This is a genomic window from Selenobaculum gibii (assembly GCF_030273445.1).
GTDB lineage: Bacteria > Bacillota > Negativicutes > ICN-92133 > ICN-92133 > Selenobaculum > Selenobaculum gibii.
Map to the genome: position 1 here is coordinate 491,201 of NZ_CP120678.1, position 57,671 is coordinate 548,871.

At 35.8% G+C, this 57,671-nt stretch carries 55 protein-coding genes (2 of these 55 running past the window's edge); 45 read left to right on the plus strand and 10 right to left on the minus strand.

The genetic code is table 11. The features are described 5' to 3' along the window. From P3F81_RS02225 to P3F81_RS02250, 6 genes are all read left to right on the plus strand, one after another. On the plus strand, nt 1–37 hold the 3' portion of the coding sequence (locus tag P3F81_RS02225) for an EAL domain-containing protein (protein WP_147666736.1). 2,078 nt of this gene lie to the left of the window's left edge; 37 of the gene's 2,115 nt are visible here — the last part of the coding sequence; its start codon lies beyond the left edge, outside the window; the stop codon is at nt 35–37. Nucleotides 38–576: 539 nt separating this feature from the next. Beyond that, entirely contained in the window at nt 577–1,530 is a 954-nt protein-coding gene (locus P3F81_RS02230; protein ID WP_434064764.1) for a TAXI family TRAP transporter solute-binding subunit, read from the plus strand. 71 nt (nt 1,531–1,601) lie between these two features. Then, nucleotides 1,602–2,099 (plus strand): DUF1850 domain-containing protein, encoded by a 498-nt coding sequence (locus tag P3F81_RS02235; RefSeq protein WP_147666732.1) that lies wholly within the window; start codon nt 1,602–1,604, stop codon nt 2,097–2,099. A gap of 32 nt (nt 2,100–2,131) precedes the next feature. Continuing rightward, complete coding sequence (locus P3F81_RS02240; RefSeq protein WP_147666730.1) at nt 2,132–4,060, plus strand: TRAP transporter permease; 1,929 nt, start codon at nt 2,132–2,134, stop codon at nt 4,058–4,060. A 371-nt stretch (nt 4,061–4,431) separates the two neighbouring features. After that, nucleotides 4,432–6,294 (plus strand): EAL domain-containing protein, encoded by a 1,863-nt coding sequence (locus P3F81_RS02245; protein WP_309320584.1) that lies wholly within the window; start codon nt 4,432–4,434, stop codon nt 6,292–6,294. A gap of 114 nt (nt 6,295–6,408) precedes the next feature. Next, complete coding sequence (locus P3F81_RS02250) at nt 6,409–8,673, plus strand: bifunctional diguanylate cyclase/phosphodiesterase (protein WP_147666726.1); 2,265 nt, start codon at nt 6,409–6,411, stop codon at nt 8,671–8,673. Between the two features lie 33 nt (nt 8,674–8,706). Here P3F81_RS02250 and P3F81_RS02255 read toward each other — a convergent pair whose 3' ends face one another. Next, the gene (locus tag P3F81_RS02255; RefSeq protein WP_147666724.1) at nt 8,707–9,588 is read right to left on the minus strand and encodes a LysR family transcriptional regulator; all 882 of its coding nucleotides are present in this window, start codon (nt 9,586–9,588) and stop codon (nt 8,707–8,709) included. 409 nt (nt 9,589–9,997) lie between these two features. On the opposite strand from P3F81_RS02255, the gene P3F81_RS02260 reads away from it, so the two are divergent. Together P3F81_RS02260 and P3F81_RS02265 are read left to right on the plus strand one after the other, a co-directional pair. After that, complete coding sequence (locus tag P3F81_RS02260) at nt 9,998–10,363, plus strand: CidA/LrgA family protein (protein WP_147666722.1); 366 nt, start codon at nt 9,998–10,000, stop codon at nt 10,361–10,363. Next, the gene (locus tag P3F81_RS02265; protein WP_309320586.1) at nt 10,360–11,061 is read left to right on the plus strand and encodes an LrgB family protein; all 702 of its coding nucleotides are present in this window, start codon (nt 10,360–10,362) and stop codon (nt 11,059–11,061) included. Before P3F81_RS02260 ends, P3F81_RS02265 begins: the two co-directional genes overlap by 4 nt. A gap of 45 nt (nt 11,062–11,106) precedes the next feature. Here the strand turns inward: P3F81_RS02265 and P3F81_RS02270 are convergent, their stop codons facing one another. Next, nucleotides 11,107–12,108 carry an AI-2E family transporter gene (locus P3F81_RS02270; protein ID WP_147666720.1) on the minus strand — a complete coding sequence of 334 codons (1,002 nt, stop codon included), beginning with the start codon at nt 12,106–12,108 and terminating at the stop codon, nt 11,107–11,109. A gap of 228 nt (nt 12,109–12,336) precedes the next feature. Between P3F81_RS02270 and P3F81_RS02275 the strand changes: the two genes are divergently transcribed. The 20 genes from P3F81_RS02275 to P3F81_RS02370 all read left to right on the plus strand — a co-directional run bounded on the left by P3F81_RS02275 (nt 12,337) and on the right by P3F81_RS02370 (nt 30,514). Next, entirely contained in the window at nt 12,337–13,746 is a 1,410-nt protein-coding gene (locus P3F81_RS02275) for an aspartate ammonia-lyase (protein WP_147666718.1), read from the plus strand. 76 nt (nt 13,747–13,822) lie between these two features. Next, nucleotides 13,823–15,544 (plus strand): ABC transporter ATP-binding protein/permease, encoded by a 1,722-nt coding sequence (locus tag P3F81_RS02280; RefSeq protein ID WP_147666716.1) that lies wholly within the window; start codon nt 13,823–13,825, stop codon nt 15,542–15,544. A 356-nt stretch (nt 15,545–15,900) separates the two neighbouring features. Further along, nucleotides 15,901–16,842: an NAD(P)/FAD-dependent oxidoreductase gene (locus P3F81_RS02285; RefSeq protein WP_147666714.1), complete on the plus strand. Its 942-nt coding sequence runs from the start codon at nt 15,901–15,903 to the stop codon at nt 16,840–16,842. Further along, complete coding sequence (locus P3F81_RS02290) at nt 16,843–17,073, plus strand: glutaredoxin domain-containing protein (RefSeq protein WP_147666712.1); 231 nt, start codon at nt 16,843–16,845, stop codon at nt 17,071–17,073. A 149-nt stretch (nt 17,074–17,222) separates the two neighbouring features. Continuing rightward, entirely contained in the window at nt 17,223–17,681 is a 459-nt protein-coding gene (locus tag P3F81_RS02295; RefSeq protein WP_147666709.1) for a hypothetical protein, read from the plus strand. Between the two features lie 115 nt (nt 17,682–17,796). Next, nucleotides 17,797–18,603: an MBL fold metallo-hydrolase gene (locus P3F81_RS02300; protein ID WP_147666707.1), complete on the plus strand. Its 807-nt coding sequence runs from the start codon at nt 17,797–17,799 to the stop codon at nt 18,601–18,603. A gap of 61 nt (nt 18,604–18,664) precedes the next feature. Next, nucleotides 18,665–19,294, plus strand: a complete 630-nt coding sequence (locus P3F81_RS02305; RefSeq protein ID WP_309320588.1) for a LysE family translocator — start codon at nt 18,665–18,667, stop codon at nt 19,292–19,294. Nucleotides 19,295–19,503: 209 nt separating this feature from the next. After that, nucleotides 19,504–20,124, plus strand: coding sequence for a MotA/TolQ/ExbB proton channel family protein (locus P3F81_RS02310; protein ID WP_147666703.1), 621 nt, complete (start codon nt 19,504–19,506; stop codon nt 20,122–20,124). Further along, nucleotides 20,121–20,531, plus strand: coding sequence for an ExbD/TolR family protein (locus P3F81_RS02315; RefSeq protein WP_147666701.1), 411 nt, complete (start codon nt 20,121–20,123; stop codon nt 20,529–20,531). The genes P3F81_RS02310 and P3F81_RS02315 overlap by 4 nt, the downstream gene beginning before the upstream one ends. Nucleotides 20,532–20,536: 5 nt before the next feature. Beyond that, the gene (locus P3F81_RS02320; protein WP_147666699.1) at nt 20,537–21,283 is read left to right on the plus strand and encodes an energy transducer TonB; all 747 of its coding nucleotides are present in this window, start codon (nt 20,537–20,539) and stop codon (nt 21,281–21,283) included. 14 nt (nt 21,284–21,297) lie between these two features. Further along, nucleotides 21,298–21,441 (plus strand): Com family DNA-binding transcriptional regulator, encoded by a 144-nt coding sequence (locus P3F81_RS02325; RefSeq protein WP_147666697.1) that lies wholly within the window; start codon nt 21,298–21,300, stop codon nt 21,439–21,441. Between the two features lie 41 nt (nt 21,442–21,482). Beyond that, the gene (locus P3F81_RS02330; RefSeq protein WP_147666695.1) at nt 21,483–22,436 is read left to right on the plus strand and encodes an ABC transporter substrate-binding protein; all 954 of its coding nucleotides are present in this window, start codon (nt 21,483–21,485) and stop codon (nt 22,434–22,436) included. Between the two features lie 5 nt (nt 22,437–22,441). Then, nucleotides 22,442–23,455 (plus strand): FecCD family ABC transporter permease, encoded by a 1,014-nt coding sequence (locus tag P3F81_RS02335; protein WP_147667447.1) that lies wholly within the window; start codon nt 22,442–22,444, stop codon nt 23,453–23,455. Next, nucleotides 23,452–24,252 (plus strand): ABC transporter ATP-binding protein, encoded by an 801-nt coding sequence (locus tag P3F81_RS02340; protein ID WP_147666693.1) that lies wholly within the window; start codon nt 23,452–23,454, stop codon nt 24,250–24,252. The genes P3F81_RS02335 and P3F81_RS02340 overlap by 4 nt, the downstream gene beginning before the upstream one ends. A 1-nt stretch (nt 24,253) precedes the next feature. Then, nucleotides 24,254–24,994 carry an ABC transporter ATP-binding protein gene (locus tag P3F81_RS02345; protein WP_147666691.1) on the plus strand — a complete coding sequence of 247 codons (741 nt, stop codon included), beginning with the start codon at nt 24,254–24,256 and terminating at the stop codon, nt 24,992–24,994. Next, nucleotides 24,994–25,728: an ABC transporter permease gene (locus P3F81_RS02350; protein WP_147666689.1), complete on the plus strand. Its 735-nt coding sequence runs from the start codon at nt 24,994–24,996 to the stop codon at nt 25,726–25,728. The genes P3F81_RS02345 and P3F81_RS02350 overlap by 1 nt, the downstream gene beginning before the upstream one ends. Before the next feature lie 16 nt (nt 25,729–25,744). Beyond that, a complete protein-coding gene (locus tag P3F81_RS02355; protein WP_147666687.1) occupies nt 25,745–26,263 on the plus strand; it encodes a flavodoxin family protein in 519 nt (172 codons plus the stop codon). 3 nt (nt 26,264–26,266) lie between these two features. Continuing rightward, nucleotides 26,267–27,673: a heme anaerobic degradation radical SAM methyltransferase ChuW/HutW gene (hutW, locus tag P3F81_RS02360; RefSeq protein WP_147666685.1), complete on the plus strand. Its 1,407-nt coding sequence runs from the start codon at nt 26,267–26,269 to the stop codon at nt 27,671–27,673. Between the two features lie 22 nt (nt 27,674–27,695). Further along, entirely contained in the window at nt 27,696–29,639 is a 1,944-nt protein-coding gene (locus P3F81_RS02365) for a TonB-dependent receptor plug domain-containing protein (protein WP_147666683.1), read from the plus strand. Next, nucleotides 29,615–30,514, plus strand: a complete 900-nt coding sequence (locus P3F81_RS02370; RefSeq protein ID WP_147666681.1) for a ChaN family lipoprotein — start codon at nt 29,615–29,617, stop codon at nt 30,512–30,514. The genes P3F81_RS02365 and P3F81_RS02370 overlap by 25 nt, the downstream gene beginning before the upstream one ends. Before the next feature lie 53 nt (nt 30,515–30,567). On the opposite strand, the gene P3F81_RS02375 is transcribed toward P3F81_RS02370, so the two are convergent. Continuing rightward, entirely contained in the window at nt 30,568–31,728 is a 1,161-nt protein-coding gene (locus P3F81_RS02375; protein ID WP_309320589.1) for a M20 metallopeptidase family protein, read from the minus strand. Nucleotides 31,729–31,964: 236 nt separating this feature from the next. Here P3F81_RS02375 and P3F81_RS02380 point away from each other — a divergent pair, with 236 nt between their 5' ends. Continuing rightward, nucleotides 31,965–33,191, plus strand: a complete 1,227-nt coding sequence (locus tag P3F81_RS02380) for an aminopeptidase (RefSeq protein ID WP_147666677.1) — start codon at nt 31,965–31,967, stop codon at nt 33,189–33,191. A gap of 74 nt (nt 33,192–33,265) precedes the next feature. Then, nucleotides 33,266–33,775: a GNAT family N-acetyltransferase gene (locus P3F81_RS02385; RefSeq protein ID WP_147666675.1), complete on the plus strand. Its 510-nt coding sequence runs from the start codon at nt 33,266–33,268 to the stop codon at nt 33,773–33,775. Between the two features lie 61 nt (nt 33,776–33,836). On the opposite strand, the gene P3F81_RS02390 is transcribed toward P3F81_RS02385, so the two are convergent. Further along, nucleotides 33,837–37,046, minus strand: a complete 3,210-nt coding sequence (locus P3F81_RS02390; protein ID WP_147666673.1) for a DEAD/DEAH box helicase — start codon at nt 37,044–37,046, stop codon at nt 33,837–33,839. Between the two features lie 275 nt (nt 37,047–37,321). Between P3F81_RS02390 and P3F81_RS02395 the strand changes: the two genes are divergently transcribed. Further along, on the plus strand, nt 37,322–38,023 hold the full coding sequence (locus tag P3F81_RS02395; RefSeq protein WP_147666671.1) for an AzlC family ABC transporter permease: 702 nt from the start codon (nt 37,322–37,324) through the stop codon (nt 38,021–38,023). After that, the gene (locus P3F81_RS02400; RefSeq protein ID WP_147666669.1) at nt 38,020–38,346 is read left to right on the plus strand and encodes an AzlD domain-containing protein; all 327 of its coding nucleotides are present in this window, start codon (nt 38,020–38,022) and stop codon (nt 38,344–38,346) included. Before P3F81_RS02395 ends, P3F81_RS02400 begins: the two co-directional genes overlap by 4 nt. 69 nt (nt 38,347–38,415) lie before the next feature. On the opposite strand, the gene P3F81_RS02405 is transcribed toward P3F81_RS02400, so the two are convergent. The 4 genes from P3F81_RS02405 to P3F81_RS02420 all read right to left on the minus strand — a co-directional run bounded on the left by P3F81_RS02405 (nt 38,416) and on the right by P3F81_RS02420 (nt 42,260). Beyond that, nucleotides 38,416–38,829, minus strand: coding sequence for a hypothetical protein (locus P3F81_RS02405; protein WP_147666667.1), 414 nt, complete (start codon nt 38,827–38,829; stop codon nt 38,416–38,418). A gap of 16 nt (nt 38,830–38,845) precedes the next feature. Beyond that, nucleotides 38,846–39,256: a hypothetical protein gene (locus tag P3F81_RS02410; RefSeq protein ID WP_147666665.1), complete on the minus strand. Its 411-nt coding sequence runs from the start codon at nt 39,254–39,256 to the stop codon at nt 38,846–38,848. A 116-nt stretch (nt 39,257–39,372) separates the two neighbouring features. After that, entirely contained in the window at nt 39,373–40,965 is a 1,593-nt protein-coding gene (locus tag P3F81_RS02415; protein WP_147666663.1) for a vWA domain-containing protein, read from the minus strand. Continuing rightward, entirely contained in the window at nt 40,962–42,260 is a 1,299-nt protein-coding gene (locus P3F81_RS02420; RefSeq protein ID WP_147666661.1) for an ATP-binding protein, read from the minus strand. The genes P3F81_RS02415 and P3F81_RS02420 overlap by 4 nt, the downstream gene beginning before the upstream one ends. 204 nt (nt 42,261–42,464) lie before the next feature. On the opposite strand from P3F81_RS02420, the gene P3F81_RS02425 reads away from it, so the two are divergent. Genes P3F81_RS02425 through P3F81_RS02435 form a run of 3 tightly spaced genes read left to right on the plus strand, consistent with a single transcriptional unit; the run spans nt 42,465 to nt 46,038 of the window. Next, the gene (locus P3F81_RS02425; protein ID WP_147666659.1) at nt 42,465–44,651 is read left to right on the plus strand and encodes a DNA topoisomerase III; all 2,187 of its coding nucleotides are present in this window, start codon (nt 42,465–42,467) and stop codon (nt 44,649–44,651) included. A gap of 10 nt (nt 44,652–44,661) precedes the next feature. Beyond that, nucleotides 44,662–45,129, plus strand: coding sequence for a hypothetical protein (locus P3F81_RS02430; RefSeq protein WP_147666657.1), 468 nt, complete (start codon nt 44,662–44,664; stop codon nt 45,127–45,129). Between the two features lie 21 nt (nt 45,130–45,150). Continuing rightward, complete coding sequence (locus tag P3F81_RS02435) at nt 45,151–46,038, plus strand: YitT family protein (protein WP_147666655.1); 888 nt, start codon at nt 45,151–45,153, stop codon at nt 46,036–46,038. 16 nt (nt 46,039–46,054) lie between these two features. Here the strand turns inward: P3F81_RS02435 and P3F81_RS02440 are convergent, their stop codons facing one another. Beyond that, on the minus strand, nt 46,055–46,957 hold the full coding sequence (locus tag P3F81_RS02440; protein ID WP_309320591.1) for a 4Fe-4S dicluster domain-containing protein: 903 nt from the start codon (nt 46,955–46,957) through the stop codon (nt 46,055–46,057). 296 nt (nt 46,958–47,253) lie between these two features. Between P3F81_RS02440 and P3F81_RS02445 the strand changes: the two genes are divergently transcribed. The 10 genes from P3F81_RS02445 to P3F81_RS02490 all read left to right on the plus strand — a co-directional run bounded on the left by P3F81_RS02445 (nt 47,254) and on the right by P3F81_RS02490 (nt 57,143). Continuing rightward, nucleotides 47,254–49,311, plus strand: coding sequence for a methyl-accepting chemotaxis protein (locus P3F81_RS02445; RefSeq protein ID WP_309320592.1), 2,058 nt, complete (start codon nt 47,254–47,256; stop codon nt 49,309–49,311). Between the two features lie 173 nt (nt 49,312–49,484). Further along, nucleotides 49,485–51,200 carry an adenine deaminase gene (gene ade / locus P3F81_RS02450; protein ID WP_147666648.1) on the plus strand — a complete coding sequence of 572 codons (1,716 nt, stop codon included), beginning with the start codon at nt 49,485–49,487 and terminating at the stop codon, nt 51,198–51,200. 156 nt (nt 51,201–51,356) lie between these two features. After that, nucleotides 51,357–52,163 (plus strand): magnesium transporter MgtE N-terminal domain-containing protein, encoded by an 807-nt coding sequence (locus P3F81_RS02455; protein WP_147666646.1) that lies wholly within the window; start codon nt 51,357–51,359, stop codon nt 52,161–52,163. A 13-nt stretch (nt 52,164–52,176) separates the two neighbouring features. Continuing rightward, complete coding sequence (locus tag P3F81_RS02460) at nt 52,177–53,412, plus strand: Nramp family divalent metal transporter (RefSeq protein WP_147666644.1); 1,236 nt, start codon at nt 52,177–52,179, stop codon at nt 53,410–53,412. 60 nt (nt 53,413–53,472) lie between these two features. Further along, entirely contained in the window at nt 53,473–54,279 is an 807-nt protein-coding gene (thiM, locus tag P3F81_RS02465) for a hydroxyethylthiazole kinase (RefSeq protein ID WP_309320782.1), read from the plus strand. Between the two features lie 18 nt (nt 54,280–54,297). After that, on the plus strand, nt 54,298–54,795 hold the full coding sequence (gene thiW / locus P3F81_RS02470; protein ID WP_147666640.1) for an energy coupling factor transporter S component ThiW: 498 nt from the start codon (nt 54,298–54,300) through the stop codon (nt 54,793–54,795). A 10-nt stretch (nt 54,796–54,805) separates the two neighbouring features. After that, nucleotides 54,806–55,540, plus strand: coding sequence for an MBL fold metallo-hydrolase (locus tag P3F81_RS02475; protein ID WP_147666638.1), 735 nt, complete (start codon nt 54,806–54,808; stop codon nt 55,538–55,540). Next, nucleotides 55,522–56,187, plus strand: a complete 666-nt coding sequence (locus tag P3F81_RS02480) for a peptidylprolyl isomerase (RefSeq protein WP_147666636.1) — start codon at nt 55,522–55,524, stop codon at nt 56,185–56,187. Before P3F81_RS02475 ends, P3F81_RS02480 begins: the two co-directional genes overlap by 19 nt. A gap of 1 nt (nt 56,188) precedes the next feature. Then, a complete protein-coding gene (locus P3F81_RS02485; RefSeq protein WP_147666634.1) occupies nt 56,189–56,437 on the plus strand; it encodes a GIY-YIG nuclease family protein in 249 nt (82 codons plus the stop codon). A 64-nt stretch (nt 56,438–56,501) separates the two neighbouring features. Continuing rightward, on the plus strand, nt 56,502–57,143 hold the full coding sequence (locus P3F81_RS02490; protein WP_309320593.1) for a 3D domain-containing protein: 642 nt from the start codon (nt 56,502–56,504) through the stop codon (nt 57,141–57,143). A 429-nt stretch (nt 57,144–57,572) separates the two neighbouring features. On the opposite strand, the gene P3F81_RS02495 is transcribed toward P3F81_RS02490, so the two are convergent. After that, nucleotides 57,573–57,671, minus strand: partial view of an ABC transporter permease gene (locus P3F81_RS02495; protein ID WP_147666632.1) — the final stretch only. The gene runs 675 nt beyond the window's last position; 99 of the gene's 774 nt are visible here — the last part of the coding sequence; its start codon lies off the right edge, out of view; it ends in the stop codon at nt 57,573–57,575.

The following is a 57,671-nucleotide window of genomic DNA, read 5'->3' on the forward strand; positions in this document are numbered from 1 at the left end:
TTTTGCAGCTATGGAAAAAACATCAGAGGTTTTTTAGTGAAAGACATTCTTGCGTATTTTTCTTAAATAATATATAATAATTTATAGATATTTTACTATAGACGAATAAAGAAAAAGAATGCAAAGGCGCATTTTCCTAAAATATATCTTATTATATTTGCTAGGATTATTGCGCCTTTTTTGCGTGGAAATTTAAATTCTGTTATTTAGATATTAAAATTTTCAGAAATGTATTCGAATTTATTGATTTATAAATATTAAGTTTTTATGCATAAAAAGGAATAATATTAGCTATTTGAGAAAAGAAGCTTTTTATATTTAAGTTTCGAATTGATTATTTTAATGGAATTTAAAGAGGGATAAATTTGAGAAGAAAATAAGTGAAGGTAATTTAACTGGAGGGGATTTGATCTAACTTTGACTATAATTAAGATTTTTGAAGAATTTGCACTTTTTATTAAATTCACCTCAATAAAAAGTGCTAGTAGATGCACTACTTTTGATGTATAATTATTTTTATAAAAATACATAAAATATTTTATGAAAGAGGGGAAAGTTGTAATGAGATTAAATCGAATGAGTAAGTTATGGGTGCTTTCTTTAGTTCTAGTTTTTGTTGTTTCAATGATTGCCGGATGTGGTGGAGATAATAAATCTGCTGAGAAGCAATTTATAAATATCGCAACTGGTGGTACAGCTGGGACGTATTATCCGTTAGGTGGTGCAGTAGCTGAAATTTTAAATAAAAATATCCCGGGGATGAATGCAAGTGCACAAAGTACTGGTGCTACTGTAGCAAATATTAATATGTTAAAAGAAGGCACCGTTGAGTTGGCATTTGTTCAAAATGATATTGTTTATTATGCAGCAAATGGAATTGAGATGTTTAAGGACAAAAAGGTTGACACATTAAAAGGGATTACTACTTTGTATCCGGAAACAGTGCAAATTGTTACGCTTGAATCAAGTGGAATAAAAAATGTTAGTGAATTAAAAGGTAAACGTGTAGCAGTTGGTGCAGCTGGAAGCGGTGTTGAAGCAAATGCACGTCAGATTTTAGAAGCTTATAGTATTACATATAATGATATCAATGTTCAGTATCTATCTTTTGCTGAAGCAGCAAGCGCATTAAAAGATGGTAACGTTGATGTTGCATTCGTAACTGCAGGCTTTCCAACAGCAGCAGTACAGGACATTGCCTCTCAAAATCAAGTTAGATTATTACCTGTAGATGCAGCAAAAGCTGATGAAATGATTAAAAAATATCCGTTTTATACAAAAACAATAATTCCGGCAGATACCTATGCTGGCTTAGCAACAGATACGCCAGCAGTTGCTGTAATGGCAATGCTTGTAGTGAATGAAAAAGTGAGTCCGGAACTTGGGTATGACATTACAAAAGCAATTTTTAGTAACTTGGAAAGACTACAATCTTCACATAGCGTAGGTAAAATGATTACTAAAGAAGGTGCCCGTCAAGGGATGCCAATTGAGCTTAATGCTGGCGCTGAAAAATTCTTTAAAGAATAATCCTAGATTAATTCAAGGATTCATGCAAGGAGGATACCGGGTGTCGTTATGGCATCCGGTTTTTTACCAATATGAAGTTAAAAGATAAGAAACTTATTGTTATTGTAGTTATCCTTGGCATATTTTTCTGTTATTTGCTAAGCCGCCCATATTTATTTGTTTGTACGGATGCAAATACACTTTTGGCTTTTCCAACGCAGAAAGAAGATGTGATTTCCATATGGTTTGTTCACTCAGTGCAAAAGACGCCTGTGCTTGAAAATTTGGCGGTTAATAAATCGTGTGATGGATTTACTTTACAATCAACAAAATATCAGTCCTTTGGTGTTGGGTTACCTTTTTTGCCTGATGAAGGTGAATTTAAACAAGTTGGTAAATATTTTATCTTGGATAATATCAATCGTCGCTTTAAAACGGTTGATTTGAGAACTGGTTTAGGTACAGAGCTCACTTTAATTTATCATGAAAAAAAATACCCGATTTATCATGAATTACCTTTAGGTTGTAAGGTTGAATTAAAGGTTTTGCCTTACTATAGGTATTATTTAGATCGATTGATGAATCTTTAAATAAGGTCATAAAAAGAAGAGGAGGCCGAACGATGAAAGAAAAATCAGCAGAAGAAATGCTAAGAGATCTAGAACCAGAATCTGATATACGTGAATATAAAGGATTTATGGCAAAAGTTATCTCGGCAATTGCAATTACATTTTCAATATTTCAATTATATACCGCTATTTATGGCGTTTTAGATGCGCAATTACAAAGAGCTGTTCATCTAGGATTTGGTTTAGCCTTGATTTATTTGCTATATCCAACTTGTAAATCATGGTCACGAAACAAATTACATCCATTAGATTTTATTTTATCTATTTTAGGTGCGGCAGCACCAGCATATATTTTAATTTCTTATAACGAATTAGTACTTAGAGCAGGTGCGATTAATAATACTGACATGTTTGTTGGTTGTTTAGGTGTTTTACTTGTTATTGAGGCCACACGGCGTGTGGTTGGAATTCCAATGGTGTTGGTCGCATTGATATTTTTAGCTTATGCATTTGTCGGACCCTATGCACCGGGAATACTTGCTCATAGAGGGCTATCACTTAAAGAATTGATTGGACATTTATATTTTACAACAGAAGGTATCTTCGGTATTCCATTAGGAGTTTCCTCGACATTTATCTTTTTGTTCATTTTATTTGGGGCATATTTAGAAGCTACAGGTCTTGGAAAATTCTTCATTGATATTGCAAATGCAATTGCAGGATGGGCAAGCGGCGGCCCTGCGAAAGTGGCTGTTCTTTCTAGTGGACTTATGGGAACAGTATCAGGTAGTTCAGTAGCTAATGTTGCAGGTACGGGTAGCTTTACAATTCCGATGATGAAGAAGCTTGGGTATCATAAAGACTTTGCTGGAGCGGTAGAAGCAGCAGCTTCTACTGGCGGACAGTTAATGCCCCCAGTTATGGGTGCAGCGGCATTTTTAATGGCGGAATTTGTTGGTGTGCCATTTTTGGAAATCGTTAAAGCGGCTACAATTCCTGCTTGTTTATATTTTGCTGGTGTATGGATTGGCGTCCATTTAGAAGCAAAACGCAATAATTTAAAAGGAATTCCACGCGATCAATTACCGAAGGCCTGGATTTTATTTAAAGAACGCGGTCATTTAGCAATTCCATTGATTGTTATTATTTATTTGTTGGTATCTGGTTATACACCAATGAAGGCAGCTTTGTGGGCAATTTTCTTGTCTATTGCGGTCTCTATGCTTAGAAAGTCAACGCGAATGAAGCCGATTGAGATTGTTCGGGGCTTAGAAAAGGGAGCAAAAGGTGTGCTTGGTGTACTTGTTGCTTGTGCATCTGCCGGGATTATTATCGGTGTAGTAACGAAAACGGGTGTTGGATTAAAACTGGCTTCTGCACTGCTAGACTTGTCAGGCGGGTTATTACTACCAACAATGTTCTTTACAATGTTAACCGCAATTATATTGGGTATGGGTGTACCAACGACGGCGAATTATGTTATCACATCCACGATTGCAGCGCCTGCATTAGTGCAAATGGGAATTCCGATATTAGCTGCGCACATGTTCGTTTTCTATTTTGGTATCATTGCAGATGTAACGCCTCCAGTTGCCTTAGCCGCGTATGCAGGCTCGGCAATTAGTGGCGGCAATGCCTTAAAAACGGGAGTCAATGCATCGAAATTGGCAATCGCAGCATTCCTGATTCCCTATATTTTCGTGGCTTCTCCTGTGCTATTAATGATTGATGCAACGCCTGGTGCCTTAATATGGGCAACATTTACTGCACTTGTTGGCATGATTGGTTTATCTGCTGCCATGATTGGTTATCTAATTGCGCCAATTCATCCAATTATGCGTGTGCTATTCTTTGTAGGTGGACTTATGATGGTGGATCCAGCTTCTATTACTGATTTTATCGGAGCAGCAATTTTAATTGTATGTATGATTTTACAATATTATAAGAAGAGAAAAATAAACCAACAAGCATTAAATATTTAACTTTAAACTGATTTAAGAATAATTGAGACTAGGATTACTTCGAAAATAGAGCAAGAAATTCTTTTGGAAAGAATTTTCTTGCTCTATTTTTATAATGAAAAAAGCCTATTGAAGAAATTTTTCATGATTGGGATTTTCAGCATCCTAAAGAATATATTTAATATATACATAGGCTTATTTCCCATAAATTAGCGAAGTATATTTGATAGAAAATAGTAAGTTGCGACTTTATCTCATCGTTAAGAATATAAAAACACTAAAAATACAAAAATATACTTAAAATACATAAAGAGGTTGTTGATTTTTTGCTAAAATGATATAATAGGCATGTATGCAATGGAAAATTTTGTGTTGATAATATGAGGTGGATTATGAATTCTAAACGGGAATCCGCAGGTAGACATATAAATTATATTGCTTCCAATGAGTTTTATATTGATGATACATTTGTGCAAAGTATCATTGAATTACTTTTTTTTAGTAGAAATATCAACTCTACAATTCAGACTGTTTTAATGATGCTAAGCGAGTACTATGATGCGCCGTATGTTAATATCGTAGAAGAGATATCAAAACAAGAAGGCTGTATTACGACATACGAATATAAGAATTCTAGAATTGATTTAAAAATGAACAAAGTTTTAAATCTAAATCATACAGTTTGGATACGATATCAAGAGCTTTTTAATCAACAAGGTTTATTTTCTTTCAATCTGCTTGCTGATTTGCAGAATGATAATGCAGATTTATATAATTTTATTCAAGGCTTTCATTTAAAATCAACGTTACAATGTGCAATTTTTGAAAATGGTATACAACAAGGATTTATTGCTTTATATGATAGAACGTCGAATCGTAAATGGTCGCAAATTGAGCTTAATACATTTGCAGTTATTTCTAAAATATTGAGTGCTTATTTATTGAAACTTCGCTTATCGGAGATAAATGAGAAAAATTTATGGATTGATCCACTTACGGGAATTTGGAATTTAACAAAATTTACGATGGAAGCAAATGCTTTCCTAGCAAAAAAAACTAAACAAAAATATGTCGTGATTTACGTTGATATTCGCAAATTTAAGTTTATTAATGATGTATATGGTTATGCAGAAGGTGATCGAGTTCTAGTTACATTTGCTCGTCTTTTAAAATCATCTTTATATCGGGATGAAATGTTTGCTAGAGTTACTTCAGATCACTTTATTTGTTTAGCCAGATATGATACTACAGAAAAGTTAGTCAAAAGATTTAAAAATTTTGCAACTCAAATGAATAATATAAAAAAGAATTGCGTTGAGCAATATAAAATTTTACTGAATGGCGGTGTTTGCCTCGTCGATCCTAATATTGCCTCTATTACATCTAGTATAGATAAAGCCAATATTGCAAGAAAAGCAATTAAAGGTCAACATAAGAGTATGTATAATTTTTATAATGCAGAATTGAAACAGCAACTTGCTAAAGAAAAGTCTATAGAGGATCATATGGAAGAGGCGTTGCAAAATGACGAATTTGTTGTTTATTATCAGCCTAAGATAGAGCTTCTAAGTAATAAAATGGTTGGTGCAGAAGCATTAGTGCGCTGGTGCAGACCAAATTATGGACTTGTACCGCCAGATGAATTTATTCCTATTTTCGAAAAAAATGGATTTATTGTCGAAATGGATTTTCACGTTTTTGAAAAAGTATGTAAAAGCGTCCGTAAATGGCTAGATCAAAACTTAGAAGTAGTACCGATATCCGTAAACTTTTCACGTGTTCATTTGAAAACTTCGCTTTTTATAGACCGATTAGTCGAAGTTGCTGATAAATATCAAATTCCAAGAGGTTTGATAGAATTAGAATTAACGGAAAGTGCATTTATTGAAAATGCAGATGCCTTATTAACTTTATTTAATCAGCTAAAAGATTTACGCTTTATGATTTCCCTTGATGATTTTGGGACAGGGTTTTCAGCACTGAAATTATTGACTGAATTGCCAGTAGACGTCTTGAAATTAGATAAAGACTTTCTAAAGAAGGGGCAGACAACAAAACGAGAACAAATTGTTTTGGAACATGTTATTCGAATGTCAAAGGATTTAGATATTAAGGTTGTTTCAGAGGGAGTAGAAACGGAAGAACAAGCAAAATTTCTTACTAGAATAGGATGTAATTTAGCTCAGGGATATTTATTTTCCAAACCTATGCCCGAAAGTGATTTTCTTGATAGATTACGAGCAATGACAAGATAATTTGATAGGACGAAAAAGGTCATAATAAGAACAAAAAGGTAGTCAGCGTGCGAAATATAGGATATAATTAACTATATCCTATATTTTTTTACTCTTTTAAAGGAATTGTTATAGATGAATAATAAAGCAAGATATAATCATTGCCAAATTTGGTTTGTTGGTTTATTCATTTCAATTGCATGTATTTTGTCCTGCGGATTATACATATATAATATACAATCTGATATGGAAGACGATGTTCTAAGAGATATTAGAAATTTGATGTTAAGAAACTCGTTGGCAATTGCAAATAAATTAAATGACCAGAGTAAACTTACTGAAATGTTAGCAGCAGGACTTGAACAAAGAAATTATTCCAATGAAAATGAATATGCGCTTTTTTTAAACTCAATCGTTATGGATGGGGCATTTGAACGTGTAGGTGTATTTGATAAAAATGGTGACATGTTTACATCAGATAAGAAAAAACTTAATATTGCAGATGAACCGCAATATAAAGAAAGTATGGAAGGGCGGTTCAGTATTAGTCAACCGATAAATGATAAGATTGGTGATAAAAAGATTATTGTGTTCACCGCTCCTATCTTATCAAAAAATCGAGCTTATGGTGGAATTGTACTTGCGAAATCTATTGAATCAATAGAAAAGGAATTTTTGCAGGGATTTTTTCAAGGGAGAGGTTCTTTTTATATTATAGATAATAAGGGCGATATCTTGATGTGTTCTGAATCTTTGGATGAAAATAGTTTTGAAAATTTATATGATAAAATTGGACACGAAGAAAGTAATGAAAAAAATTCAAAAAAGATTATTGAGGAAATTAAATCAAGCTTAGTTATAGGTAAGGTTGGAACTGTAAAATCTGTTTTTGATGGTGAAACAAAGTATATTAGTTATGCAACAATTCATAATCCATATACATCATGGAATTTGGTATCTATTGTTGACGAAGAAGTCATTTTAAATAAAATTCATAAAATGGTAACAAAAGCGTTTGTTCTTTGTAGTGTAGTAATCTTATTGTTTTTAATTATGGCCGGATATATCTTTAGAATGGAGGAGAAAACAAAGCACGAATTGGAGCAACTGGCTTATACAGATTCTTTAACTAAAATTAATAATGTACATAGATTTTATATAAAGGCATCCGAAATTTTAAGGCGTAATAAAGATATTGCTTATTCAATTATCTGTATAGATGTAAATAATTTTAAATATATTAATGAAACCTATGGATATAAGATTGGAGATCAGCTACTTATCCAAATAGCACAGAAATTGAGTGATACTTTTAAGGATGATGAAATTTGTGCCAGGATAAATAATGATCATTTTGTAGTTTTAATTAAAAGTGTTTTTGAAAATCCGGAAGTTAAATACCAAAGCTTAGAACGAGCTTTCTTAAATGAAATTAATCAGGGAATAATTAAATATCCGATTTCCTTTTCTGTAGGAGTTTATCGTGTAGAAGATAAAAGTGAAGCAGTCATTTCAATGGTAGATAAAGCTTTGCTAACTTTAAAGAATATAAAGAAAAGAAAAAATATTTATTTTGCATATTATAGTAATGATTTATTGCAAAAATTTATAAAAAATAATCAAATTGAAAATATGATGCAACCTGCGTTGGACAATCAGGAGTTTAAAGTTTTTTTGCAGCCGAAAATTGATTTACACACCTTATCTATTATCGGTGCAGAGGCTTTAGTACGCTGGGTGTCTCCATCAAAAGGTTTTATGCAGCCAGATGATTTTATTCCACTCTTTGAGAAGAATGGCTTTATTGTAGAACTAGATTTTTACGTATTAGAAGAGTGTTGTAAAAAGATTCGCGAATGGATAGATAACGGGATAGAGCCAATTCCTATCTCGGTAAATCAATCACGCATTAATTTAGATGATCCCTTTTATGTTGAAAAATTAAATGATATACTTCAAAAATATGAATTGCCAGTAAATCTTATAGAGATTGAATTAACAGAAGGGATGTTTTCATCTAGTAATACGAAGTTGGTTAAAATAATGGAACGGATGCGCAAAATTGGCTTTAGCATCTCTATGGATGATTTTGGGTCGGGATATTCATCTTTAAATTTATTAAAAGAAATACCGGTGGATATTTTGAAAATTGATAAAGTCTTTTTAGATGAAACTGCAAATTCTCGTAAGAGTAGGATTATTATTTCACAGGTTGTATCTATGGCAAGAAAACTCGGGATGAAGGTTGTTTGTGAGGGTGTAGAAAATGAAGAACAGGCAGCTTTCTTGCGAAAGATTCATTGCGATTTTGCCCAAGGATATTTATATGCTAAGCCGATGACTATTGCTGATTTTGAAGAGTATAGAGACAGAAATTTAAAAGAAGTTGGATTTAAATAATAAAAAGGCTGTGCCTAGGGCACAGCCTTTTTATTATAAAGCGAAGTGTTTTTTCGTTAGCTCTATCCATTTTCGCGTAGCGAAAGATAGATACTTATCTTTTTTCCAAATTAAGGCTAAATTCCACGGGATAATCGTTTTCTCGAGTTTAACGCTAACAAGCCTATCATCTAAATCCTTGCAAATTGTTTCTGGCAAGAGTGCGATTCCTAGACTTTCAGCGACCATTTCAGCGATAAAATCCCAGTGGGAGCTTTGGCAAACAACTCTAGGTGAAAAGCCATTTACTCTGCATTGTTCATAAATCAAGTCGTTCAAAGAAAAATCATTGCTGTATAAAATAAAATTTTGGTCGTTTAATTCAGGCAATTCAATAGATGATCTATTAGCTAATGGATGTGTGGCAGGTAATACCACTTGTAGAGCTTCTTTTAGAAAAGAAAAAGAAATGATATCTTCTTCTGATATCGGCAATGCAATGACACCAATATCAAGAAGCCCATTTTTGACATCAAGTTCAATTTGCTTTGAACCAACTTCAATTAATTTAATTGTTACTTTAGGATAGTGTTTCTTAAATCTGCGTAATATTTTTGGGAAAAAATTGGCGCCTATCATTGGCGGAAGACCAACGATAATTTGTCCATGCTGAATATTTACAACATCGTGAATCTCATTTGACAAATCGTTAAATTCACTAACAACGAGCTGAGCACGTTTAAATACAGCATACCCTACATCCGTTAACTCAATTTGACGTCCAGACCGCTCAAAGAGTGTTACGCCTAATTCATTTTCTAGTGTTTTAATCACCTTACTTATCGATGGTTGGCTGACGTGAAGAATTTGAGATGCTTTTGTAAAGCTTTTTTGCCTAGCAACTTCGATAAAATAGTTTAAATGTAAAATGTCCATTATAAAAATCCTCTTTTTAAAATTTATCCGATGATGAAATCAATCATCTAACGAAATAAGCAATTCACATAAAATCAAAGATTTTGGTTCTCTGCTTATAAAACTCTACCCATAGGGCACATGCGATCGGCTAACTTCCTAGATAAGTACAGTAGGCTTCAGATGGAGTTGTAGCTCCATTTGGATCAAGACTTACCTTATTATAACTTAAACGCATAATAGATATATATAACAAGTATTTTATTATTCCTGCAAAATCGGTTAAAGTATAATCCATACGAAAAAGACAAGTTGTTAATTATATATAATATTTATGATTGATTAACTCGAAGATAATATATTTTCGTTTCAGATAAGAATTTTACAGCCAAATGATTACTTGGCTAAGGATAGTATTGGAGTGTTTAAGATGAAATTATTAATGATGATTATGCAAATTTGCTTATTATGCTTGATTAGTTTGTTCGGCAATTTTGTTGCAGAACATTTAGCAATTGGGATTCCTGGGAATATTATAGGAATGTTTTTGTTGCTTTTATTATTACAGCAAAAAATCATATCCATGGATAAAATTGAAATGGGAGCGAACTTTTTGATTGCTGAATTATTACTCTTCTTTATCCCGTCTGCAATTGGTGTGATTCAATTTCAAGAGGCGCTTCAACAAGAGTGGTTGCAAATCGTTTTTGTTATTGTAGCAAGCACTCTTGCTGTATTGTTGTTTGTGGCTGTTGCGACTGAAAGTGCCTTAAAGCGGAAAGTGGCAAAGGAGTGAGTATAGTGTTTATCATTGCCTCTATTTTATTAACCGTTATTATATATTTAGTTTCAAAAAGAATTTATATAAAAACGGGGAAGATGGTTTTTTCACCAATTATTTTATGTCCAGTTATTATTATTGCTTTTTTAATGTTTTTTCATATTCCCTATGAATCTTATGCAAAGGGTGGCAATTGGCTAAGCTATATGCTACAGCCAGCGACAGTGGCTTTGGCTGTGCCAATGTATAAATATCGTGCGACGGTTAAGAAATATTTATTTGAAATTATGATTAGTGTAACAGGCGGGGCGATTGTAGCAATTGTAAGCTCAATGTTGATTGCACAATTCTTAGGAGTAAACTCTACCTTTGTTACGAGTTTGGCACCCCGTTCTGTAACGACACCAATTGCGATGAGTGTGTCAGAAATAATCGGGGGCAATCCTTCGATTACGGCTGTATTTGTTATTTGCACAGGGATTATTGGAGCTGTACTAACTTCTGTTATCTTAAAGTATCTGCCAATAAAAAATCCAGTTACAAAAGGAATGTTGTTTGGGATATCCGCTCATGGTACAGGAACATCAAAAGCCTATGAAGCAGGGCAAGTCGAAGGAACAATTGCAAGTTTAGCTATGATTTTCATGGGAATTATTACAACAGTTATTGCACCAGAAGTAGTCGATTTATGTGTTCATATTTTAGTAAAATAAAAAGAAGCGTTTTAGATTTATCTAGAACGCTTCTTTTTAAATTTTTTATTCTATTACACGATGAGCGAAAATGTCTTCAATGACAAGTTTGATAATGACCATACAAGGCACTGCTAAAAACATTCCTAGTGCACCTAATAGTTGACCTCCTAAGAGAATCCCCAGCATAATTGCTACAGGATGCAGGTTGAGAGATTTACCAATTAAATAAGGATAAACAATATTATGATTGACTTGTGTCAAGATAAGATAGAAAAATAAAGTTTCTATTCCATAAGAAATAGATAGCGTTGCTGCAAAGAGTGATCCAGCAGCAGAGGCAATGGTAGGTCCGACGACAGGAATGAACTCTCCGATAGCAGAAAGTACGGCGAATACAGATGCGTAAGGAATGCCCATAATGGAGAAATAAGCAAATACACATATTCCTGTGATTGAGCAAACGAGTAGTTGACCACGGATATAATGAATTAGGGCTAAAATAATTTGATTGAATAACGTAATGATACGTGTTTTATCTTTTTGAGGAAATAAACTAGCAAGGTAAAGTTTTATTTGTTTACCGTCTTTTAATAAATAGAAAGTAACAAATAGAATAATAATTAAGTCTAATACCTTGGAGAATAAATCAAACACAATATCAAGAGAGGATTTTAAAGCAGTTACGCTAAAGCTAGCGAAATTTTTAAAAATTGTATCTAACTCTTGATTGAAATTGTTGATAGATGCAAAGATAGGAAGATTCTTCATATCATTTGCCATGGATGGTAGATCTGCGATAAAACTCATTAAATTAGGAATGAAAGTCTGAGATATGGTGATAAATAAGTAACTTAGTAACGTGATAAATACGCCTAAAACCCCAGCAGCAGCTAAGCCTCGAGGCACTTTTTTTGTAGTTAACTTATCTACCGTAGAATTGAGAAGAACGGTTAATAGAAGCGATAGAAAAATTACCATCGCAACGGAGCGTAAAAACCAAAACATTGAAAATAGTACAAGAAGGCTTACGCTGACGAGAATAGAAGTCTGATACTGTGACCACATAGATAAGCACCCCATATATATAAAATTAAGAATAATTATATATTATTTTTATTATTTCGTATAGTGAGGGAAAATATTTTCAATAAGAGAAAAATAATTGTAAAAAAGACTTGAATGTATTTTGTATACAGAGTACAATATAAGTATAAAATATTTATCATACGATAAACGAAATTGATGCGTAAAGAAAAGAAAGAATTGGTCATAATAGAACTGGAGGGACAAAATATGAGATTAGAACACGATTTTTTAGGAGATATGGAAGTACCAGATGATGCATATTATGGTGTACAAACATTAAGAGCTATGGAAAACTTCAGTATTACAGGTGAAAAATTGGATGCTGATTTTATTGTTGCCATGGCAATTGTAAAGAAAGCGGCGGCGCTTGCAAATATAGCAACAGGAAGATTAGATCCGAAAATTGGTGCTGCGTTAGTTACAGCAGCTGATGAAGTAATTGCGGGCAAACTCCATGACCAATTTCCCGTAGATCCGATTCAAGGCGGAGCAGGGACATCGATTAATATGAATACAAATGAAGTATTAGTAAACCGTGCGTTAGAATTAATTGGTGAAGCAAAAGGACGATACGATATTATTTCGCCAAACAATCATGCTAATATGGCGCAGTCAACAAATGATGCTTTTCCAACAGGAATTAAAGTATGTATTATTAGAAAAAGCAAAAGCTTATTGAAAGCATTAAATTATTTAGCAGATACATTAGATAAAAAAGCAGTTGAATTTAAAGATGTATTAAAAATGGGTCGTACTCACTTGCAAGATGCGATTCCTATTACATTAGGACAAGAATTTGCATCTTATGCATCGGCAGTTAGACGTGGTATTAAACGTATTGAAAGTGCAATGCTTAGCATCCATACGATTAATATGGGCGCAACTGCAATTGGTACAGGCTTGAACGCTGAACCGGAATACATTGTTGAAGTAGCACGTCAATTGGCAGAAATTACAGGTGAGCCATTTGTAACAGCTACAAATCTAATTGATGCAACGAACAATACGGATGGATTTGCCGATGTGTCTGCATCTTTAAAAATTACTGCGCTAGTATTAATTAAAATGGCAAATGATTTCCGTTTGATGGCATCTGGTCCTCGTTGTGGGTTAAACGAAATCAAATTACCTCCTCGTCAACCGGGGTCTTCGATTATGCCTGGGAAAGTAAATCCAGTTATGCCGGAAGTATTAAATCAAACTTGTTATCAAGTATTGGGTAATGACGTTGCCGTTGGGATGGGTGTAGAAAATGGACAATTTGAATTAAATGTTATGGAACCAGTGATTGCGTTTAATATATTTAATTCGATGCGTTATTTGACAAATGCAGTAAATAAATTTACAAAACTTTGTGTGGAAAATGTTCAAGCAAATGAAGAGCAATGTCAAATGTGGTTAGACCGTAGTGTGGGTATTGTAACAGCACTTCTTCCACATATAGGTTACGAAAATTCTTCCATGCTTGCAAAAGAAGCTTATAATACAGGCAGACCAATTCGCGAAATTATCTTAGAAAAAGGTTTACTCACGAAAGAAGCGATGGATCATATTCTTTCACCGGAAGAAATGACGCATCCTGGTATTGCAGGTAAAGATTTGCTTGAAAAAGAATAATATCCTCTCCATTTTTTGACTGCTGGCTAGTGCTAGCAGTCTTTTTTGTGTCATATAACGTATGGAGGTGATACGTTTGCGACGCGGTGTTGTATTGAGAAGCGCTTGGAAAATGGGGCGCGGGTATTTTTTTTCAGAAAGTAAAAAAGAGGCTTGGTTATTGCTTCTTATCGTAATAAGTTTAAACTTATTTTTAGTATATATCACAGTTGAATTAAATATTTGGCAAGGAAACTTCTATCAAGTTCTGCAGTTGAAAGATCATAGAGGCTTTTTAGAAGCAATTGCTATTTATGCAGGATTAGCGATTATTTTAATCGTAGTCAAAGGGGCACAGACCTATTTTCGGCTGCTCTTACAAATTAATTGGCGAAGGTGGCTGACAAAAGAATATCTAAGGCGGTGGCTGGATAGAAAATCATATTATCGGCTTCAATTTGTTCATAAAGATTATGCAGACAATCCTGATCAACGGATTAGTGAAGATGTAGATTTATTTGTATCGCTTACTTTACGACTATCTTTAGATTGTTTGCATGATATGATTACGGTGATTTCTTTCGTTGTGATTTTATGGAACCTATCTGGACTTTTGGTTGTAGCAATTTTTGGCTATACTTTCATGATTCAGGGGTATATGGTTTGGGCAGCGTTTATTTATGCTATTTTTGGAACGTATTTTACGGTGAAGTTTGGTAAGCCGCTAATTCAATTAGACTATGATAAACAAAAATATGAAGCGGATTTTCGTTATAGTTTAATTCGTGTAAGAGAATATTCGGAAAGTATTGCTTTATATGGTGGTGAACTCGCTGAAGAAAAAAATTGCCTAGCGCATTTTTCTTATTTAGTACGAAACTTTCGACAGATTATTCAAGTGCGAAAGCAATTAACGTGGCTGACGACAGCCTATGCACATATTGCTGTTGTGTTTGCAGTTGCCGCTGCATCACCGAGATATTTTGCGGGAAAAATTCAATTGGGACAATTGTTTCAAATTACAGATGCATTTTATCATGTACAAAATGGTTTGTCTTTTATTATTGACAGTTTTACAAAAGTGGCGCATTGGCGTGCAGTTGTAAATCGTTTGAATGGATTTCTTGTGAGTATGGAAGAGTTGGACATAAAAATGATTTCATCTAGTCGAGGGGAATGCAAAATTGGCAGCGATATTCACTTGTCACAGGTATCTATTTATAAACCTGATAAAATTGTATTAATCAAGGGATTAAAGTTACATTTACCGAAGAGTAAAAGTCTAATCGTTACTGGTGCATCCGGATGTGGGAAAAGTACATTAGTGAAAACATTAGCTGGCTTATGGAAAAACTATGATGGAAATGTGTCAATTCCAAATCCAAGAGAAAGTTTATTTGTTCCACAAAAGCCATATATGCCAATTGATACGCTTAGGAACGCCTTGTTTTATCCAGATATTAAAAGAAAAATAACGGATGAAGAAATTGGCAGTTTATTAGAAAAGTGTTGTTTGCCTAGTTTTAAAAATCGCTTGAATGAATTTGGCGACTGGGGAAAAATTCTATCATTAGGTGAACAACAGAGAATTGCTTTCGTTCGAATTTTGATTCATCAACCGAAGTGGTTGTTTTTAGATGAAGCGACTTCGGCACTTGATGAAGTGAATCAAGAAATCATGTATGGGCTGGTTAAAAAATTTTTACCAGATACGGCAATTATCAGTGTTGGGCACCGTCAAAGTATTATGAGATATCATCAATTATGTTTAAATATCGAAAAAGACACAAGCTGGAGTTTGAAAGCAGTAAAAATATAGAGATATTTTTACTATAAAACAGTCAAATAAAAATAATAAATGAAAAAGATGATTTCTGCCGTCAGCAGAAGTCATCTTTTCATTTTATGTAGAGAAAATTTATTGAATGAAAACGATAGTAAATGAAAAATATATTGATAAATAGAGTTAATTTATATACAATGTAAGATAATTAGTAGATGCTTTAGATTTTGTAAAATATTTTGTGATGCAGAAATTTTGCAAAGAAAATATTTAAATGAGTTATAAGTACTTAATGTAAAGTAGAAATAAAAATGAATGAACTAAAAGTATTCTGTCAATGAAGTTGAAAGGTACTGTAAATGTATTAAAGAGCAGTGATAGGAGGGATTGAAATGGAGAAAAAACGGCAGAGTAAAGATGTGATTATTATTGGTGGTGGTGTTGCTGGTCTTACTGCGGCACTTTATGTTGGTCGAATGAATTTAGATGTTTTGGTACTTGAATCTGAACTTGTTGGCGGGCAGATTATCAATGCATATGGAATTGAAAACTATCCTGGGTTTGCCTCTATTAAAGGCAGTGAATTAGTTGAAACAGTCCAAAAGCAGGCGGAAGAGTTTGGAGCAGTCATTGATGAATTTGATAAGATAAAGTCAGTTGAGCTTACAGGTAAGATAAAAATAATAGAAACAGAAAGTTATATTTATGAAACTAAGGTCGTGATTATTGCTTCAGGGATGACACGCCGTAAATTACCAGTTGATAATGAAGCAAAATATCTTGGCAAAGGAATTCATTATTGTGAGCTTTGTGATGGACACATGTATCAAGATAAAACGATTGCGGTTGTCGGTGGTGGTAATGCAGCAGTTGATGCAGCGAATTTCTTGACTAAATATGCAAAAAAATTATATTTGATTCAGCGTTCGGATATATTAACTGCAGATGATATTTCACAGGAAAAGTTAAAACAGCATTCTATAGTTGAATTTTTGTTTAATAGTGAAATTAAGAGTTTGCAGGGAGAAGAATCCTTAGAAGCTATAAGTATCTATAATAGAAACGAACAGAAAGAAATAGATATTCCAGTGGATGGGGTTTTCGTTAATATTGGAGTTGTACCAAATACTGATATGTTTAAAGGTGTCTTAGAGCTTGATGAGTCTGGACATATTATTGCTGGGGAAGATTGTCGGACGAATTTACCTGGAGTATTCGCAGCTGGGGATGTGAGGACGAAGCTAATTCGCCAGCTTACAACCGCTGCTGCTGACGGAACGATTGCAGCACTTTTGTCAGAAAAATATTTAGAGTCATTAAAGGAGGAAAAGTAAATGGTAAAAGTATATTCGATTACAACATGCCCATGGTGTGACAAGGTGAAAAAATATTTAAAAACTAAAAGCGTAGAGTTTGAAGAACTTAATATAGAATCAGATGAGTCGGCGCGCCGTCTATGTTATAAGCTTTCAGGAGATCTTACTGTACCAGTAACGACGCCAGATGGTGAAAATTATGTAGTTGGTTTTGATAAGGATAAGCTTGATCATATGCTTGGAATTTAAATAAGAAAAATTTATAAGAAATACCCTATAGAATGATCGTTATTATATCGACGCTATAGGGTATTATTTTTGCCATAATTTGTCCATAGTAATTCTTATCTATACCATAGTATAATAAAGACGAATTTTTGCGAAAGAAGGCGATAAAAATGAAGATACATTTGAAAAAATGGATCATTAGTTTTTTAGTTGTATGTTTTGCAATTACAGGGATGGCTCCGGTTGCACTTGCATACTCAAATGGAAAAGGACATAATGGACATAAGTATGAAAAGCATGGAAATCGCTATGATAGAGGAGAACGTGATCGCTTTGTTTTAAAGCACTTAAATGTTTCGCAAAAAGTTTTGGACTACGCGCGCCGCAATAAGATGACTATGCGTGATATTATGATTGCAAAACGCATTGCAGAAAAGAGCCCTCGTATTGGGGTAATTGATGTATTAAAATTACGTAAAAAAGGTCATACATATCGTTCGATTGCGAATCGTTATCAGGTAAGATGGGATAATTTCGATGATGATGTAAATAATTCACATAATAATATCGTTCGTGACGCTATTAAAATTGGACTTGTAATCTGGGCACTTGATGAATTATTAAATTAATATTAGTAAAAAGGCTGCTTTGGCAAGAGGATTTCCTCAAGGCTAAAGCAGTTTTTTATATAGAAAGAATTGCATTTATTACGTTCATCTATTATGCTAAAACCGAGGTGGGAAAATGAAACTTAAAGTTTTAGTAGAGAATCATACGTATATTGATCAATATTTTTGTGGAGAACCGGCCGTAAGTTTTTATATAGAGGATGAGGATAAGCGAATTTTATTTGATGTGGGATATTCAGATTTAATCATAAAAAATGCCTCTGCAATGAATATCGACTTAAGTAGGATTGATACAATTGTTTTTTCTCATGGGCATAACGATCATACACGAGGGCTTGCGTATTTAACGGAGCGGTATGATTTATCTGGTGTAGAGGTGATTGCCCATTCAGATGCATTTAAACGCAGAGTTTGCAAGGGGCAAGAAATCGGTTCACCTATTTTAGAAGGGGATTTAAAAAATTTGTGTCAATTACGTTTATTAAAAGAACCGCTAAAAGTAAGCAACAATTTAACTTTTCTTGGGGAAATTCCAACGTTATGTGAATTTGAACCAAGAAGAGCTGTCGGAAAGTTAGAAGAAGGTTCAGCATGGAAAGCGGACTTGATTTTGGATGATACTGCACTGGTTTACAAAAATGAACAAGGACTTTATATTATTACTGGATGTTCTCATAGTGGAATCTGTAATATTATTGAATATGCAAAACGTATTTGTAAGGATGAACGAATCGTAGCAGTTATCGGTGGATTTCATCTGTTTGAAGTGAATGATAGAGTGAAAGCCGTTGTTAATTATTTCAAAGAAAATCATATTCAGTCCTTATATCCTTGTCATTGTGTATCTTTTCAAGTAAAGGCGTATATTCACCAAGAAATTCCAATTCGTGAAGTAGGTGTGGGATTGGAGTTAGAATGGTAATTTATTCATACAAATGTAAGCGCAAGATTTTTGTTAGTTAATGAATCTAGGAGTGTTAATTATGGAGAATATTATACTTTTTACAATGATGGCATTGTTTTTTACGATGATGCCGGGCCCCGACTTTGCATTGGTCATGAAAACAACTTTAGCAGGTGGGCGAAAAGCCGGTACTTATACTGCGTGGGGAATTTCAACAGGACTTATCATACATACTCTTTTTGCAATTTTGGGACTTTCGGCGTTAATTGCGCAATCTATCCATTTATTTGAAATGGTAAAATATATAGGTGCAGCATATCTATCTTATTTGGGAATAAAAGCTTTTATTGAAAAGCCAAAACAAGATGATATGCTAGAAAAGGAAGAAGAAAGTGCACCTTCGAGAAAACAGGCGATATCGTTTTTCGGGGAGGCTGTTTTAGCAAATGTGCTAAACCCAAAGGTTATTTTATTCTACTTAACGTTTATTCCTCAGTTTGTTAATCTAGAAAATGCAGTTATGCCGCAATTTATCATGCTAGGGAGTATTTATGTAATGTTAACGTTTGTCTGGTTTACTTTGCTTGCTTATCTACTCAATCATGTAAAAAAATTATTGGCGAGCAAGATATTTCAAGAAAGAATGCAAAAGGTTACAGGGGTATTACTTATTTCTTTTGGAATTAAACTGGTGTTGTCAGATAGATAAAAAATGTGTTCAGCCAAATCGGTTGAACACATTTTTTTGTAAAAAGATAATTATTATATTGACATTGATAATCATTATCAATATAATAATGTTTGACGAAAGCAAAAGCAAAAGGTAAAAATTAGAGGGCCTATAGAGCTCCGTACATATATTGATATATGTGCGGATTTTTTTCGTTAAAAATTCGTATTTATGTAGTGGAGGTCAAGATGGAAGAGTTTTTAAAATGTTTTGATTGGTTTGTGCAAGGGGGGCTTGTGATGTATCCCTTACTATTTTGTTCAATCTTTGTTGTAGCAATTGCCATTGAACGTTTCTTATTTTATCGTAATCATTGTGGGCAGATGATGACATTTTTACAAGCGGTGAAAAATTCTGTAGCTGAAGGAAAGTGGCAGGAAATCCAAGATGAATGTTTAGTTCATGATAATATATTAAGCCGTATCTTAGGGCAAGGATTAAGATACCGTAAAAATTTTGATTATATGAAAGAAAGTTTTGAGAGTCTGACGGTTGCAGAAACAACGGGATTACGCAAAAATTTAAGTTATTTAGATACCATTGTAACCATGGCTCCTTTATTAGGGCTACTTGGTACAGTTATGGGGATGATTGGTTCGTTTCAAGTTCTTGATATTGCAGGTAGCAATCCATCGGTGATTACGGGAAGTGTTGGCGAAGCATTAATTGCGACAGCTTCGGGACTTTGTGTCGCAGTTTTGGCACTAACCGTTCATAGTTATTTTACTCACTGGCTTGATCATATTGTTACACATATTGAACAGACTTGTATTATGATACTAGAAAAAAATAAAGGTGAATTATTATGAAGGTAAGAAGTGCACGAATTGAGTCTTCGCCTAAATTAATGATTATTCCAATGATTGATATTATTTTCTTTTTATTAGTATTTTTTATGATGAGTACGTTGAATATGATACATCAAAAAGCGTTACCAGTAGATTTGCCAAAAGCGATGACTGCGAATCAGATGGAAAGAAAAACAACGTCGATTACTTTGTTGGCAGATGGGATGATTCAAATAGATGAAACAATTGTATCCAAAGCGGAAATGAAAAATTCTGTGATGCAAAAGCTTCAGGAGAATAATGAAATGGCAGTTGTATTACGGGCTGATAAATTGACGGAACATGGAAAAGTAATTGAAGTGATGGATACCTTAAAAGAAGTTGGAGTAAAAAAACTTTCAATTGCTGCAGAAAAGAAAGGAACGTGATGTAAGTGCAAACTTATTGTTCGGATTTTTTAGGGCGCAGCTTTAGAATCTCGTGTGCGATACATGTTTTGCTCCTTGCGCTGATGGGAACAACCTTTTCCGAGATGCATAAACCGGAAAAAAACGTTGATGAATATATTTTTATTGATATTGAAGAGCCGGCTGCGCAAGTTGATGAGAAATCTTTTATAACAAACCACTTGGAACAGGTAATACAGCCACCTTCTTTAACAAAAAATTCTGCTATGCAAGAACAAAAAAATTTAACACAGCAGCAAGTAACAGCGCAATCTTCTTATCATAAAGATAAGCAAGCAATCGGATCTGTGAATGCTCCTACGTCTGGCAGTGCCGGTTATGGACTGGAGAGCAATAGGAATGATGCTGGTGCTGGACAGGAAAAAGCGCAAGGGCAAGCTGATTTTGTATCTGCAACAAGCGAAGCAATTACTTCTGGTGGTTATCAAACGGTCAATATTGCACAGCTTGCAACTCAATTTGCAAGTTTGGTTGAGGCAAAAAAAGAGTACCCTTATATCGCATTAAAACGTGGTGAGACGGGCAGAGTTGGTGTTCTTGTACGCTTAAATGCGGATGGGAGTTTAGCTGCAGCAGAAGTGATGCAATCGTCAGGGGTAAAAAGTTTAGATGCGGGGGCAATTAAAGCAGTGCAGAAAGCTTGTCCGTTTATTCATGGTGCAAAACAAGTCATTGAATTTATGGTTCCGATTTATTATGAATTGAATGGATAATGGAGGATAAGGTCATGCAGCGAGAAAGTGAAAAGTCAAAACAGGAATTGCCACAAAAACGTTGTGGAAACTGTAATCGACTTTTGTTTTATGGCTATGCAAAATCATTAAAGATAAAATGTCCAAAATGCGGCAATATTCTTTTTTTTGAAAATTGAATGAGAATGATAATCAAAATCCCGAAAGGAAACTTTACTGAATGAAAAAAATTAGTGTAATAATCATAAGTGGACTTATTCTTTTATTTGGCTGTTTGTATTTTGTGAATCAGAATACTGAAAAAAATAGCAATGACCAACAAAAAGTTGTCGATAGTTTGAAGCGAGAGGTGATGATTCCGAAACATCCACAGCGGGTGGTGATTTTAAATGCATCAAATTTAGAATTATTTTGTGCAGTAGGTGGAGCTGAGTTTGTTGTTGGTAAGCCGACTTCACAGGCATTGTCGGAAAAAATTCAATTAAACACAAAAAATGCGGCAGAAGTAGGCGTGATTCATAGCCCTGATATTGAGAAAATTTTAGAGCTTAAACCAGATTTAGTGGTGGGGATTAATGTCCCGTTTCATCATTCTTTGATTCCAATTTTGGAAGCTGCCAATATTCCACTCTATGTACGAGCTTTAGATACCTATGAAGATGTAATTGAAACTTTAGATTTTTATGGAAAGTTAACGAACAAAGAACAAAAAGCACAGGAACAAATTGATTTTGTTCAGGCGAAATATAAGCAAGCATTATCTTTAGCGGAGGGGAAACAAGCGCCGAAAAATTTAATCATCTGGGGTTCAACAGAGAGCTTTAATATGGCAACAAGTCAGAGCTTTGTTGGAGATTTAGTAAATCGTCTGGGGGGGAATAATATTGCGGATCGTACGGAAGGTGAAACAGGCAGTTTCGTTCCATTAAGTATGGAATATATTGCAAAAGAAAATCCGGAAGTGATTTTTCTTGTTACCCATAGTTCGGATGAAAAAGTAAATCAAAAATTTCAGAATGAATTGGCAAAACATCCTGCATGGCAAGGGATTCAAGCAGTAAAAAATGGGCGTGTGTATACGCTCCCTTATGAATTGTTTGCAGTAAATCCGGGAACGCAGGTTGCTGAAGCAATGTGTATTTTAGCAGAAAAACTTTATCCGGAGGGTAAATAAGTGTGATGATACAAACGAAAGTTTCCGAGGATCCACGATTGAAAAAACGAACGCTTGTCATGCTTGCAGGTTTAGTTGCCGTTATTTTAACAATTATCACAGGGGTTACTTTTGGTGCGGTAGAAATTCCTTTTACAGAATTTTGGGCGGCAATGACACAAAAAGAAATAACGGAAAATTATCAAATCTTATTTCAAATTCGTATTCCCCGTGTGATTGTCGGTGCGCTGACTGGAATGAATTTAGCTTTGGCAGGTTGTATTTTGCAAGGAATTTTGCGTAATCCGTTAGCTGATCCTGGTATTATTGGTGTATCAGCCGGAGCTGGCGTGGCGGCAATGCTCGTGATGGTACTTTACCCTGAGCAAACAATGCTTGTGCCAATGGTTGCTTTTCTTGGCGCGTTAATTGCAACAGGATTGGTATTTTTATTGTCCTGGGAACGGGGGATTCATCCATTGAGAATGATTTTAGCAGGAGTTGCAGTTGGAGCTTTTTTTGGTGGGGCGATGAGTGCTATTATGGTGTTTCATTCGGATAAAATTCAAGGTACGGTAAATTGGCTGGCTGGTGGTTTTCAAGGGCGTTCTTGGGAACATGTCAAAATGATTTTGCCTTATAGTCTAATTGGAGTCGTTGGAATAATGATTGGTTCTAGGTATTTAAATGCGTTGCAGCTTGGCGATGATATGGCGAAAAGCATCGGTACAAATGTAGAAAAAATACGGTTTTATATGGTAACGCTGGCGGCGCTACTTGCGGCATCGGCGGTAAGTGTAGCCGGTATGCTCGGTTTTGTCGGTTTGGTTGTGCCACATATGATTCGAATGCTGGTAGGTTCTGATTTTGAATATTTATTGCCTTGTTCAGCCTTGTTTGGCGCTGCGTTAGTCGTTGGCGCAGATACGGTTGCAAGGACTGCATTTTCACCAATTGAAGTGCCCGTGGGTATCTTTATGGCATTTTTAGGTGCACCATTTTTCTTATATTTATTAAAAAAGGGGTTGAGAAAGGAATGATTTTGGAAGCGCAATCCTTGAAACTTCAATACGGAACAAAAACGATTATTGAAGAAATGAACTTTTCAGTGGATAAGTCAGAAATTATTTCAATTATCGGTCCAAATGGATCGGGGAAATCGACGTTGCTAAAATCGCTGGGACGCCTTTTAGTCCCAACAAAAGGCAAGGTGCTTCTCAGTGAAACAGATATTTTTCATATGGAGATTGGTAAGTTTACGAGGAAAGTTGCCATTGTTCCGCAATCAGCGTCAGCGCCAGGTGATATGACGGTGTATGATCTTGTTGCTTACGGGCGGATGCCATATCAGAAGCTGTTTGGCGAGAGAACTCAGGCAGATGAAACGGCGATTGAAGAAGCGATGATAAAAACAGGTGTTGTACATATGAAATATCGGCGACTAGATGCTTTATCAGGTGGAGAGCGACAGAGAGTTTGGCTTGCGCTTGCGCTTGCGCAGAAACCGGAGATTTTACTTTTGGATGAGCCGACAACGTATTTAGATATTCATCATCAGTTAGAGATCATGCATTTAGTGCAAAATTTGCAACAGATGTTAAAAATGACAGTCATTATGGTTCTCCATGATTTGAACCATGCAGCACGCTTTAGCCATCGCCTCGTTGCTGTAAAACAGGGGAAGATTCTCGCGGATGGCAAAGTGGAAGATGTGTTTACGACGGAAACGTTACGTGAATTGTACGGCGTAGAGCCAAACATTATGAGAATTCAGCAGGGAGGAAAAGAACAACTCGTTTGTTTTCCACAGGAATGTTGCTTAAAAACAGGAGCGTGAAATGGTTAGCTTTAGCATAGAAAATATTCGAAAAAAATATGGGCAAAAAGAAGTATTAAAGGGCGTATCAATTTTTGCAAATCATGGTGAAGTTATAGGGCTGATCGGTACGAATGGAGCAGGCAAGACAACATTGATTAAGATTATCGCTGGATTGAGTAAGGCTGATGCAGGAACGATCAATATTTTAAAGAGTTGCCCAATAAAAAATCGTACTTTGGTTAGACAACAAATTGCTTTAGTTCCACAAGAAAATAATTTAGAGCGTGAGTGCAGTGTATTTGAAGTTTTATATTTATATGCGCGATTATTTGGGGTAGTAGAGGCAAAAAAGCGTGTGAGGGAAATTTTGCATGAATTTACAATGCAAGACTGGCAAACGAAGAAGGTAGAGCATTTGTCGGGAGGGATGGCGAGAAAAGTTTTAATCGCTCGGGCGATGCTTACCAATCCTAAAATTATATTGCTGGATGAGCCAAGCGTTGGACTTGATCCTGATGTAAGGCAAGAAATCTGGCAGATGATTTTACAATTAAGAAGTTTAGGTAAGACAATTTTGATTACGACGCATTATATGGATGAAGCAGAATTTCTTTGTGATAGAGTTGCGTTATTGAAAGAGGGAAGACTACTTTATATGGATACAGTAGAAGGTTTGAAAGAGCATGTGCAAGTTGCGACGGAAAAAATCAGTTTAGAAACAGCGTTTTTACATTTTGTCCGTGAAAAGGAGAAGCTGTAGTGGGTTGGTTGGCAGTATATCAACGAGAAATGGTGTTGATGCAAAAGAAGATTGGCAAACTTGGTTATGTATTTTCAACGCTGCTTTTTCCTTTAATCTATTTATTTGCTTTTGGTTGGGGGATTGGCGGGAATATTTCTGTCGAAGGTGGATATGTACCTTTTTTAGCTAAGGGGATGGTCACAATTACCGTTATGTTAAATGCGTTTCAGCAAACAGCTTTATCGGTAAGCGTAGGAAGATTCTATTTTGGCAGTTTTCAAACGTTGATGTTGAGTCCTGTATCGCTCAAACAGATTGCACTTGGTATTGTATTAAGTGGAATGACACGGGGAATTTTAGCAGGTACTTCCATTTACGCAATTGCGATGCTGATTTTTGATGTACCGATGATGAATCTCCCTGGAATACTGGGGATTATTTTGACTTCAATTTGTTTTGCTTCTTTTGGAATCGCTGTTGGCATGTGGGTGAAGAATCCTGATTCTTTATCTTTAGTCATTAATTTTTTGATTACACCGATGACGTTTTTTTGTGGTTCGTTTTTCCCAATTCATAACTTGCCGACTGTGGTAAAAGGAATCGTAAAGTTTTTGCCGCTTAGTTTAGCAAATGACTTGTTAAGAATGAATGCGTGGACAATAGAGGTAATTTATGCGATGGGAATCCTCGTTTTTATGGCGCTGCTTATGTTTCTTTTCGGCGTTTATCAATTGAATCAATATACAGAATAATAGGAGTGTTTAATTTATGAAAAGTTTAGTTGTTTATTCAAGTTTAACTGGAAATACAAAAATGGTTGCGGAGGCAATTGTTGAAGAATTGGGTGAAAATACTGTGTTAGCAGCTGTTGAAGAAAATCCGTCCGTAGAATCGTATGATTTAGTTGCCGTAGGCTTTTGGGTAGATAGAGGGACTGCCGATAGAAAGAGTGCAGATTATTTAGGAACGATTAAAAATAAACGGGTAGCTTTATTTGCTACTTTAGGTGCTGATCCTCATTCAGATCATGCCAAGAAAAGTTTGGAGAATGCGGCTGCTTTATTAGATGCATCGAATGAAGTTGTTGGTCAGTTTATTTGTCAGGGAAAAGTTGATCCTAAATTAATTGAAAAAATGGAAAAAATGTTCTCGGCGAATCATCCGCATGGGATGAATGAAGAGCGTAAAGCACGTCACAAAATAGCGAGTACACATCCTGATACAAATGATTTATTAGCGGCAAAGACTGTGTTTAATAAAATCAAGTCGGAATTGTTAGGAGGCTAAAGGATGAAAAAAACATTAGCAGAAATTTTGGCTCAAATGAATGAAGAACAATACCGCTTGACCGTTGGAAAAAATACAGATCATCCATTGCAAGATGCATTTGATAAGAAAAGAGTTGTTCATCCAAGTGTGCAAGGACGGCCTCTAAGTGAAGAAGAAAGGCTGATTGCTTGGCAAAATACAATGCATACAGAACTGATAAAAGTAGAAAAGCGCACTGCCTATATCCATATCCCTTTTTGTAGCCATATTTGTTTATATTGTGGTTTTTTTCAAAACTACTCGAATGAAGAACGAGAAACGCTTTATGTGGATTGTTTAATCAAAGAATTATCCATGTCGGCAAATGATTGCTATTTAAAGAATGGACTTATTCATGCGGTATTCATTGGAGGGGGAACACCTAGTGCTTTATCCTCGTACAATGTAACGCGTGTTTTACAGGCAATTCAAATGTATTTGCCGTTAGCGAATGATTGTGAGATTACGCTTGAGGCGCGTATTCATGATTTAGTGAAAGAGAAAATGGATGCGTGGTTTGCCTGTGGTGTGAATCGAGTTTCAGTTGGGGTACAATCCTTTCTCACGAACCTTAGAAAGTCGATGGGGCGCTTAGATGATTATGAAACGGTGGTTGCCAGATTAAAAGAGTTAGCAGCCTATGGACAAGCTTCGATTATTATTGATTTAATTTATGGATTGCCGGGGCAGACAGTTGAGGATTTATTGTTTGATTTGCAAATGGTAGACAGTTTGCCGATTGATGGCATGGATCTTTATCAATTAAATTTATTTGATGTAAGTCCGTTAAAAAAAGCGATTGATGCAGGGAATTTACCACCAGCGGCTACAACCGCGGAGCAAGCACAAATGTTTGCCATTGCAAATGCTTGGCTAAAAGAGCGCGCGTATAGACAATTGAGTAATTGTCACTGGGCAAAGGGGATACGTGAGCGCAATATGTATAACTTACTAACAAAAAGTGGAGCAGAAGTATTTGCTTTTGGTTCTGGTGCTGGAGGAAACATCGGCGCATATAGTATTTTCTTACAACGTGATTTAAAAAAATATATGGAAAACATTCAAGCGGGCAAAAAACCGTTGATGTTTATGGCAAAGAAATCAGCGAAGCAAGAGCTGCACAATGACATGCTAAGACAATTAGAAAGCGGCTATTTTAATTTAGAATTTTTAGCAGCAAAATATGGTGGGTGTATAAGAGAACTAGATTATTTACTTGAAATTTGGCAAAAGCATGGATTGGTTAACAAGGGGAAAGTATTGAGTCGTTTAACTGAGGCAGGACAATTTTGGCATATTAATATTGCGCAGTCGTTACTTGAATGTACAGAGGCTTTACTTGAGGGTAATTTAAAAACAGAAGTACAGGCGATTGCAGCGCAAGGGTAGAAAAGGGAGGAGAAAGTAAAAGATGAGATTCGTTGGCAAAAATAAAAAAGCATTATTAACCATGGCAATAGGATTATATCTAACGGCGCCGGTATCTGCTGCGCAGGCAAATGATGAAATCGTGCAAAGTAGAGATGTTATCGTTTCGGCTACCAGAACGCAGCAAGAAATTAAAGAAACTCCAGCGAGCGTAGAGGTAATCACGCGCGAAGATATTGAAAACCTTGGGGCAGATAGTGTAGTAAGTGCATTAAAATTAGCGGCTAACGTAGATATTACGAAAACGGGAATGACAGGGAAGAAGGTATCTATTCGCGGTATGAATACGAGCCAAACTCTTATATTAATTGATGGACGGCGTATGGCAGGTGAAGATACGTCAGTTACGGCCAATTTTTATGAATTGGATCGGATTAATTTGACCAATGTTGAACGAATTGAAATTGTGCGTGGACCAGTCAGCTCGCTTTACGGTTCGGATGCACTTGGCGGTGTGATCAATATTATTACGAGAAAATCAGATGCAACGACAAGCCAACTTGGTTTATCCACAGGAAGTGAACAAAGAAATGTGGATTATCATTTAGATTTAGGAAAAAATGGGAAATGGGCCTGGAGTTTTGATACTCGTTATAGCGATATTCTGAAACAGACCTATGCAACTGAAAACACCAACATGTTTGGTGATCGTCATTTCTTTAATATTTCAGGAACTTATGATTTGACAGAAGATAAAAAAATAGATGTGTTTTATGAGTATATGAAAGAGAATTTAGAGGAAGATTATGCTTCTGGGAACAAAGAGTATTGGGAAAATCAAAGACGTTCTTATGGCATTACTTATCGTGGTGAAAAAGCGGCGGGCGATTATGAACTTCGAATGTACTTTAATAAGTTAGAAAAAGATGATAATACATATACTTCTGCTAGGAAATTGAGTGATTTTGATGTTGCAAAATACGAAACTTTCGTTGTCGATGGCAAAAATACAACACAAATTGGCGATAATCATTTACTGACTTATGGTGGGGAATATCGTCAAACTTCTTATCGAGGGACTAGATTAGGAAATGGTGGAGATGATATCTTTAGCATTGAACGGGATGGCGTAACGAAAACTGGTTCAGAAGCAACGATTGATTATTATGCAGCATACGTACAAGATGAATGGGTGATAAATGATCGTTTATTAGTGATTCCATCCTTGCGTTATGATGATAGTGACAAATTTGGTGATAAAGTAAGTCCGAAAATTGGCATGACGTATAAAATGAATGATAATTATCGGTTAAAAGCAAGTTATGGAACTGGATTCAAAGCCCCGAGTATCAGTGAACTGTATATGAATATGACACGTCAAATGGGAACGATGAAAGTTACTGTAGCCGGTAATCCAGACTTACAGCCAGAAGAATCTAAAAACTTTGAATTGAGTTTAGAAGGCGAACGTGGCAATAGTTTTGGAAAATTAACTTATTTTCACAATGATGTAGATAATTTAATTGGGACAGAAACAAAAATGAGTTATATTCCAGGTTCCGGAATGGTAGCGACAAGCAAATACGTCAATGTTAATAAAGCAAAAATTGATGGTGTCGAATTGGAATTGGGACGTCATTTAAATGATAAATGGACGGTAAAACTGACAAGTAATTATTTAGACGCAATTGATAAAAAAGATGATTCAAGATTAGAAGATCGTGCAAAAAATCGGACAACATTACAGTTGCAATATGATGATATAGACAATAGTGGTATCCATGCAGTGATTTGGAATGAGTGGATAAATGAATATCGTTATAGTAAATCGGATTATGATTATAGTACATTTAATGTCAGCGTAAGTAAAAAATTCAATGACACCGTGAATGGCTATGTTGCAGTAGAAAATATCTTTGATAAAAAGATAGATGACTTAGCAATTGACGGTAGAGTTTGGAGATGTGGAGTTCAAATGCAATTATGATGCGTAAATGGTTATCAGTAATTTTTATTGTGGGAGTGTTTTTTATCAGTTTACCAATGCAGGCAGAGGCAGCATTGCAAGATGGTTTTTATCAGAAAAATGGCGAACTGTTATCGGTTAAAGACGTTGCCCGTCGTTTTTCAACGTATGATGTGATTTTCTTTGGGGAATATCATGATAATACATGGATTCATGAACAAGAAAATGAATTTTTAAAAGCTTTATATAAAGAAAAGCCCAATTTAATTTTGTCGTTAGAAATGTTTGAACGCGATGTACAGCCTTATTTAGATAAATATTTGAGAAATCAAATTTCTGAAAAAGATTTTTTAGAAAATTCACGTCCGTGGAAGAACTATTCAGAGGATTATAAACCTTGTATTGAGTTTGCAAAAAATAAACAAATTGCCGTATTGGGCGGAAATATCCCGCGCTATCTAGCCGCTGAATATGCGAAAAGTGGAACGCTATACAGCATAGAAGAAGTTAAGAAAAAGTATCTGCCATCTAAGCATATCGTGAATCATGATGTGTATTATGCTGCATTTGTTTCTTATATGAAATCGGGACAGGTTGGGATGCGACTGGATGATGCACAGATTGAAAGGTATTATCAAGCGCAATGCTTAAAAGATGATGCGATGGCGGAAAGTATAGTTGAAGCATTAAAGCAGAATAAAGGTAAAACTATTCTTCATTTACAAGGGGAGTTTCATGGGAGAAATCGACTTGGCGTAGTAGAGAAGGTACGGTTATTGAATCCTAATTTACGTACCGGACTGATTACCTCTGTTTATGTGAGCTCAGAAGCAGAAAAAAATTTGGCAATACAAAATTTAGCAGACGGAGATATTGCACTTATTGTTCAAAAATAAGAAAAGTACCGAAGAAAATTTTCTTCGGTACTTTTTTAGTGGTTGATATAAATCTAGGCTTTGGCTAAATCAATAGCTGTTCGTGCCATGACTTCCATTCCGTAAAGAATTGCACGTTCATCGATATCAAATTTTGGATGATGATGTGGATAAATCATTTTATCCGTACCTGTGCCAATAAAGAAAAAAGCTCCGGGAACATGCTTTAGATAGTAAGAAAAATCTTCGCCACACATCACAGGAGGAACTTCTTCTACTTTGATTGGTGCGTGACATTTTTCTACTGCCTTAGCGATTGCTTTACTGTAGCTAGGAACATTGATAATTGCTGGATGCCCCAATAAAGTTTCAATTTTAGCAGTAGCATCATTCGCCGCACAGATTCCACTCACAATAGCTTCAATGCGAGCGAAGATTTGTTGGCGTACATTTTCATCAAAAGAGCGAACAGTTCCCTCAAGGGTTGCCGTTTCGGGGATGATATTGAAAGCATTTCCCGCTTGGATTGAGCCAACGGAAACAACAGCAAGTTCAAGTGGATCAATCGAGCGGCTCACAATCGTATTTAAACCGAGAACGATTTGAGAGGCAATTAAGATTGGATCAACGGTTTGCTGTGGCATCGAACCGTGCCCGCCTTTCCCATGTACAGTGATTTTAAATTTATCAGGCGATGCCATGAGATTGCCATAGGTAATGCCGATTGTACCGAGCGAAATTGGCTGCCAAATATGTGCGCCGATAATCGCATCTACATTATCTAATGCACCATCTTCAATCATAGAAACAGCACCACTGGGAAATTGCTCTTCACGAGGTTGAAAGATAAAGCGAAACGTTCCTTGAAGTTTATCACGCAGTTCGTGAATTATTTGTAAGGTGCCAAAGACAACAGCGATATGACCGTCATGACCACAAGCATGGCAAGCATTTTTATTTTTCGATTGATACGGTGTATTACATTCATCTTGGATTGGCAATGCATCAATATCAGCGCGAATCGCGATGGTTTTGCCTGAAATTTTACCTTGAATTTCGGCAATTACACCTGTAGTTCCCGCAGGGCGGCAGTTAATTTGCAGCGCTTTTAATTCAGCTAATAATTTTGCTTGGGTTTGATATTCCTCACCGCTAACTTCAGGATATTGATGAAAATGGCGACGAAGTGAAACTGCCCAAGGATGATGTTTTTGTGTAAGTGTATAGAGATTCATAAGATACATCCTCGTAGAATAAATTTAGATTTGTATAGAAACGCAGCTGGAGTAAGAAATCCAACTGAATTAAGTCTACTTTATTATATAAAGAAATCATAAGGATGGCAAAATAAACTTGCGAAATATTTGTGTGCCCTCTAAAATAAGAAATATATTTTGGTAAATACTATAAAGAATAAATAGTCTACATTGCATTTTAAATAAATGAGATGAAAGAATATAGGAGGAGAAAGATGGAACAAAAGTTAGAAAAGTATGCACGCCTTGTTGTGCGCAAAGGTGTAAATATTGAGAAAAACCAGATTCTTGTGATTAATGCGCCGATTGAATGTGCAGATTTTGCCCGCAAGATTGCAAAAGAAGCTTACTTGGCTGGAGCAAGGGATGTTGTGGTCAGTTGGAATGATGAGGTATTGGGGCGGATTCGGTTTATGCATGCGCCAGAAGAAATCTTTGATGAATTTCCTGACTGGCGCAAAGAAATGTATATCGGGTATGCACGGCAAGGCGCCGCATTTATCTCTATCGCAGCATCAGATCCGGAAATTTTAAAGGGCGTAAATCCGGATCGTATTGCAAGAACGCAAAAAGCGAGTGGAAATGCGTTAAAAGAATATCGTGAACGCATGATGAACAATAAAAATACCTGGTGTGTTGTATCAATTCCAACGGTTAACTGGGCGAAAAAAATGTTTCCGAAGTTGAGTGAAAGGGAAGCCATGGCGAAATTGTGGGAAGCGATTTTGGAAACGGTACGCGTTGGCGATGGAGACCCAATAGAAAGCTGGGAAAAACATTTGAATATATTGAAAAAAAATAAAGAGTTGATGAATCAATACAATTTTAAAAGTTTACATTACAAAAATTCGCTAGGAACAGATTTGACGATTGAATTACCAAAAGGACATATTTGGTTCAGTGGTTCTGAATTTACACCAGAAGGTAGAGAATTCGTTGCGAATATGCCAACAGAGGAAGTTTATACAATGCCGAAAAAACATGGCGTAAATGGTACCGTGGTTAGTTCGAAACCGTTAAATTATCATGGAAATTTGATTGAGGAGTTCAAATTGACGTTCAAAGACGGAAAAGTTATCGAGTATTCAGCAAAAAGAGGCCAGGAAATTTTAGAAAAGTTGTTGACTGCGGATGATAGTTCTGCTTATCTTGGCGAAGTTGCACTTGTTCCCCATGATTCACCGATTTCGAATTTGAATATTTTATTTTACAATACACTATTCGATGAAAATGCCTCTTGCCACTTAGCATTCGGTAAAGCATATCCAGTTTGTATTGCAGGCGGCGATAAAATGAATGAATCAGAACTGGAAGCTGCTGATGTGAATGATTCGATTATTCATGAAGATTTTATGGTTGGTACGAAAGATTTAGAAATTATCGGTATTACGGAAGATGGTAAAGAAGTAGCGGTATTTAAAAATGGCAATTTTGCTTGGTGAGGTAGAATTAAGAATTTTTACTGAAGGTCTTGTTTATTCCATGAAACATGAAGAATAAATCAGGAGGAAAAGCTATGTTAATCAGACAGGAAACAAGCAAAGATTGCAATATGGTTTATAGTCTTGTAAAAGATGCATTTGCAACCGCAGAATACAGCGATGGAAATGAGCAGGATTTAGTTGCTGCTTTAAGAAATGGGGTGGCATTTGTACCGGAACTTTCTCTAATCGCGGAGATTGACGGCAGGATTGCAGGACATATTATGTTCACAAAAGCAAGGGTGGGAGAGGACACAGTACTTGTCTTGGCACCGTTGTCCGTGCTGCCAGAATTTCAAAAGCAGGGCATAGGTACTGCTTTAATTGAAGAAGGTCACAAAATTGCCAAGAAATTAGGATATCAGTATTCGCTGGTCTTAGGAAGTGAAAAATATTATCCGCGATTTGGTTACCGTCCAGCAGAACAGTTTGGTATTGAAGTTCCTGAGGGGATATCTTCTGCCAATTTTATGGCAATCAACCTGCAAGATAATGTAAAGCCTATAAGTGGAACGGTAACTTATGCAAAAGAGTTTGGGATTTAAGAGTTATAGTAAAGCCGGATGATCAGCTTCATGTCGATCGTCCGGCTTTTGTTGTATATCGTTAGGTTAGATTAAATAATTCGCGTAATTCTTTTTCGTTAAGTTTGGATAAGAAATTTTCTCCCGGCTGGATGATGCTATCGATGAGCGATTTTTTCTTTTGTTGCAGGTTGAAGATTTTTTCTTCGATAGTATTTTTGGTGATTAATTTAAAGACTTGCACGGTATTATCCTGTCCTAAGCGATAGGCGCGGTCGGTTGCCTGCTCCTCAACTGAGGGATTCCACCATGGGTCGTAATGAATAACCATATCAGCGCCAATTAAATTCAGTCCTGTGCCACCAGCTTTGAGCGAGATTAAGAATACCGACTGATCACCGCTATTAAAGGAGTTTGCCATTTGCACGCGGTCAAGTGCCGGGGTAGATCCGTCTAAGTAGTAATAGGAAATGTTGCGATTTTTTAATTCGTTTTGCAGAATCGCCAACATGCTGGTAAATTGAGAGAAAATCAAAACGCGATGATTCCCGTTTATGGCATCGACTAACATCTCCAGCATCAATTCAAGTTTCCCACTACTGCCGTGATAATCTTCGAGGAATAAACTTGGATGACAGCAGATTTGGCGTAAGCGCGTTAAAATAGATAAAATTTTTATTCGACTTTGCTCAAAGCCATTTTTAGCAAGTTCGGCTTGAAATTCTTTTTGGGCTTGAATGAAATAGCTTTGATAAATTTTTGCTTGCTTGTCGGTCATTGTATTGATTAATTTACTTTCAATTTTTGGCGGTAATTCCGTTAATACTTTGCTTTTGATTCGGCGGAGAATAAATGGGGTAATATAACGGTTTAAATCTCGCATAACGAGAGGGTCTTGTTTTTTTACAATCGGAATTTCAAATTTTTTCTTAAAGGCACTATGTGATAATAGATAGTCAGGCATGATGAAGTCAAAAATCGACCACAATTCAGTCAATGTGTTTTCAATCGGTGTGCCTGTGAGGGCAAAATAACCATCAGTTTGAAGATGTTTTACGGATTTTGCATTTTGTGTATTGGGGTTTTTAATATGTTGCGCTTCATCGAGAAAACAATAGTGAAAATGGCGGTTTTCGTAGTCTGTAATATCACGTTTTAAGATATTATAGGTAGTGATAATAATATCATAATTGTTACTCTGTTTGAGTAGCTCAAGTCGTTCTGCTCGTGATCCAGTGATGACGAGTGAGGTAAGTTCTGGTGCAAATCGCTCAATTTCTTCTTGCCAATTGTAAATGAGTGAAGTCGGAGCAATCACGATGGACGGCAGTGGAGATTTTGATTTTTCCGATAAGATGAAGGTGATGACTTGCAACGTTTTCCCCAAGCCCATATCATCAGCGAGGATTCCGCCCAATTTGTAATGAGCCAAAGTTTTAAGCCATTTAAAGCCGATTTTCTGATAGTCGCGTAAGATGGCATTGAGTGATGGCGGTATAGCAATATCCAGCTTTGCCGGTTCGGTAATATCAGAAATGAGCTGATTGAATGCCTGATTACGTGATAATTTTAATCCTTCAATATCGCGCGATAAGTTGTCGAGGTAGAGCGCTTTTGCCAAGGAGAGTTTGATTGTATTGCTATTTTTAGGGACTTTTAGATTTAAGTGTTCAGCTAAATCAGCTAAATTTGCTAATTCATCATTGTCTAAATTGATAAAGGTACCATTTTTCAAACGATGGTAGCGTTTTTTTAAGCGATAGGAACGCAGCATGGAAAAAATATCTGGCAAATTTAAATCGTCTGCTTCAAATGACATTTCAAGTACATTGTCATCGCTTACACGAATGCCAGTAGAGAGATTTTCGATTCTTTTTATTGGGTTTGCTTTCATCGTGTCGCTGTAATAGATTTCGGCGCAATTGGTAAGTTCACGAATTCCATCATTCAAGAAGTCATAAATCTGCATTTCATCTGATTGTACATAGTGATTTTTTTGTGGGGTAAATGCATATTTGGCGAATAACGCATGAATTTTATCTTCTTCTTGTTGATCGCGAATCAAAATTTTATCTCCGGTATGATTAACGATTTCTTTATTGAGAAAAGGATTAATTTCGATATCACCGTATTTGAATTTGAGATCGGCATAGAGAGAGTTTTTATCTTGATCAAGATAAATCGCAGCATTAAGCGGCAAAATATCATATTTTTTCATAATTGTATTGGAAACATCCAAAGATGCTATTTTTTCTAATTCAGGCATAACATTTGAAAAAAAACGTGGTAGGTCTTCGGTATGAATCGGGAGTGTAATCCCGGGACTTTGTTCAAAAGCTAGTGAAAGCGGCTTTATATAGGTTGAAAACTCTTTATCAACATGATATAAAGTATCGTTTACCCACAAATAACGATAATGATGGTCTAGCGGGAGAATTGATGTTTTTCCAAGTGATAATACGGCTTTGCCGTAAGCGTTATTTTCTAATTTGATTTTTAGATTGGGTCGATCATTTAGGATGATTGTCTGTGGATACAAATATCCATCAAAAGAAAGGTCAAACGGGGTGTTTTCCATGATTGCGAAAAATTTCTGTAAACTGGTAGGAGTTAAAAGAAAACTTTTATTCACCGCTACTTTACTGTCACTAATCGTGTACGGTGATAGACTTTGTTCATCTTCATATGCCGTTATTAAGAGATTGTAAAGTTGTGCAGAGATAGAATCGAAATTTGGCATTACAGAATGTAAGGTGAATTTTGCGCCAAATTTAATATCTTCTTTTAGATACGCGGAAGATAGAAAATTTTTCATATTGCGAATTACATATTGTCGTTCACTGCCAATTGTAAACTCAAGGTCAGCGGCAATTTTTTTATAGTAACGACGAATATTTAATGTTGGAATAAGATGGGCGACTTTTTCATTTTGGGGAGACTGGCGAATGCTTTGGAAAAAATGAAAAAGCAAGTTACTAGGCTCTTGCTTCTTTACAGGCGGCTGTTTATCTAAATTACATTCTTGAATTCGCTTTAAAACAGCAATGACGTGTTTACAAGCGCCAATATATTTATGGGATGCAGGACAATCACAATGATATGCGGAGATATGGTCGGCATTTTCGTTCAAAGTGATACGCACGTTATAGATGTCAGAGCCGTAAACTAAGGCGCTAAATGTATTTTGATTGGCAGTGAAATCTTTTACATAATGATTTCGATAATAAGATAAGCCGCGACTAAACGTTTCAATGGTCGCAGCCGATTTTTTTATAAGTTCATCGGTAAGCATGTTTATTAACCTCGAATCTTTTTAAATCACCCAGCTAATCCCTGGATAACGAGTTCTAAGATTCAGGTGAAGTTAAAATTCCATCTAAATTAAGAACTCTGTTTATATTCTAGCCATCTGTTGAAATTCCTCTGACAGTATTATTTGCTAAAACTTTACCTTAAAACCAGATAAATATTGAAAAATGCTGATTGAACCGCTATAATAACAAGAAGTGTTAGAAACGTTAAATATAAAGTTATAATTATGTTTTATTTATTATTATTTAGGTTGAAGTGGGGGCGGCTATTATTTTTAAAGGTTTGCTGGATAAAGAGGTATGGAAAGCTGCATTACCGATTTGTTTTGGGTATTTATTTTTAGGTTCGGCTTGTGGCGTTTTTGCCCAAAAGGTAGGACTTACAGTGTGGCAGAGTGGAATTATGTCAATTCTCGTTTTTGCTGGCAGTGGACAATTTATTGCCATTGCAATGATGGGGGGCGGCGCTTCTATCTTATCGATTGTTTTGACTACATTTATTGTTAATTTACGGCATGTATTATATAGTTCAACTTTAGCTACTTATTTGATGCGCCAATCTTCACGATATTTAGGTGTATTTGCACAAGGGATTACAGATGAAACTTTTGCTGTAAATTTAAGTAATTTTTCGCAACCAAGGTGGACACCGGATCGAGCATTGGCACTAAACATCATCTCGCATAGTGCTTGGATTTTCAGCAATATGCTTGGAAATGTATTAGGAAATATTATCTTAGTCGATATCGCCGTTGTAAACTATACATTAACAGCGATGTTTATTGGCTTATGGACGTATCATTTTAGCAATAAATTACTGATTATGATTGGGTTATTTGGCGGTGTTTTAGCTTTGGGATTATCAAGTGTTTTACCGCATAAATTACATATTGTTGTTGCAACGTTAATTGCAGCAACAGCAGGGTGTGTTATCGAAGGTGGGGCGAATAAGAAATGATGAGTACAACTGAAATTATGTATTGTATATTAGGCATGTGTATTGTTTCTTATATTCCACGTGCATTACCTCCTTTTATTTTAGCAAGAGTGAGCCTATCGCCAGTCGTTGAACGATGGTTACGTTATGTGCCAACATCAATTTTTGGTGCACTCGTCTTTTCAGAAATTTTTATTAATGGCGATCATTTAAATCTAAGTCTAAATAATATAAATTTACTTGCTTCGCTGATTGTACTTGTCGTTTCGCTAAAGACAAAATCCTTAGCGAAGAGTATTGTAACAGGGATACTTGTTTATTGGATATTAACGAATTTTATATAATGCTAACGATGGAGAATAGAGAAAATCGACAATCCTTAAAGGATTGTCGACTTTTATTATGGATTAAAATTAACTATTAAATGGTGGTGGGTTATAAATAGAAATAATATCGCCTATCTCCCCTATCGCAGTTGCAATAAGAAATAAATCGTCAATATTGATTTCTTTTTGCTTACATTTACAAATTAAAATATTTTGTAAAATTTGTAGAGCAAAAAGCAATACACCATTTGCTCTTGCGGCGGCTCGATTGCTAGATTTAAATGCTTGGCACCTTGTTTCTTCAAGCAATTTTTGTAGATTGAGATGATGACAAGGACAACGGATAACTCTAGGATCGTTAATTGTTTGATTTGATGTTTTTGTTGTAGTTGTATTGTCTACACAAGTCGTTGTGACGGTTTTATCATCAACGGTATCTGTAACTACAGTTGTTTTGTTATCTTGGCAGGTTTCAGTACGAGTAATTGATGTTGTTTCCATAATTTATTCCTCCTTCTTAACTATTGAATGGTTGCGGATTATTAATATTGATTCCATCGCCTAAAACTGCTAAGGCAGAAGTAATTAATACAACATCATCTAAATTGAAATTCTTAGAACGGCAAAGCTCTTTGAGGACTTCTTGTAGAATAATCATTGTAAATACCATAATTGAATTGCTGGTTGCAATTACGATATTAGAAGATCTGAAAGCACATTGACATGCATCTTCAGCAAGCTTATCTAAATCTAAATGCCCACAAGGACAACAGCAATCATTTTCATCTGGTCTGGTAACGGTAATAGTTTCATTTACATCATTTGATTGGTTCGTCGTTATTTGCGTTGTTTTTGTATCTTCGGTAGCTGTTTCTACACTTTGTGTATTACAGGAGTTTTCTGTATTGGTTACTGTTGTATCAGCCATAGTATATACCTCCTAGAAGAATTCATGCTAAATAATATGAGAAGATACGCTACTCCATGCATAAAAATGGGAATGAATTAAAAACATCTACAGATTTTCTGTAGATGTTTTTAGGATTAATTTAATTTAAATACATGCCCTTCTCCAGCTTTGGCTAAGGCATGTAAATAATCTTGCTTTTCATTTAATCCAATACAAGAAAAATGGATATGGTGCTTTTTTATTTCTTTTGCCATAAGTAGGGCATCTTCGAGGGGATTGTTTAAGTTACCGCTTGTATAGCAAGGAAGTCCATCTGTGATAAGAAATAAAAATGGCTTTCGTAGTCGTTCTGTTTTTAGGTACTGTAGGCTGATTTTAAATCCTAATGCGAGCGGGGTTGCTCCACTTGGCTGTAGTTGATTTAAGGTATCAATCAGCTTGTTTTTATCTCTAGTAAAAGGTAGAGCAATCGTTGCATTTTGATTATGGAAAGTAATAATACTGATTTTGTGTGAGGTGATTTCACGCAACTTAAAGATAAGCTCTTTGGCAGTATCAATGCGCCATCCACCCATACTAGCGCTTGCATCAAGTAAGAGACAAATTTCTGCATTGGTTTTGCTATTGGTAGAGTAAAAGGCTAAATCATCGACTTGAATAGAAAAATTTTTTTTATATTGATTAAGTTGTCTTACGGCAGCATTATGAATGGTTGTTGAGATATCGAGTGAAAAATCATTTGCTGTTGATGATTTACTAATCTGCTTACTCACAATTGATTTAACGTTTTGAATGTTTTTTATTGGGTGATGTTGACCGGGTTTCTTTTTTAAATAATTTCTAATTCGCCAAATTAAATTGTGCAGTGATTGTGGAAGCGGAAATTTTTTCGATTTTGTTGCTTTGATTAGATTAGATGTATGGGGAATCTGCCTTAGTAAACCAAGTAGAGTTTGTTGTTGGCTTTTTTGCCCAGTCGTAGAAGCACTGCTTGCTTGCTGGTCTTGACCGGATAAAGTTTCATCGCCCATAGAGGGAGATGAAGATTTTTTCAATTCTTTCATGGCAAAGGTTGTATCAGAAGTAGTTTCTCGGCGCAGTGCAGAATCATTTTTGTCAGCATAATCTGATACATTCATATATTGATTATCGTCACTATATCCATTGCTTATCTGTTCTATCTGGCGTAGTTCTAATTTATGGTTTAAAATAACTTTTTCTAAAGTTTCAACTAGATAGAAAAGTAAAACTAAATGTTCATGAGAGAGTGAGAAGGCTAAATGAATATGATTTTGATGGGTATAGCATAGAGATTCTTTTGTACCATAAGTTAAGCTTCCAGTAATTCTTCCACCGCCAGTTCCCGTTTGGATATCAAACAAATCTGGATTCGGCAAATTGGCTTTCTGCAGGCTATATTTCCCGTAAGATTTGATAGTTTCAATTACTTTTTTTGCGGCTTGGTGATGATTTACTTTGCCGCATTGATGGAAAACGTCAAGGTGAAAAATTTTATTTTCTATGATTTGTCCATAGAAAAACTTACCAGCATCTGCATTGACGACAATTTGAATGTTTTGTGGTGAAGAGGCTTTGTAAAGATGAATTTTTTTACTTAATACACTGCTTTCTCCAATCCCGATACCGCTGTTTTTATTTAATTGTAGTTGAAGTTCTTCAGATAAATATGTTAAATTTTCATTAGATAAATCGAATATATTCTTCATTTTTCCTCAGGTTTTTGCAACCAATCAGCTTCTTTTAATTCACTAAGAGGCGTGGCAATTTTTGGTGGGGAGATGATATCTTCTTTTGTAGAAGTTTTTAATTGCGGTTGATGATGGGATGGATCTTCATTACGTTTAGTATTTGCAGTAAGGGCGGACATTGAAGGAAATTTGGGCAAAAGTTTGATGAGTTGTTTCAGAAATTGTTGCAATCTGGAAAGGGAGAATTTTTTTATTGTAGGTTTAGGTGTATGTTCTGCGATGACACCAGCGCTTAGGGAAAAAGGTATTTCTTGATGGCTTTTAATTAGGTCAAGGTAGTGAAGAATTTGTTCTATTGTCTGCATGGATACACGATGGGATAAAGTTGGAAGGATCGCTTTTATGATATCGTCAATTTGTGCTGTGTTTCGTTGGCTAATCGCAGCTTCTAAGCGTGATGCAGTTTCAATTGCTTGAATAGATCGAATGCTTTCTAAATTGAATTGGACGTAAATGGTTGCAAGAATTTGTTGAAGGTCATCACGAAAAGAGATATTATCCAGTTTAGGAATAGAAAAGGTTTGAAAAAGTTCTGTGTCTGGAGAGGTTTGATTTAGAATTCTCTGTACAGAAGTCACATCAGATGGTTGTTTTACTGGAATTGTTAAGTCGAAGCGATCTGATAGCTGCCGCCGAACATCGGCGAGTCTTCCGGGTTCTTCGTCTGGATTGGAAGCTGCCCATATACTAACCTCTACAGGCATTTCGACGATTGGTAGTCCAGCTTCTTCGATTTGGATTCTGCCCGGTTTTGTACCCATTACGTCTAGAAGAATATCAGCTAGTTCAGGGGAGGTATCAGCAAGACGATTAATTTCATCGACAAAAATAATTCCACGATGTGCTTGTGGTATTGTTCCAGGCAAAAGTGCAGCTGTACTATTTTCACTATTTACTAATTTACTTAAATCAATGCTGCCAACTACGGAGGCAATTTTAGCTGAATGGGAGATTTCTAAAAAAGGTCGTGGAACAAATTCAGTTCCGATTGTAGCAATTTCCTCTTGCGTCAAATTTTTGTGTTGTGGGCAATGAGGATTTTTAGGGTCGCAATTGTAAATGCAGCCTTTGATGCGTTCGATTGGTGGCAACAAAGCGTGAGCTGCACGAAGAGCCGTTGTTTTTCCCGTACCGCGCAATCCTTCGGCGTGCAGGTGAAAGGGTAGATGATTACAAGCGGCGATGACTGACATTTCTATCGCATGAAACAGCGGCTCAATGCCGTTGTGACGAATCAGCTGATGATACTGCATAAAAATCCTCCTCCAATAAATTACGAGTTCGAAATATTAAAGAAAATACAGGAATGGTGTTATTTGTAATGTAAGCATAAATTTATGGTTTTCTCACCTGTAGGGTTCACTTTTTTAAAAAAACTTATTCTTGTTTTATTTGCATTGTCTTTATTTATTTTCGTGTATAATAAAGATAAGATATTTTGATTTAAGGAGAAGTTCATGAGTAAAATTCTTGTTTTAGCAGAAAAACCGTCAGTGGGCCGAGATTTGGCACGTGTTTTAGGGTGTAATAAAAATGGCAACGGCTTTATTGAGGGAAATCGATATATTGTAACTTGGGCATTAGGACATCTTGTAACTCATGCCGATCCAGAAAAGTATGGTGCGAGTGCGAAAGCTTGGAAAATAGAAGAACTGCCAATTATGCCAGAAGCGTTAGACCTTGTGGTAATTAAGCAGACGGCAAAACAGTTTCAAAATGTAAAAACGCAATTGCATCGCAAAGATGTAAGTGAAATTGTAATTGCAACTGATGCCGGACGTGAAGGCGAATTGGTCGCAAGGTGGATTATTATTAAATCTGGTGTACATAAACCAATCAAGCGCCTTTGGATTTCCTCAGTTACGGATAAAGCGATTAAAGACGGGGTTGCGCATTTAAAAGATGGCAGACTTTATGAAAATTTGTATCAATCTGCTGTTGCAAGGGCGGAAGCAGATTGGTATGTAGGAATTAATGCAACTCGCGCTTTGACATGTAAACATAATGCGCAACTTTCTTGTGGGCGAGTACAGACACCAACTTTAGCAATTATTGCAAAAAGGGAAGAACAAATTCAGAATTTTAAACCGCGTGAGTATTATGGAATTAAAGTTTGGGCAAATCAAGTGGAATGGACTTGGCAAGAGAAAAAAAGCAAAGCTACAAAAGTTTTCATGAAAGAGCAGGCAGAAAGTATTATAAAGGAAATCAAAGGACAAAAAGCACAGGTGGTTGAGGTCAACTCAGTGCAAAAGAAAATGTTTGCACCAGAGCTATATAATTTAACAGAATTACAGCGAGATGCAAATAAGATTTTTGGTTTTTCGGCAAAAGAAACGCTTTCTATTATGCAAAAACTTTATGAGTCGCATAAAGTACTGACTTATCCAAGAACGGATTCGCGTTATTTATCTGCAGATATTGTGCCAACGATTAAGGATCGCTTAAAAGCGTGCGGAGTGGCAAATTATACGAAGTTTGCATTTCAAGCAAGTAAACAGATCGTTGTTAGTAAACATTTTGTTGATGATAAAAAAGTTTCTGATCATCATGCGATCATTCCAACTGAACAATTTGTTAATTTAGGTGCAATGACGGATAAAGAACGTAAAATTTATGATTTAGTGGTGAAACGCTTTATTGCAGTACTTTATCCACCATATGTATATGAGCAGAAAACGCTGCTTGCAAAAATTGGTGAGGAGAGCTTCATTGCACGTGGTAAGACGGTACAAAGTTTAGGTTGGAAAGAAATTTATCAAAGATCTTTGGATGAAGAGAGTGACGGCGAGGTTAGAGAGCAAAAGTTGCCACAGATTAAAGAAGGCGATGGATTATCGGTAGGAAAAATTGAGTTAACGCAAGGAAAAACGAAACCGCCAGCACCGTTTACGGAGGCTTCACTTTTAGCAGCGATGGAAAATCCTATACAGTATATGGAAGAATCAAATCAAGCGTTAAAGCAAACCTTGAATGAAGCTGGTGGCTTGGGAACCGTGGCAACGCGAGCTGATATCATTGAAAAATTATTTGCGTCATTTTTATTAGAAAAACGCGGCAAGGATATTTTTATTACAGAAAAGGGTAGACAATTACTTAATCTTGTTCCAAGTGAATTAAAATCGCCAGTTTTGACTGCAAAATGGGAACAAAAATTAAGTAGTATTGCAAATGGTGCATTAGGCAAAGCTACCTTTATACAGGATATAAAAAGCTATGCTGCTCATGTTGTAAAAGCGATAAAAAATAGTGAAGATCGTTTTCGGCATGATAATTTAACAAGGACAAAATGCCCTGAGTGCGGAAAGTTTATGTTGGAAGTCAACGGGAAAAAAGGCAGAATGCTTGTCTGCCAAGATCGTGATTGCGGTTATCGTAAAGGTTTGGCTAAAGTAACAAATGCACGTTGTCCAAATTGTCATAAGAAGCTCGAATTGCGTGGGGAAGGTGCAGGACAAATTTTTGCGTGTGTTTGTGGATACCGGGAAAAGTTATCGACATTTAAAGAGCGTAAAAGCAAAGAATCAAGCACGAAAGTATCAAAGCGTGATGTGGCAAGGTTTATGAAAGACCAAGCGAAAAGTTCAGAAACACCAGTAAATAATGCTTTAGCGGAAGCATTAGCAAAATTAAAATTAAATTGAGGATTGTGTTATGTTGAAAAAAATATTGAGTATAACTATATTATGTATGATTTTGACGATTCATGGTTTTGCGGCGGAAAAGATAGATTTTTCTTATCGTGGTATAGAACTTGGGGAAAGTTATGAAGAAATGGTAAATAAAATCGGACAGCCTCGTATGGATATTAGTCATTTAACGGATACAGCAGTAGTGACATACTATATTTATGGTGAAAATAACGATACACGTATTGGGATTGATGAAGCGACAAAAAAAGTTGTGGATATCAGAATCAGTGACAAAACGTATGAAAGTAAGAAAGGTGTCAAAATCGGCGCTACCTTGTACAAGTTGAATAAAGCTTATGGGAAAGGTGAAAAGGAACGTATCGGGGGGAAGATTTATTATATTTATCAACAAAATGAAAAAGACCGGTTAATGCTTGATATCTCACAAGGATATTTAAACGAGATTAGAATAACAACACTTGAACAGTAGTATAGAGCGGAGGTGTTTTGTTTGCAGAGTAAAGTTACGCGTTATCTAATCCTCACTTTTGCCTGTTTGATAAGTGCGAGTGCAATTAATTTGTTTTTAGTTCCCCATCAACTACTGAGTGGTGGAATTGGTGGGATTGCGATCATTTTGTATTACTTATTTGGGCTTCCTATAGGGACAATGACGTTGATCATGAATATTCCATTACTATTTGCTGCATATCGATTATTAGGTAAACCTTATACGATGGATGTTATCTTTGGGACGGTTGTGTTTTCAGTGGCAATTGATGCAATGATGTTCTTGCAAAACTTTCCGATTGTAGATGATTCGTTATTAGCTGCAATTTATGGTGGTGTTTTTACTGGCATAGGTTATGGAATTGTCTTTCGCTTTAACGGTAGTACGGGTGGCTTTGACATCGTCGCAGCAATTGTGAAAAAGTATTATGCACTCAACATGGGGGCGGTGAATTTTTCATTAAATTGTATCATTATGCTCGTTGCCGCAGGTTTTTTTGGACCGAAATTAGCAATGCTCACCTTAATTTCTATGTTTGTGGCAGCGAAGCTTACAGACAAGGTTGTAGCAGGGTTTAATAATAAGAAAACAGTCATGATTATATCTAGCAAAAGTGAGAAAATTGCTGATGAAATTATAAAAGAAGTTGGGCGTGGTGTAACTTTTCTAAAAGGAGAAGGGGCTTTTACACATCAACATAAGGATATCATTTTTGTTGTCGTAAATTTAACGCAGATTGGTAAAATTAAGTTGCTTGTAGATTTATTGGATCCAATGGCATTTATGATTGTACAAGATGCAAATGAAGTTATGGGGCGTGGTTTTACGCTGCCGGGCACGCAGATAGAAGAAATGATAAAATTAAAAAATAGTGCTGTTAGGAAATGAAAGAAGGCTTGGAATACTAAAAGGAGTATTCTAAGCCTTCTTTTTTTAATGTTTCTATATAAGTTAAAATTTTTTGATGCGCTTGTGATGTTGTAATATCTGATGGAAGGAGCGGTAAATAAGTTTCAAAGCCACATTTTTTAAAATACTTTACTTTTATCCTGTTTGCTCCCAGTCTTGTTAACAAGTCAGCAAATTTTTTTGCATCTTCTAAATCATCATTCACCATTTGTACAATAGGGATGCAAATGGTGATATTTTTATGAGTATATAATGCGGTTGATAAATTTCTAAGGATGATTTCATTAGATACCCCCGTCATTTCAAAATGTTTTTGGCTATTATAATGGGCAAGAGAAAAATGTAGGAGGTCGGTATAGGAAAGTAATTTTTTAAAGTCATCCGGTTTTGCGTAGCCAGTTGTTTCGCAAATGGTAAAAAAGAAATGTTCTTTTAACTGTTTGAGTAAGGCTAGAATAAAAGTGCTTTGAGATAGAATCTCTCCACCTGATAAGGTAACTTGCAACTTTTTTTTGTTTTGATCATTTGAAGGTTTTTTAGGAAGAAGCTGATTTAAAAGCGAGATTATGCTAACTTTTTTCCCAATCGGTTTTAAGGCACCTCGGGGGCAAATTTCTACACAGCTCATACAACCAATGCAATAATTACTTTGTATATGAATTTGATTGTTAAGGTTGATGATTCCAGTGGTAGGACAATCAGATACACAGGCCATACAGTGAACACATATTGTTTCGTTTGGTACAATTTCTATTTTTTTGCTTTTAAGTGCGGGAGAATTGCACCAAATACAATTTAAAGGGCATCCTTTAAATTGTATTTTATAGTGGATTTCATCAGGGAAAGGGGAGTTCGTTTCTATTTTTAAAATTGTCGCCAGAGGAGATTTATTAGACATCATTTTATCTTCCTATACTTGATCATTTAGTTTTGTCCGATAACTTAGGCGCTCTAAGATTCAGATGAACTGAAAACTCCACCTGAATCAAGCTTTATTTTATCGTATCATAGATAGTAAAAAATGCAAAGAGTTAGATGAAGCTGCTTTTAGATGAGTGAATGGAGATGAAAATTTTAATTTTTTGTTAATTAACACGCGACTAAGTAGTCTCTTGGTGGGTTTTGGTTAAAAGAATGATATAATAATTACAATAAAACTTTGTTAAAAAATGTCTTATAAAAGAGGTGTTGGTAATGGCTAGGTTAAGTAAAAGCATTAAAGCAATTTTTGTTTTAAGTGTTATTGTGATCACTAGTGTATTGTTATGTATTCAGACCGGTTTTAATATTCATTTTTTCAGAGCGGGAATGGAGCAAGAAGTGGAAGGAAAGTTGCAAGCCAAATCTGGTGAAATCGTAAATGCGTTCAACTCTAGAATGTTACAGGTTGCTGAAAAAAATAAGGCTTTGACAGCAAATTTGGATGCAATGGAACAATATGATATGAACGTTGTATTTAAGACTATGGAAAAGCTAATTAAATCTGATAGTTTGGTTTATGGCAGTGGCTGTTGGTTTGAGCCGAATGCTTATCAGGCTGACTTAAAATATTATGGACCATATTTATATCGTGATACCGATGGATCGGTAAAGCTTACGATGGATTATAGTAATGAAGCGTATAACTATCCATCGTATGAATGGTATAAAAATGGTGTGCAAGGGAATGGTGAAGTGGCATGGAGTGAACCATTTTATGATGATGTAAGTAAGACGACGATGATAACGAGTGCTAGTGCAATCGAAAAAGATGGAAAGTTAGCGGGGGTACTTACAGTAGATATTGGATTAACGGAATTAGAAAATTATATTCGAGATATGAAAATTGGCGAAACTGGATACTCCTTCATCATTACAAAAGCAGGCTATTATGTTGCGTATCGTGATGCTGAGAAAAATATGCAAGAAAAGATTACGGAAGATAAAGATAGTAATATAAGCAATCTTGGTAAGCAAATTGTAGAGCAAAAGGGACAGGCGTTATTAGAAAGTAGTGCCTTTGGCAGTGATAGTTATATTATGGTTTCGCCAATTGGAAATACTGGGCTGAAGTTAGTTTTAGTATATCCGAAGGCAGAGATTTATGCTGCAGTTAATCAATCTGTCTATGTAAGTGTTGTAATCTCTGTTATTGTCATTATTCTCCTCGTTTTAGCCTTGATCTACATCTTTAATCAAAAGGTGGATCGACCAATTCAAAAGTTAATTCTGGTAGCGGAAAAAATTGCAAAAGGTGATTTATCAGCGACGATTATTGTTGATAGTGAAGATGAGATGGGAAGGTTAGCGAATAGTTTAAAGATTATGTCTGATCAGTTAAAGACAATGATTACACAAGTGAATGGAATGGCTGAGCAGGTTGCAGCAGCGAGTGAAGAATTGTTTGCAAGTGCTGAACAATCTAGTTTTATGGCAGAAGAAGTTGCTGTGGCAATTGGAAAGGTAACAAAAGATAATGTAGAACAGGAGAGCCAAACTGGTTCAGCAGTGGGATTTGTAGAGAAAATCGCGCAGCGAATTGATAAAGTGGAAGGGAATACGCAGACGACATTAGAAAATGCACAAAATAGTGTAGCGGTAGCAAGAAAAGGGCGGGGCGCAATTGAAACAGCCGTTAGTCAAATACAACAAGTTGATACGATGATAATGAAGACAAGCGATGTAATTACAAACTTGGGTGAGCGTTCGAAGGAAATTGGACAAATTGTACATACGATTTCAAGTATAGCTGCACAGACAAATCTTTTGGCATTAAATGCAGCAATCGAAGCTGCTAGAGCCGGTGAACAAGGCAGAGGTTTTGCAGTTGTAGCAGATGAAGTAAGAAAATTAGCAGAGCAATCACAAGAAGCAGCAAAACAAATAGATGCACTAATTAGTCATGTACAAGAAGAAACAAACGTTGCAGTAAGTGCAATGAATAATGGAACACAAGAAGTTAAAAAAGGGACGCAGATTGTTAATGAAGCAGGAGAGTCATTTAAAGAAATTGTTGATCATATTGAAAAAGTGAGAGAAAATGTTCAAGTCGTAGCAGATGAAGTTAAGCAAATTGTTACTGGAAATGCTGAGGTTGTAAATATTATGGCTCGCTTGCAGGATATTGGAGAAAATACGGTAGGCAATGTAAATAAGGTATCCTCTTCTACGCAGACGCAGTTGGCTTCACAGGAAGAAATTACTTCCGCAAGTAGAAATTTAGCAGAACTTGCACAAGATTTACAAAATACAATTAATAAGTTTAAGTTATAAATGAAAAAAGGCTCACTGGGATAAATTAAAGTCAGTGAGCCTTTTTTATTTATTGACAAGATTGAGCGTAAGTTGTTTTTGCAAATGGATATATATGTATTTGTTTTTTTTGTTTTATTTGATAAGATAAAGTATAATTCTTTTGATATTTTAAGTGATAGGTGGATATAAAGATGAAAAAAATGAAACGCTTGATTGCAGTTGCTAAGGGAGACGAGCAGGCGGATTTAGTATTAAAAAATGTAAGAGTATTTAATTCTTTTACTGGTGAGTTTATTGAAGGCGATATTGCGATTGTCGATGGAGTAATCGCCGGTGTCGGTGAATATATAGGACGAAGAGAATTAAATCTGGATGGGAAATACGTTACACCAGGATTTATTGATGGGCATGTGCATCTCGAAAGTTCGATGCTTAGCCCAATAGAATTTGCTAGAGCCGTTGTTCCCAGTGGTACGACAACTGTAATTGCGGATCCACATGAAATTGCGAATGTTTGCGGATTGAAGGGAATAAAGTATATTTTAGATAGTACGGAAGATTTACCTTTATCTGTCTATGTGATGTTGCCGTCTTGTGTTCCATCGAGTCACTTAGAAAATGCAGGGGCAACTTTATTAGCAGATGATTTAGCAAAATTTATTGATCATCCGCGTGTACTTGGTTTGGGTGAAATGATGAATTATCCAGGTGTTTTATTTGGGGATAAAACGGTTTTAGATAAATTAATGATTGCAAAGGACAAAAAAGTAGATGGACATGCACCGGGTTTGATGGGAAATGATATTATGGCGTATGCAGCTGCCGGTGTTAAATCTGATCATGAATGTGTAAATCCTGAAGAGGCAATGGATCGTTTACGAGCAGGTATGTATTTGATGATTCGTGAAGGTTCGGCTGCGCATAATTTGTTGCAGTTATTACCTGTCGTAAATCGCTTCACCTCACAATTTTGTTTCTTTGCCACAGATGATCGTCATCCAGCGGATTTGATTGGTACAGGACATATCAACAATATGGTACGGCTGGCGGTAGAAGCAGGATATGAGATTCCTGTAGTTTTACAAATGGCGACGATTAATGCAGCTACATATTTTGGGCTTGGCGATGTCGGTGCCATTGCTCCTGGATATAAAGCGGATTTGCTTGTATTTGATGAATTAATTACATGGAATCCAAGCCTTGTCTTTAAAAATGGAATAAAAGTTGCGGAGCATCGCAAAGCTTTGTTTTGTGGAAGTGATTTTTCCGATGAGCATATTAAACAAACCGTGCATCTAACCTCTATTAATAGAGAAAAACTAAAGCTTTCGGCTAAATCTGATTTAGCGCGTGTAATTGAGCTTGTACCACATCAAATCGTAACAAAGGCACGAGAAATGAAAGTAAAAGTGGAAAATAGCGAATTTATAGCTGATGTAGAAGCTGATATTTTAAAATTAGTTGTATTCGAACGCCATCATGCTACGGGTAATGTTGGTGTTGGCTTGGCACACGGCTATGGATTGAAACGAGGGGCAATAGCCTCGACGATTGCCCATGATTCACATAATCTCATTGTGATGGGAACAAATGATAGGGATATTTTATTGGCGGCGAAGGAAATTGAAAAGATGCAGGGTGGAATTGTTATTGTTGATAATGGTGAAGTTTTAAAAGCGTTACCATTGCCATTGGCTGGTCTTATGTCGAATGAAGGCGTGCACTATGTGGAAGCACAGCTAAATACAATGAAAATTTTGGCTCATGATATGGGCGTCAAGTGCGAACATGATCCGTTTTTGACATTAGCATTCTTGAGTTTGCCAGTGATTCCTGAATTGAAATTAACTGATCTAGGATTAGTCGATGGAAGAACCTTTCAATTCGTAGATGTTGCTGTAGAGTAAAATAAAGGGTGCGGAAAATTAGCACTACAATTTAGAATTGCATATAGTAAGGTAAGAAGAATGTCTTTCTGTATAGAAAGTATGCTGTACTTACCTTTCGAAAAGACCTTCTATTAAGAAGGTCTTTTTTGATTATGATTGCAAGGAGGGATCATCATGGAAGGAAATGAAAAATTCTACTTTAGTCAATTTATGGGGAATAAAGTTTATAATAGCGGTGGAGATTTTATTGGTAAAGTGTTAGATGTTGCTTTTGAAATAAATAGCATCTACCCAAAGGTAGTAGGGCTTGTCTGTGGAAAACTGGATCATATTATTCCTATAGACTACATTGCTTTTTATAATAAGGGCATGATTGAGCTGAATTGCAAATTTTATCAAGTTATGCCAGAGGAAAATCAAGATAAAATGTTTTTGGTGGGCGATCGGATTTTAGATCGACAGATTATTGATTTAGAAGGTGCTAGGCTGGTCAGAGCGAATGATGTTATTTTGTCATTTGTAAGGAGACATAGTGAACCGCATTTGTTTATTACAGCGATTGATATTGGCATGAGAGGGTTTTTTCGAAGAATGAATCTCGAATTTCTCGTTAAGCGTATGCAAAATAAGTTTTTAGATTGGCAGTATATTAATTTAGTGGATGATTGTATTAAAGGATTGCAGGTCAATTATGAAAAGAACTTAAATCGATTAAAGCCAGAAGACCTTGCTCAGATTATTGAATCTTTGGATTATAAGCGACGATTTATCTTGATAAGACAATTAAATAAAAAGATTATGGGATTAACGATGACCATTTTAAAGCCGAATGTATGCATTGAATTGTTAAAGCAAATAGAACCTTTACATGCTATTTTCATCTTACGAGAAATGCCAAAAGAAAAAGTAGAATATATTCTGAGTGAATACACTGAGTTAAACCGATTTTTTTATGAAGTAAATCAAATTGGCGTAAAATGAAAGGACTTTCATCATGAGCGTAACGAAATATTATAAAAAAATGCTCCTATTTTTATCGGTAATGGGACCAGGCGTCGTTACTGCTTTTGCTGATAACGATGCTGGAGGAATTGCAACTTATGCATCTGTAGGGGCACAGTATGGCTACCAACTACTATTTGTATTATTTATAAGCACAATTTCTTTGGGAATCTTTCAAGAGATATCAGCACGTACGGGAGCGGTAACTGGACGCGGTCTTGCTGCATTAATCAGGGAATATTATGGTGTACGCTGGACTTTTCTGGCGATTGTTATTTTGCTATTTGCCAATATTGCAACGACAGTCTCTGAATTCTCTGGAATTGCCAGCAGTTTTGAAGTATTTTCAATTAGTAAATATGTGATTGTACCATTCAGCGCTGTTTTAATTTGGTGGATTGTACTCAAGTACAATTATCGCAGTGTTGAAAAAGTATTTTTTTGTTTGTGTTTCATGTTTATAAGCTATGTGATAACTGGTGTTATCGTTGAACCAGATTGGCAAGCGGCAGGCAGTGCACTTGTTATGCCAGACTTTTCGAATAACTACGAATATATTTTATTAGCAGTTGGATTGGTTGGAACGACGATTACCCCCTGGGGACAATTTTATATTCAATCTTCAGTAGTAGATAAAGGAATTCGAGCAGAAAAATATCGGTATCTTCTAGTGGATGTATTGGTCGGAACTTTACTCACCGGGGTTATTGCTTTTTTTATTATTATTGTAACGGCAGCAGCACTGTATGGACAGCATTTTGTCATTGAGAATGTACATGATGTTGCAATTGCTCTTGAACCCTTGGCAGGAAGTTATGCAAAGACTTTATTTGCGTTCGGTTTATTAGGCGCATCTATGTTAGCGGCTGTTGTTCTACCTTTAAGTACAGCGTATGCCATTTGTGAGGCTATGGGATTTGAACATGGTATTGATAAAACTTATCGTGAAGCACCGGCGTTTTTTATTTTATATACCTTCTTAATTGTGATTGGTGCAGGTCTTGTTTTGATGCCGGGAATATCTTTATATAAAGTCATGTTGGCTGCACAAGTCATCAACGGAGTGTTATTGCCACCAATTTTAATTTTTATGTTGCTATTAGTAAATAATAAAGAACTGATGGGCAAGTACAAAAATGGGCGAATTTATAACTATATTGCCTGGATGTTTACCGTGTTTTTGGTTTTATTAAATTTAATTCTTCTCATTGCAGGACTTATTCAATAATAAAGGAAAATTTACGTTTGGAAGGGTTTTTGATATAATAAAATGAAATTTACTTTTGAGGTGGTTGAGTTGTTAGAAGAGATTAGTCAAAAATTATTGTGGATACGTAAAAACCGCCCGTTAATTCATCAGATTACCAACTATGTCAGTGCAAATGATTGTGCAAATGCAACTCTTGCTTTGGGAGCATCACCAGTTATGGCGCACGATATAAATGAAGTGGAAGAAATGACGAGTAAAGCGAGCGCGCTTGTTTTAAATATAGGGACATTGAGCGTAGCAAATATTCCCGCGTATTTAAAGGCAGGAATAACGGCAAAAGAAAGAGGGATTCCTGTTGTTTTTGATCCGGTTGGCGTTGGTGCGACAAAGCAAAGAACTGAAGTTGCTAAAGCGATTTTAGCCGATGTTCAACCGGATATCATTCGCTGTAATATGACGGAATTAAATGTGCTTTGTCATAGAAAGGTAGCAGTGAAAGGTGTTGATTCCATTGCAAGTGAAGCTGGTCGTGGAGAGCTTGCGAGGGAATTTGCTGAAAAAACTAATGCAGTTGTTGCGGTAACCGGTAAAACAGATTTGGTTGTCGATAAGAAAAATATGATTACGATTGAAAATGGTGATGAATGGCTGACGAGAGTAACCGGGACAGGCTGTATGACCTCCGCGCTTGTTGCAAGTTTCGCGGCGGCGGGAAATGCTTTTATCGGAGCTGTGGCGGGAGTACTTGCCATGGGAATTTGTGGTGAACTTGCGAAGTTGCGTCTAACAGAGAATGAGGGGATTGGAACGTTTCGCATGCGATTAATTGATGAAATTTTTCAACTGAATTGTGATATAATAAAAAAATATGGGAAAATTTCTTAAATTTATGGGGAGGAGAAAATGCAACTGAAAAAATTAACGATTACCGCTTTATTTATTGCAATCGGTGTCTTATCTGCCCATTTAGTTTATATACCTGTTGTTGTGGCGAAATGCTTTCCCATGCAGCATGCAATCAACATTTTGCTTGCGGTTTTATTGGGTACACGTTATAGTGTCAGCGGAGCTTTTAGTATTTCGCTATTGCGCAATTTATTAGGGACAGGATCCTTATTAGCGTTTCCAGGTAGCATGATTGGGGCGGCGTTATCAGGATACCTTTATGAGAAAACAGGGAGTATTTATGGCGCGATTTTAGGGGAGGTTTTTGGTACAGGTATACTTGGCGCTTTTGTTGCTTATCCTGTAGCGAAATATATTTTAGCGTCTGATGCAGGGGCGTTTGTCTTTGTCGTTCCATTTTTAATCAGTACGCTAGGTGGCAGTATCATTGCATTTGCCATTTATCAAACACCGATTCGTAATCTTTTCGTGAAATATGCAAATCATAGAAGGTAGGGGGATACGAATGGATTCTATGGAAATTACTTATTTAGATAATAGTGGTTTTGTTGTAAAAATCGGCAATACAGCACTGCTGTTTGATTATTATCGTGATGAAAATCATTGTTTATCAAGTGTACTGGCAGATTGTAATAAAGTATATATCTTTAGTTCACATGTGCATCATGATCATTTTAATCCTAAGATTGTAGAAATGGCGGATAGTGTGGCAAAATATTTTTTAAGCTTTGATATTAAGCCGGCTGCCAAATCTCTTTTATCGTCAGAAAAGGTAATTTACCTTAATCCTTATGAAACGGTAAAGGAAATGGATATTAAAGTTTCTTCTTATGGTTCAACGGATGAAGGCATTTCCTTTTATGTTGAATTTGAAGGTTGGCGTATCTTTCACGCAGGTGATTTAAACTGGTGGCATTGGGATGGCGATACAGAGACCAATAATAAATTTGCTCGCAATCGTTTTGCAAAAGAAATGAAGCATTTGACTGGTTTAGTTTCAGATGTTGCGTTTTTCCCAATTGACAGTCGATTAGGCGAGTATTGTGCATTGGGTGTGAAGGAATTTTGTGACCATACGATGGTAAGACAGTTAATTGCAATGCATACACAAGGTATTGCTTGGCACCCGCCAGAAGGGTTTTTCGCTAAAGAGAAAGAAATGAAATATTGGTGTCCAACGAAAAATGGTAGCAAGTTATCAATTGAAAAAGGAGAATTATCATGCAAAGAAAATGGATAGTTTTTATGTTAGTAACGTTTATGATGTTTATTGCTGTGGGATGTTTCGGTAGTAGCAGCCAGCAAAAATCTTCTGGATTGCAAAGTGGAATGAAATATAGTGATATCGCGAAAGAGGAAACGAAACCAACACCTAAAAACGTTGAACCTGCACAGCCTTTAGAACCATACAATGGAACGAATCGTATTGCTGTATTTGATACAAATATGGGAATATTTAAAATTGAGTTGTTTGAGGATAAAGCACCAACTACAACGAAAAATTTTATTGGTTTAGCAGAAAAGGGATTTTATAATAAATTAACGTTCCATCGTGTAATTGATGGGTTTATGATTCAAGGTGGGGATCCAAGCGGTAACGGAACAGGGGGACCTGGCTATACGATTCCTGATGAATTTCATAAAGATTTAAAACATTCATCTGCAGGAATTATAAGCATGGCAAATGCTGGACCTGACACAGGTGGGTCACAATTCTTTATTACTTTGGACAAGACTCCTTGGCTTGATGGAAAACATGCTGTTTTTGGTAAAGTAATTGAAGGTATGGATGTCGTGTATAAAATTGGCAAAGTAAAAACGGGAGCAAATGATAAACCAGTAGAGCCTGTCGTTATCAATGAAATTAAAATAATTAAAGCAGAGTAAAATGGCCTTTACTTATATTTTAGAATGCGCCGATGGGACACTTTATACTGGATGGACGACTGATATTGAAAAGCGTTTATTAGTGCATAATGAAGGACGAGGGGCGAAATATACGCGCGCCAGACTTCCGGTTAAGCTTGCCTATATGGAAAAGTTGGAGACAAATCAACTCGCTCGACAAAGAGAATGTGCAATAAAAAAACTAACGCGTAATGAAAAATTGAATTTGATTGAAACTACAAAAAAATGACAGAGAAACGTAAGTTTCTCTGTCATTTTTTTGCATAGAATCTGTTTTGAACGGGAAAAATAAAATGAAATTTGAAGATGTAGGTGATGCTATGAGAAAACGTGCGAAGGAACGTAAAGGGAAAAGACGTTATCGTCGTGTTATGGCAGGTTTAACTGGTGCGGCATTGTTATCTACCGTAATGACTGTTGGTATTCCTACGGGTAAAGCGCAGCCAATTACGGATAAATCTCATGAAGCACAAAACAGTGAAAGTTTAGCAGATAGATACAAAGATTATTTAACTACTAAATTACGTGAATTATATGATGAAAAAATTGCGGAAAAGAAGCAAGAAATTATCGAAGGTATTTTAAAATTAAATAAACCTGAACAAAAACATGCAACTGCAAATAAGGTTTTAGATATCGTTGCAACAGCGTATGCATCAGGACCTGAGGATAATGGTATATGGAATGATAAAACGCATATTGGAACGAAGGTACGTCCTGGAATTATTGCAGTTGACCCAAATGTGATTCCATTGGGGACTAAAGTTTATATTGAATTTAGTAATGGTGAAGGAATGTATGCAGTTGCAGAAGACACAGGTGGTGCAATTAAGGGGAACAGAATTGATATTGCCATGAGTACAAGAGACAAAGCAAAACAATTTGGTATTCAGGATGTAAAAGTGCATGTGTTAGAAAAAGTTTTAGATGTATAGCAGAAGCTGCCTTAATCAAATTTTTGTTTAAGGCAGCTTTTCTCATACATCTAAATTAGCGTTTAAGTTCTTTTATATCAATAAACAAGAAATTTCACCGCTTAACAGAATTAATTTTTAATTTTCTAAGGCTATTTATACTTTATATTCATAGTATATGATATGTAGATTGCCTTGTATAGATAGAGACAATTTTTTACATAGGTTAGTTAGGAGGTTATTTATATGTGGTGGGGTGGCAATAATTGCGGTTGTGATTGCAATGAGAATTTCTTTTGTGGATTTGGGTTGGGACGCTCGATCTTAGTACTATTTGTTATATTGTTATTTTTTACAAGTAATGAATGTTGTAATGATTCGTCATCGGCTAGCTGCTTTTAAATAAAAATAGCCTATGGAGTTTCTTCCATAGGCTATTTTTCATGGCTATTAAAAGGTAAACTGATTTTTCTTATTGTATAGTGTTTGGTACCCAAGATAAAGTGAACTAAATACAGATAGGCAAACAACAGTACAAATCGCAATCAT

Excerpts from the sequence above, each read along its gene's own strand:
- P3F81_RS02420 (WP_147666661.1), bottom strand. The coding sequence starts at position 42,260 with ATGCAGTATCATCAGCTGATTCGTCACAACGGCATTGAGCCGCTGTTT.
- thiW (WP_147666640.1), top strand. The coding sequence starts at position 54,298 with ATGCAACTGAAAAAATTAACGATTACCGCTTTATTTATTGCAATCGGT.
- P3F81_RS02270 (WP_147666720.1), bottom strand. The coding sequence starts at position 12,108 with ATGTGGTCACAGTATCAGACTTCTATTCTCGTCAGCGTAAGCCTTCTT.
- P3F81_RS02285 (WP_147666714.1), top strand. The coding sequence starts at position 15,901 with ATGGAGAAAAAACGGCAGAGTAAAGATGTGATTATTATTGGTGGTGGT.
- P3F81_RS02325 (WP_147666697.1), top strand. The coding sequence starts at position 21,298 with ATGCAGCGAGAAAGTGAAAAGTCAAAACAGGAATTGCCACAAAAACGT.
- P3F81_RS02425 (WP_147666659.1), top strand. The coding sequence starts at position 42,465 with ATGAGTAAAATTCTTGTTTTAGCAGAAAAACCGTCAGTGGGCCGAGAT.
- P3F81_RS02490 (WP_309320593.1), top strand. The coding sequence starts at position 56,502 with ATGAAATTTGAAGATGTAGGTGATGCTATGAGAAAACGTGCGAAGGAA.
- P3F81_RS02300 (WP_147666707.1), top strand. The coding sequence starts at position 17,797 with ATGAAACTTAAAGTTTTAGTAGAGAATCATACGTATATTGATCAATAT.
- P3F81_RS02405 (WP_147666667.1), bottom strand. The coding sequence starts at position 38,829 with ATGGAAACAACATCAATTACTCGTACTGAAACCTGCCAAGATAACAAA.
- P3F81_RS02315 (WP_147666701.1), top strand. The coding sequence starts at position 20,121 with ATGAAGGTAAGAAGTGCACGAATTGAGTCTTCGCCTAAATTAATGATT.
- P3F81_RS02235 (WP_147666732.1), top strand. The coding sequence starts at position 1,602 with ATGAAGTTAAAAGATAAGAAACTTATTGTTATTGTAGTTATCCTTGGC.
- P3F81_RS02355 (WP_147666687.1), top strand. The coding sequence starts at position 25,745 with ATGAAAAGTTTAGTTGTTTATTCAAGTTTAACTGGAAATACAAAAATG.
- ade (WP_147666648.1), top strand. The coding sequence starts at position 49,485 with ATGAAAAAAATGAAACGCTTGATTGCAGTTGCTAAGGGAGACGAGCAG.
- P3F81_RS02365 (WP_147666683.1), top strand. The coding sequence starts at position 27,696 with ATGAGATTCGTTGGCAAAAATAAAAAAGCATTATTAACCATGGCAATA.
- P3F81_RS02275 (WP_147666718.1), top strand. The coding sequence starts at position 12,337 with ATGAGATTAGAACACGATTTTTTAGGAGATATGGAAGTACCAGATGAT.
- P3F81_RS02230 (WP_434064764.1), top strand. The coding sequence starts at position 577 with ATGAGTAAGTTATGGGTGCTTTCTTTAGTTCTAGTTTTTGTTGTTTCA.
- P3F81_RS02440 (WP_309320591.1), bottom strand. The coding sequence starts at position 46,957 with ATGTCTAATAAATCTCCTCTGGCGACAATTTTAAAAATAGAAACGAAC.
- P3F81_RS02255 (WP_147666724.1), bottom strand. The coding sequence starts at position 9,588 with ATGGACATTTTACATTTAAACTATTTTATCGAAGTTGCTAGGCAAAAA.
- P3F81_RS02245 (WP_309320584.1), top strand. The coding sequence starts at position 4,432 with ATGAATTCTAAACGGGAATCCGCAGGTAGACATATAAATTATATTGCT.
- P3F81_RS02340 (WP_147666693.1), top strand. The coding sequence starts at position 23,452 with ATGATTTTGGAAGCGCAATCCTTGAAACTTCAATACGGAACAAAAACG.
- P3F81_RS02480 (WP_147666636.1), top strand. The coding sequence starts at position 55,522 with ATGCAAAGAAAATGGATAGTTTTTATGTTAGTAACGTTTATGATGTTT.
- P3F81_RS02330 (WP_147666695.1), top strand. The coding sequence starts at position 21,483 with ATGAAAAAAATTAGTGTAATAATCATAAGTGGACTTATTCTTTTATTT.
- hutW (WP_147666685.1), top strand. The coding sequence starts at position 26,267 with ATGAAAAAAACATTAGCAGAAATTTTGGCTCAAATGAATGAAGAACAA.
- P3F81_RS02410 (WP_147666665.1), bottom strand. The coding sequence starts at position 39,256 with ATGGCTGATACAACAGTAACCAATACAGAAAACTCCTGTAATACACAA.
- P3F81_RS02415 (WP_147666663.1), bottom strand. The coding sequence starts at position 40,965 with ATGAAGAATATATTCGATTTATCTAATGAAAATTTAACATATTTATCT.
- P3F81_RS02370 (WP_147666681.1), top strand. The coding sequence starts at position 29,615 with ATGTGGAGTTCAAATGCAATTATGATGCGTAAATGGTTATCAGTAATT.
- P3F81_RS02250 (WP_147666726.1), top strand. The coding sequence starts at position 6,409 with ATGAATAATAAAGCAAGATATAATCATTGCCAAATTTGGTTTGTTGGT.
- P3F81_RS02400 (WP_147666669.1), top strand. The coding sequence starts at position 38,020 with ATGATGAGTACAACTGAAATTATGTATTGTATATTAGGCATGTGTATT.
- P3F81_RS02460 (WP_147666644.1), top strand. The coding sequence starts at position 52,177 with ATGAGCGTAACGAAATATTATAAAAAAATGCTCCTATTTTTATCGGTA.
- P3F81_RS02260 (WP_147666722.1), top strand. The coding sequence starts at position 9,998 with ATGAAATTATTAATGATGATTATGCAAATTTGCTTATTATGCTTGATT.
- P3F81_RS02335 (WP_147667447.1), top strand. The coding sequence starts at position 22,442 with ATGATACAAACGAAAGTTTCCGAGGATCCACGATTGAAAAAACGAACG.
- P3F81_RS02295 (WP_147666709.1), top strand. The coding sequence starts at position 17,223 with ATGAAGATACATTTGAAAAAATGGATCATTAGTTTTTTAGTTGTATGT.
- P3F81_RS02390 (WP_147666673.1), bottom strand. The coding sequence starts at position 37,046 with ATGCTTACCGATGAACTTATAAAAAAATCGGCTGCGACCATTGAAACG.
- P3F81_RS02290 (WP_147666712.1), top strand. The coding sequence starts at position 16,843 with ATGGTAAAAGTATATTCGATTACAACATGCCCATGGTGTGACAAGGTG.
- P3F81_RS02475 (WP_147666638.1), top strand. The coding sequence starts at position 54,806 with ATGGATTCTATGGAAATTACTTATTTAGATAATAGTGGTTTTGTTGTA.
- P3F81_RS02240 (WP_147666730.1), top strand. The coding sequence starts at position 2,132 with ATGAAAGAAAAATCAGCAGAAGAAATGCTAAGAGATCTAGAACCAGAA.
- P3F81_RS02345 (WP_147666691.1), top strand. The coding sequence starts at position 24,254 with ATGGTTAGCTTTAGCATAGAAAATATTCGAAAAAAATATGGGCAAAAA.
- P3F81_RS02445 (WP_309320592.1), top strand. The coding sequence starts at position 47,254 with ATGGCTAGGTTAAGTAAAAGCATTAAAGCAATTTTTGTTTTAAGTGTT.
- P3F81_RS02375 (WP_309320589.1), bottom strand. The coding sequence starts at position 31,728 with ATGAATCTCTATACACTTACACAAAAACATCATCCTTGGGCAGTTTCA.
- P3F81_RS02430 (WP_147666657.1), top strand. The coding sequence starts at position 44,662 with ATGTTGAAAAAAATATTGAGTATAACTATATTATGTATGATTTTGACG.
- P3F81_RS02485 (WP_147666634.1), top strand. The coding sequence starts at position 56,189 with ATGGCCTTTACTTATATTTTAGAATGCGCCGATGGGACACTTTATACT.
- P3F81_RS02385 (WP_147666675.1), top strand. The coding sequence starts at position 33,266 with ATGTTAATCAGACAGGAAACAAGCAAAGATTGCAATATGGTTTATAGT.
- P3F81_RS02305 (WP_309320588.1), top strand. The coding sequence starts at position 18,665 with ATGGAGAATATTATACTTTTTACAATGATGGCATTGTTTTTTACGATG.
- P3F81_RS02455 (WP_147666646.1), top strand. The coding sequence starts at position 51,357 with ATGGAAGGAAATGAAAAATTCTACTTTAGTCAATTTATGGGGAATAAA.
- P3F81_RS02380 (WP_147666677.1), top strand. The coding sequence starts at position 31,965 with ATGGAACAAAAGTTAGAAAAGTATGCACGCCTTGTTGTGCGCAAAGGT.
- P3F81_RS02310 (WP_147666703.1), top strand. The coding sequence starts at position 19,504 with ATGGAAGAGTTTTTAAAATGTTTTGATTGGTTTGTGCAAGGGGGGCTT.